This window comes from Ktedonobacterales bacterium, from assembly GCA_036557285.1.
Classification (GTDB): Bacteria; Chloroflexota; Ktedonobacteria; order Ktedonobacterales; family DATBGS01; genus DATBHW01.
Window position 1 is genome coordinate 57672 of record DATBHW010000007.1, and the last position, 57671, is coordinate 115342.

General features: G+C 61.1%; 44 protein-coding genes (2 of these 44 cut by a window edge). 26 read left to right on the forward strand and 18 right to left on the reverse strand.

Annotation, left to right across the window (positions count from 1 at the left end):
• Both VH599_02980 and VH599_02985 read right to left on the reverse strand, forming a co-directional pair.
• Positions 1-1697, reverse strand: partial view of an adenosylcobalamin-dependent ribonucleoside-diphosphate reductase gene (locus tag VH599_02980; GenBank protein HEY7347258.1) — the start only. 3484 nt of this gene lie to the left of the window's left edge; 1697 of the gene's 5181 nt are visible here — the first part of the coding sequence; it begins with the start codon at positions 1695-1697; its stop codon lies off the left edge, out of view.
• A 322-nt stretch (positions 1698-2019) separates the two neighbouring features.
• On the reverse strand, positions 2020-2859 hold the full coding sequence (locus VH599_02985; GenBank protein HEY7347259.1) for a restriction endonuclease: 840 nt from the start codon (positions 2857-2859) through the stop codon (positions 2020-2022).
• A gap of 220 nt (positions 2860-3079) precedes the next feature.
• On the opposite strand from VH599_02985, the gene VH599_02990 reads away from it, so the two are divergent.
• The 4 genes from VH599_02990 to VH599_03005 all read left to right on the forward strand — a co-directional run bounded on the left by VH599_02990 (position 3080) and on the right by VH599_03005 (position 6993).
• Positions 3080-4324 carry a competence/damage-inducible protein A gene (locus VH599_02990; GenBank protein HEY7347260.1) on the forward strand — a complete coding sequence of 415 codons (1245 nt, stop codon included), beginning with the start codon at positions 3080-3082 and terminating at the stop codon, positions 4322-4324.
• Positions 4325-4348: 24 nt separating this feature from the next.
• Positions 4349-5074 carry a class I SAM-dependent methyltransferase gene (locus VH599_02995; GenBank protein ID HEY7347261.1) on the forward strand — a complete coding sequence of 242 codons (726 nt, stop codon included), beginning with the start codon at positions 4349-4351 and terminating at the stop codon, positions 5072-5074.
• Positions 5075-5180: 106 nt separating this feature from the next.
• Positions 5181-5831 (forward strand): L-threonylcarbamoyladenylate synthase, encoded by a 651-nt coding sequence (locus VH599_03000; GenBank protein ID HEY7347262.1) that lies wholly within the window; start codon positions 5181-5183, stop codon positions 5829-5831.
• A gap of 100 nt (positions 5832-5931) precedes the next feature.
• Complete coding sequence (locus tag VH599_03005; protein HEY7347263.1) at positions 5932-6993, forward strand: site-2 protease family protein; 1062 nt, start codon at positions 5932-5934, stop codon at positions 6991-6993.
• A 197-nt stretch (positions 6994-7190) separates the two neighbouring features.
• On the opposite strand, the gene VH599_03010 is transcribed toward VH599_03005, so the two are convergent.
• Positions 7191-8108 carry an NAD(P)-dependent oxidoreductase gene (locus VH599_03010; protein HEY7347264.1) on the reverse strand — a complete coding sequence of 306 codons (918 nt, stop codon included), beginning with the start codon at positions 8106-8108 and terminating at the stop codon, positions 7191-7193.
• 17 nt (positions 8109-8125) lie between these two features.
• Positions 8126-8665, reverse strand: coding sequence for a MerR family transcriptional regulator (locus tag VH599_03015; protein ID HEY7347265.1), 540 nt, complete (start codon positions 8663-8665; stop codon positions 8126-8128).
• 105 nt (positions 8666-8770) lie between these two features.
• Here VH599_03015 and VH599_03020 point away from each other — a divergent pair, with 105 nt between their 5' ends.
• The 6 genes from VH599_03020 to VH599_03045 all read left to right on the forward strand — a co-directional run bounded on the left by VH599_03020 (position 8771) and on the right by VH599_03045 (position 15365).
• Entirely contained in the window at positions 8771-9040 is a 270-nt protein-coding gene (locus VH599_03020; GenBank protein HEY7347266.1) for a hypothetical protein, read from the forward strand.
• A gap of 112 nt (positions 9041-9152) precedes the next feature.
• Positions 9153-10694: an MFS transporter gene (locus VH599_03025; GenBank protein ID HEY7347267.1), complete on the forward strand. Its 1542-nt coding sequence runs from the start codon at positions 9153-9155 to the stop codon at positions 10692-10694.
• A 178-nt stretch (positions 10695-10872) separates the two neighbouring features.
• Positions 10873-12138, forward strand: a complete 1266-nt coding sequence (locus tag VH599_03030) for a metallophosphoesterase (protein ID HEY7347268.1) — start codon at positions 10873-10875, stop codon at positions 12136-12138.
• A gap of 480 nt (positions 12139-12618) precedes the next feature.
• A complete protein-coding gene (locus tag VH599_03035) occupies positions 12619-13779 on the forward strand; it encodes a carboxylate-amine ligase (protein HEY7347269.1) in 1161 nt (386 codons plus the stop codon).
• Positions 13780-13893: 114 nt separating this feature from the next.
• Positions 13894-14703 carry an alpha/beta hydrolase gene (locus VH599_03040; GenBank protein ID HEY7347270.1) on the forward strand — a complete coding sequence of 270 codons (810 nt, stop codon included), beginning with the start codon at positions 13894-13896 and terminating at the stop codon, positions 14701-14703.
• Positions 14704-14726: 23 nt separating this feature from the next.
• Entirely contained in the window at positions 14727-15365 is a 639-nt protein-coding gene (locus VH599_03045; GenBank protein ID HEY7347271.1) for a hypothetical protein, read from the forward strand.
• A 54-nt stretch (positions 15366-15419) separates the two neighbouring features.
• On the opposite strand, the gene VH599_03050 is transcribed toward VH599_03045, so the two are convergent.
• Complete coding sequence (locus tag VH599_03050) at positions 15420-15806, reverse strand: DUF488 domain-containing protein (GenBank protein HEY7347272.1); 387 nt, start codon at positions 15804-15806, stop codon at positions 15420-15422.
• An 84-nt stretch (positions 15807-15890) separates the two neighbouring features.
• Between VH599_03050 and VH599_03055 the strand changes: the two genes are divergently transcribed.
• The 8 genes from VH599_03055 (at position 15891) to VH599_03090 (ending at position 26600) form a co-directional block, all read left to right on the forward strand.
• A complete protein-coding gene (locus tag VH599_03055) occupies positions 15891-16064 on the forward strand; it encodes a hypothetical protein (protein HEY7347273.1) in 174 nt (57 codons plus the stop codon).
• A 178-nt stretch (positions 16065-16242) separates the two neighbouring features.
• Positions 16243-17079, forward strand: a complete 837-nt coding sequence (locus tag VH599_03060; protein HEY7347274.1) for an IclR family transcriptional regulator — start codon at positions 16243-16245, stop codon at positions 17077-17079.
• Positions 17066-18439 carry an MmgE/PrpD family protein gene (locus VH599_03065; GenBank protein ID HEY7347275.1) on the forward strand — a complete coding sequence of 458 codons (1374 nt, stop codon included), beginning with the start codon at positions 17066-17068 and terminating at the stop codon, positions 18437-18439. The genes VH599_03060 and VH599_03065 overlap by 14 nt, the downstream gene beginning before the upstream one ends.
• Complete coding sequence (locus VH599_03070) at positions 18432-19253, forward strand: phosphosulfolactate synthase (protein HEY7347276.1); 822 nt, start codon at positions 18432-18434, stop codon at positions 19251-19253. The genes VH599_03065 and VH599_03070 overlap by 8 nt, the downstream gene beginning before the upstream one ends.
• 271 nt (positions 19254-19524) lie before the next feature.
• The gene (locus VH599_03075) at positions 19525-21003 is read left to right on the forward strand and encodes a tetratricopeptide repeat protein (GenBank protein HEY7347277.1); all 1479 of its coding nucleotides are present in this window, start codon (positions 19525-19527) and stop codon (positions 21001-21003) included.
• Positions 21004-21079: 76 nt separating this feature from the next.
• Positions 21080-23242: a serine/threonine-protein kinase gene (locus VH599_03080; protein HEY7347278.1), complete on the forward strand. Its 2163-nt coding sequence runs from the start codon at positions 21080-21082 to the stop codon at positions 23240-23242.
• Between the two features lie 18 nt (positions 23243-23260).
• Entirely contained in the window at positions 23261-24880 is a 1620-nt protein-coding gene (locus VH599_03085; protein HEY7347279.1) for a protein phosphatase 2C domain-containing protein, read from the forward strand.
• Positions 24881-24992: 112 nt separating this feature from the next.
• Positions 24993-26600 carry a DnaJ domain-containing protein gene (locus tag VH599_03090; protein ID HEY7347280.1) on the forward strand — a complete coding sequence of 536 codons (1608 nt, stop codon included), beginning with the start codon at positions 24993-24995 and terminating at the stop codon, positions 26598-26600.
• A gap of 37 nt (positions 26601-26637) precedes the next feature.
• Here VH599_03090 and VH599_03095 read toward each other — a convergent pair whose 3' ends face one another.
• Positions 26638-28209, reverse strand: coding sequence for a zinc finger-like domain-containing protein (locus tag VH599_03095; GenBank protein ID HEY7347281.1), 1572 nt, complete (start codon positions 28207-28209; stop codon positions 26638-26640).
• 470 nt (positions 28210-28679) lie between these two features.
• Between VH599_03095 and VH599_03100 the strand changes: the two genes are divergently transcribed.
• Positions 28680-29243: a GNAT family protein gene (locus VH599_03100; protein ID HEY7347282.1), complete on the forward strand. Its 564-nt coding sequence runs from the start codon at positions 28680-28682 to the stop codon at positions 29241-29243.
• Between the two features lie 40 nt (positions 29244-29283).
• On the opposite strand, the gene VH599_03105 is transcribed toward VH599_03100, so the two are convergent.
• The 11 genes from VH599_03105 to VH599_03155 form a co-directional block, all read right to left on the reverse strand.
• Positions 29284-30165: a hypothetical protein gene (locus VH599_03105; GenBank protein HEY7347283.1), complete on the reverse strand. Its 882-nt coding sequence runs from the start codon at positions 30163-30165 to the stop codon at positions 29284-29286.
• Between the two features lie 105 nt (positions 30166-30270).
• On the reverse strand, positions 30271-31242 hold the full coding sequence (meaB, locus tag VH599_03110) for a methylmalonyl Co-A mutase-associated GTPase MeaB (protein HEY7347284.1): 972 nt from the start codon (positions 31240-31242) through the stop codon (positions 30271-30273).
• A 2-nt stretch (positions 31243-31244) separates the two neighbouring features.
• On the reverse strand, positions 31245-31712 hold the full coding sequence (locus VH599_03115; GenBank protein HEY7347285.1) for a cobalamin B12-binding domain-containing protein: 468 nt from the start codon (positions 31710-31712) through the stop codon (positions 31245-31247).
• The gene (locus VH599_03120) at positions 31696-33393 is read right to left on the reverse strand and encodes an N-6 DNA methylase (protein HEY7347286.1); all 1698 of its coding nucleotides are present in this window, start codon (positions 33391-33393) and stop codon (positions 31696-31698) included. The genes VH599_03115 and VH599_03120 overlap by 17 nt, the downstream gene beginning before the upstream one ends.
• Positions 33380-33715, reverse strand: coding sequence for a nucleoside triphosphate pyrophosphohydrolase (locus tag VH599_03125; protein ID HEY7347287.1), 336 nt, complete (start codon positions 33713-33715; stop codon positions 33380-33382). The genes VH599_03120 and VH599_03125 overlap by 14 nt, the downstream gene beginning before the upstream one ends.
• Positions 33716-33950: 235 nt before the next feature.
• Complete coding sequence (rnc, locus tag VH599_03130; protein HEY7347288.1) at positions 33951-34715, reverse strand: ribonuclease III; 765 nt, start codon at positions 34713-34715, stop codon at positions 33951-33953.
• Positions 34716-34720: 5 nt separating this feature from the next.
• Complete coding sequence (locus VH599_03135; GenBank protein HEY7347289.1) at positions 34721-35521, reverse strand: endonuclease/exonuclease/phosphatase family protein; 801 nt, start codon at positions 35519-35521, stop codon at positions 34721-34723.
• 66 nt (positions 35522-35587) lie between these two features.
• A complete protein-coding gene (locus tag VH599_03140) occupies positions 35588-38482 on the reverse strand; it encodes a flippase activity-associated protein Agl23 (GenBank protein ID HEY7347290.1) in 2895 nt (964 codons plus the stop codon).
• 15 nt (positions 38483-38497) lie between these two features.
• Positions 38498-41659: a DUF2298 domain-containing protein gene (locus VH599_03145; protein ID HEY7347291.1), complete on the reverse strand. Its 3162-nt coding sequence runs from the start codon at positions 41657-41659 to the stop codon at positions 38498-38500.
• 27 nt (positions 41660-41686) lie between these two features.
• The gene (locus tag VH599_03150; GenBank protein HEY7347292.1) at positions 41687-46453 is read right to left on the reverse strand and encodes a DUF2298 domain-containing protein; all 4767 of its coding nucleotides are present in this window, start codon (positions 46451-46453) and stop codon (positions 41687-41689) included.
• Between the two features lie 228 nt (positions 46454-46681).
• Positions 46682-46870: a hypothetical protein gene (locus tag VH599_03155; protein HEY7347293.1), complete on the reverse strand. Its 189-nt coding sequence runs from the start codon at positions 46868-46870 to the stop codon at positions 46682-46684.
• A gap of 123 nt (positions 46871-46993) precedes the next feature.
• Here VH599_03155 and VH599_03160 point away from each other — a divergent pair, with 123 nt between their 5' ends.
• The 3 genes from VH599_03160 to VH599_03170 all read left to right on the forward strand — a co-directional run bounded on the left by VH599_03160 (position 46994) and on the right by VH599_03170 (position 50577).
• Positions 46994-48151 (forward strand): transposase, encoded by a 1158-nt coding sequence (locus VH599_03160; GenBank protein ID HEY7347294.1) that lies wholly within the window; start codon positions 46994-46996, stop codon positions 48149-48151.
• A 116-nt stretch (positions 48152-48267) separates the two neighbouring features.
• On the forward strand, positions 48268-49455 hold the full coding sequence (locus VH599_03165) for a DUF711 family protein (GenBank protein HEY7347295.1): 1188 nt from the start codon (positions 48268-48270) through the stop codon (positions 49453-49455).
• A 15-nt stretch (positions 49456-49470) separates the two neighbouring features.
• Positions 49471-50577, forward strand: coding sequence for an SIS domain-containing protein (locus VH599_03170; protein HEY7347296.1), 1107 nt, complete (start codon positions 49471-49473; stop codon positions 50575-50577).
• Here VH599_03170 and VH599_03175 read toward each other — a convergent pair.
• Positions 50574-53048, reverse strand: a complete 2475-nt coding sequence (locus VH599_03175) for an ATP-dependent Clp protease ATP-binding subunit (GenBank protein HEY7347297.1) — start codon at positions 53046-53048, stop codon at positions 50574-50576. The genes VH599_03170 and VH599_03175 overlap by 4 nt on opposite strands.
• Before the next feature lie 330 nt (positions 53049-53378).
• On the opposite strand from VH599_03175, the gene VH599_03180 reads away from it, so the two are divergent.
• The 4 genes from VH599_03180 to VH599_03195 all read left to right on the forward strand — a co-directional run.
• The gene (locus VH599_03180; GenBank protein HEY7347298.1) at positions 53379-54044 is read left to right on the forward strand and encodes a hypothetical protein; all 666 of its coding nucleotides are present in this window, start codon (positions 53379-53381) and stop codon (positions 54042-54044) included.
• Positions 54045-54295: 251 nt separating this feature from the next.
• Positions 54296-54802: a 2Fe-2S iron-sulfur cluster-binding protein gene (locus VH599_03185; protein HEY7347299.1), complete on the forward strand. Its 507-nt coding sequence runs from the start codon at positions 54296-54298 to the stop codon at positions 54800-54802.
• A complete protein-coding gene (locus tag VH599_03190) occupies positions 54799-55791 on the forward strand; it encodes a xanthine dehydrogenase family protein subunit M (protein HEY7347300.1) in 993 nt (330 codons plus the stop codon). Before VH599_03185 ends, VH599_03190 begins: the two co-directional genes overlap by 4 nt.
• Positions 55788-57671 carry the 5' portion of a xanthine dehydrogenase family protein molybdopterin-binding subunit gene (locus tag VH599_03195; protein HEY7347301.1) on the forward strand. Its footprint extends 216 nt past the window's final position, so only the first 1884 of its 2100 coding nucleotides appear in the window; its start codon is at positions 55788-55790; its stop codon lies off the right edge, out of view. The genes VH599_03190 and VH599_03195 overlap by 4 nt, the downstream gene beginning before the upstream one ends.

Consider the following 57671-nt stretch of genomic DNA (forward strand, 5'->3'; position numbering starts at 1 on the left):
TGATATTGCGCAGCCACTAACGGGCGCAGAGCCGCAGCTACTTGCAGCAGCTTTTCGGTACTAACTCCCAGGCCCTCTTTCCAGCGGCTCAGCCAGACTTCCGTTTCGCCCAGGCATACCGGCTGGCGATGCATCTCTGTAGTGTTGGTCGTAATCCCAATGCTGCGCAGCATGTCCTCTATGGCAGAGAATGGGATGGGCAGCCGGGGCGCCGTCGTGTGTTCATGCACCTTCTGCATTGCGGCAAGCCGGGATGACTTCAGCGGGTCGTTGATATATGGCCCTATCACTCCCTGCACATCCGCGATGAAAGCTTCTCCCGCCAGCTTGACCTCGTAGACCACCGAACGGCCCTTGCCAGATGGCGCGCGGCTGCGAATAGCCGGAGCGAAGCCCAGAAGGCTGCACAACGTATGGACCTTGCTCGCCAGGTGGTGCGATTGCGTTGTGAACGTCAAGCGGTCACGGTTTGCCTCGATAGGCCCATCTGAATCAACCAGCCCCGCCAGGAACGCGCCAACCACCGTCAGCGGCGATCTAGCGATCATCTCTGGGAAAGGCAGCTCTCCCTTTGGCCCAGGATACACCTCCAGCAGCTTGCAGAACTGCGCAATAAAGGCAGCGTCAGTTGTCGTGAGCGAGTACAGCCCACGAGCGTCTTGCTGCACATGCAGACGCACACGAAAGCGCCGGGCCAGAATATTGGCAGCATACTCCAGCGAAGCTGGACGACCATCAAAGAGCCGCCAGCGCAGCTTCTCCCGTCGCGGTTCGCTCTCCGGCGCTTCTGCCCGGCCCAGCGAGCCATCACCGAGGTAATAGCCAAGCAGCCAGGCAATCTCTTCATCCAGGTGGATACCAGCAACCTCTTTATATTCACAATGCGGCCAGCACTGGCGCACGGAAGCATTGGAAGTGGGGAGGAGATCACCCACACGCAGTTCATCAGCCCGCCGCTCAACAAAGCGCGTCCCATCAAACACCATGAAAGGATGCCAGCGGCTCGTTGTCACTTCCAGGCCATTGGCGGCGCGCACGCGCACCTGATCGGCCAGCGGCACATCATAGCGCCACAGATGCGTCACTTGCGCGGGTTCATAGGAGCCATTGTCGGGATTGAGCGCCATCGTCTGAACGTTCACATCGCGCACATCTATCGTTGCGTGGTCGCTGAAAACTTCTTCTTGCTTACCTGTAGCGCGGACACGCTCATAAAGCGTCGCAATCGCCTCAACGCCGCAGAACGTTGTAAAGACATGGGCATCGCCAGCAATACAGCCGCCGCCGCTCTGATGGATGAGGGCAGCATTCTTGATGCCCTCGAAAATCCCAGGCAGGCTATCCTCGACGGGCACGACATAGCAGGCCGAGAGTTGCAGATTGTTGCCCTTGCCCGCGTTCATCAGCGTTGGGCTGTTGGGCAGAAAGGTATGCCCGCTCATCAGCTTATAGAAAGCCGTCGCCATCTCCTCAGCCGTGCGGCCAGATTTGTCTGCCCAGCGGTCTTCGGCGGAGGCAACCGCCTTCGCCACGCGCCAGACCAGTTCATCAGGCGTCTCGGTGGGCTTGCCGTGTTCATCCTTCATCACATAGCGTTCGTTCAGCACTCGTACCGCCGCGTCTGACCACGCGCCCTGTTTGCGCCGTGATCCTATCTGCTTAGCCTCCGCCGCTGCGCCAGACTTCTTTTCCTTCACGCGCTCCATATCCTTTCTAGACTATGGCTGCATGCGCTCACAGCCGAACCCCAAACCTGAACATCTATTCTATTTCATTGCCGCATAGGCTAGTATAACACAATATCTTGATTTTTCAAGAGGCAAAAGTACCATATTTAGTAGTTCGGCAAAAAAAAAGCATTCGCAAATGGCGTGCCAAAAGTCAGGAGAAAAGACAACCACCTGCCAGGTGAGCGCGAAAAAGGGAGAGCAAGCAGGACGCGCATCTCCTCTCAGCGTGTGGTGTTTGTCGCCAAGGCAGCCAGAGTGAACCAGAGGAGCGCGCCGCGCCTTCCCCGCTTTAACCAGGGAGTGGGTAAGAGCCAGCGTCAGCGGAATATTCATCCGGGCGCTGATTCGCCTCTTCAGGCAGGGGCAGGCCAAGCGCCGCGCAGGCATCGAGCGAGAGCAATCCCAGGCGCGCGCGGCGCTCCAGGCGTGTGCGCCAGTGCAGCAGCGCCAGCCCATCAATCAGGTGAATGCCCTCGTTTCGTGCCCACGCCTGCGCGGCAGGCGTAAAAAAGCTGGTGGTGACAAAATAGCCTTCATAGGCAAGGGCGCGGCGCAGCGCCCCTGAGAATTGTTGCAGTTCAGGCGACCCAACCGAATGCTGCGGCGCGTAGCGCTTGCACTGAGCCAGCGCCAATCCGCTGCCAGGCGCGCGGCGGCTCCGTCCTGGGCGGCGCAGCAACAGATCAACGCCGCCATCACCGCTGCGCGGCGTATAGTCCACACGATAGCCCTCTAGCTCGAAGAGTTGGCCGATATGGCGCTCAAACGCAACGGGGTCCATCGCCTGCAAACGCTGAAGCGTCCCGCGCTGGTCATAGTAACGCGCCAGATCGGCCCGGCGTGGATGCCGCCAGCGCGAGCCAGGTGGTGGCAGGTGAAACGTCCAGTAGAAGAACCCACACACGGCCAGCAGGCCCAGCGCCAGGGCGCTTATCAAGAAAGCCGTGACAACCAGGGGATGACTCTGGAACCAGAACAGCCCTTGCCAGATCAGCCAGGCCATCAGCAAGAATACCAGCGAACCGAGCGCCCCCAGCGCCAGAACTCGCTGCCGCATCTGGTTCTGATGGGTAGCTCGCCCCTGGCGTCGGCGCTTCCGCTGGAAGGGAGAAGGCATCGTCCGTGCCATAATAGCATTGCTCCTTCGGCGCCATACGCACAATCTGATGGGTAGCACTTCCGCAAGCTTCGTACCAACGACGCCACCAGCAAGCGCCTCTCTTCGTGTTTGCAATGGCGGCTCAGGCAGTGTATGGTTAGGCCAGAGGTTGTTTCCCCCTCTCCGGGGTTCGTGTTTCGTGTAAGTCGTGTTTCGTGCTTCGTATGTATTTTGGGTTAAGGAAAGTGGCATGCGCGCTGAAATCCTCTCGATTGGCACCGAACTCTTACTGGGCCATATCACCGATACGAACGCTCCCTACCTTGCCCAGCAGCTTGCCGGGCTGGGCATCGATCTGTATTTTGTTTCCACCGTTGGCGATAACCAGCAGCGCATCGTCGAGACGCTGCGACGAGCCTGGGGACGCGCCGACCTTATCATCACTACTGGCGGCCTGGGGCCTACCGAAGACGATCTGACCCGCGAAAGCATCGCGGAACTCCTGGGCGAAGAGATGCGCGTGGTCCCTGCATTGGAGAGCGAACTGCGCGCCTTCTTTAGCGGGCGCGGCGTCGCCATGCCAGAGCGCAACGTCAAACAGGCCGCGCTCATTTCCTCGGCAACGTCGCTGCTCAATCCGGTGGGTACCGCGCCGGGCTGGTGGACCGAGCGCGACGATCATATCATCGTCTCCATGCCGGGGGTACCGCACGAGATGATGCGCATGTGGACCCACGAGGCGCTGCCGCTGCTGCGCCCGCGCACAGGGGCCGTCCTCTTCACGCGCATGCTGCGTGTCGCCGGATTGGGAGAATCAGCCGTCGAGCAGCGTCTGGAAGGGCTGCTGCAAAGCGCCAACCCCACCATCGCCACCTACGCCAGACGCGACGCGGTAGATGTGCGCGTGACCGCCAAAGCCGCAGCCGAGTCTGAAGCGCAGGCGTTGGTAGCTACAATGGAGGCGCAGGCGCGCGAGCGGCTGGGCAGCTACATCTTTGGCATCAACGATGAAACGCTGCAAAGCGTGCTGGGCGGCCTCTTGCTGGACAGAGGCTGGACGCTGGGCGCGATGGAGTCCTGCACCGGCGGCCTCTTCGCCAGCACGATCACCGATGTGGCCGGTAGTTCGGACTATTTTCGCGGCGGGCTGGTTTCCTACTCCACCGAGATGAAAGCCGAATGGGGTGTTTCACGTGAAACATTGGCGGCGCATGGGGCCGTTAGCGTCGAAACGGCCAGGGCAATGGCAAGCGCCGCGCGCGCCCGGCTGGGCGTGGACGTGGGCATCGGCATTACCGGCGTGGCCGGACCCACCGAGCAGGAAGGCAAACCCATCGGCACAGTGCATATCGCCGTAGAATCGCCCCTGGGCGTGGCGACGGCCAGCCCCAACCTGAGCAGCCGCAGCCGTGTGGAGGTGAAATGGCGCGCCACGCTGGCCGCCTTGAACCTGGCCCGGCTGCATCTGCTGGGCATCTGGAAACAGGCGAGCTAAACCAAGAGAAAGCTGGACAAGCCTATGATCACCTCGGTTTACGATCAGATTGCTGAGTGGTATGACGAGCAGGTACGCACCGGCAGGCTGATTCATGATCTGGTACTCCCAGCATTGTTTACTGTGATTGGCGAAGTTACCGGACAGCATATCTGCGATCTGGCCTGCGGGCAAGGCGTAGTCGCCCGGCGGCTGGCGCAGGGTGGGGCGAAGGTCGTTGGCATTGATCTTTCAGAGCGGCTCCTCGAAATCGCCCGGAGCGAAGAAGCGGCTGATCCGCTGCATATCACCTATGCGCAGGACGACGCCCAGCAGTGCCAGACGCTGGCAAAAGCAAGCTTTGATGGCGTGGTCTGTAATATGGCGCTAATGGACATCCCTGATCTGGCGGCAACATATCAGGCAGCGCATCGCATTCTGCGCGCGCGGGGCTGGTTCGCCTTTTCCATCACTCATCCATGTATCCAGATGCCTGACTCGACATGGAGCAAGCGTGACGATGGAACGGTCATCCGCGAGTCTGGGAACTATTTTGCCGAGGGATTCTGGAGGCCACCCCCTGGGCCTGGCGTGCGTGGGCGTGTCGGCAATCATCATCGCACGCTAAGCGCCTATCTCAACAGTCTGGTACGAGCCGGTTTCCAAATCCAGTCGATCAGCGAGCCGCGAGCCTCTGGCGATCTGGAACGACGGTTCCCAGGCTATCTTTCACTACCTGCCGCGCTTGTTGTCCACTGCCTGAAAGCCTGATGAAGCGGGCCTGCCCTGTGCTATAATCTCAAAGAGTGTGTGTGTCATACCTGCTCAAGCAAGGCCTGAAGAGTCTTGCGCATCTTTAGCTTGAAAGTATAGCTTTATGCTGCGTATTCTTACCGCCTGGGATGAGGCAACGGGAAGTGTGATTGATACCGCCATCACGGCGGCGGTAGAAACCGCCCGCGCCGGAGGCATGATCGCGTTCCCAACCGATACGCTTTTTGGCGTCGCGGTAGACGGGTGTAACGCTGCGGCTGTCCAGCGCGTATTTCAAGTAAAGCGTCGTCCGCCGGACAAGCCGCTGCCGCTCTTAGTGGCCGATGTCGCTGCTGTAGGCGAGGTGGCCCTGGAGGAGCGGCTTAGTCCTGGCGCGCGACGGCTGATGCATCGCTACTGGCCCGGCGCACTGACCATCGTGCTGCCAGCCCAACCGGGATTGGTCGCGGGAACCCGGCAAGATGATAAGGTTGCTGTGCGCGTACCCAATCATCCGGTGGCGCTGGCCGTTCTGCGGTCTTTTGGCGGGCCACTGGCGACCACCAGCGCCAATATCTCTGGCATGGAAGGCGCGCGGAACCCTGAAGAAGTCGCGCAGAGTATTGGCGAAGGGATTGATGTGTTGTTGATTGGTGGCCCGCCGCTGCGCGAACTGGCCTCCAGCATCATTGATGTGACAGTTGATCCGCCAGAGCAGCTTCGCGCCGGGGCCATCCCCTGGGATGAGTTGATCGCTGTAGCACAGGGCGAATGATAAGGCGCTTCGCAGAGAGGCGCAGCAGAAACCGGCTCTGCCACTATCTGGACGCTGCCACGCCTGCAAGGAGCAGCGCCTGCCGGGGAAGAAGGATTCGATGGATTCCAATCGCTATGCCGGTTTTGGACAGAGCAGCGACGGCACGTGGGACCAGTCTCAGCAGTATTCCAGCTATCCACCGTCGCCGGAGTATTTCCAGTCGCCAAAACCAGACTATCCAACCTATCCCCCGGAGCCGGACTATTTCCAGTCAGCGGCGCCGACCCAGCCCGGCGCAGGCCCCAGGCCAGCGCAGCCCGGCTATCTGACCCCTGACTATTACGGTGAGACGCCTACCAATCAACTGACCGATATTCGCTACGATCAGCCCAACAAGCGCAGCAAATGGGTCAAAGCCGGTGGCGGCGCTGGCATCGGCATCCTGGGCGTGCTGCTGAAGTTTGGCGCGGCCATTCTGGGCGGGCTGAAATATGCCTTTGCCTTCTTCAAGTTTGGCTCAGTCTTCTCCATCGTCATCAGCCTGGCGGTCTACGCCGCCGCGTTTGGCTGGCAGTTTGCGATTGGCATCATCTTCCTGCTCTTCCTGCACGAGATGGGACATGTATTGGTCTTGCGAGCAAAGGGCGTGCCTGCCAGCGCGCCCATCTTTATTCCCCTGATGGGTGCGTTTGTCGCCATGAAGGCTATGCCGCGCAATGCCAAAGATGAGGCGGAAATCGCCATCGCCGGACCAATCCTTGGGACGATTGCCGCGCTGCTCTGCTTCATCCCCCACTTTTTGGGCAGCCAGAGCGGCCTCTGGCCCGCGCTGGCTTATTTCGGTTTCTTCATCAACCTGTTCAACCTGATCCCCGTCAGCCCGCTGGACGGTGGGCGCATCGTGGGGGCTATTTCGCGCAAGGTGTGGCTGCTTGGATTGGTGCTGCTGGTCGGGCTGCTTTTCCTGCGCTTTAATATCTTTCTACTCTTCATCGTGGGCCTCTCCGCGTTCACCATCTTCAGCCAGCTTCGCCACCCAAACCAATCGCAGCAGAGCTACTATCAGGTACCGCTGGGTACCAAAATCTTTATCAGCATTGCTTACTTTGGGCTGGCCGCCTTTCTGGTCGTCATGATGGTCTACGCGCAGAGCCTCATCCCCATAGCAACCGGCTACTAAGAGTGCCTCACACAACCTCCGCACGAGCAGGGGCGGGGTTGCAGCGCCGTCCTTCCAGGCGGCAGGGGTGGGGCCAACCGTCGGTTGTGTGAGGCATTCTAAGCACAGCTTGAGCAGCTTGAGATCGCTCTGAGCGACACATATCCGTATTATCTGCTGGCGCGTTTCTTCCAGCTTCTTGCCCGCAAAAACAGCGATTAGCTTTTCGGGTGGGTACGGACCTCGGCTCCAGCCTGCTCCTCCAGCAGTTTGATGACCGCTGAATAATCAGACCGGCCATAGCCCGCCTCGCGGGCGCGCGCATACATCTCGCGGGTGAGCGCGGCCAGTTCCAGCGGCACGCCATTGGCCGCGCCCAGGTCCAGCGCCAGCCCCAGGTCTTTATAGAGTAGATCGGTCATAAACCCAGGCTGAAACGAGCCGTTATAGACGCGCAAAGGAAAGACTGTACTCAACTGCCAGCTTGCGCCGCTGCTGACGCCAATAATCTTTGCCAACGACTCCACATCCACGCCCGCCTTCACGCCCAGCACCATCGCTTCGGCAGAGGCGGCGGCAATCGCCCCGCAGAGCAGGTTGTTGGCAAGCTTCACCACCTCGCCCGACCCGCTCGGCCCGACGTAGAAGATTTTTTCCCGGCTGCCCATCGCCTCAAGGATCGGGCGGCACGCCTCGAACACCTGTTGATCGCCGCCCACCATGATGCTGAGCGTGCCGGCTTCCGCGCCGGTTGAGCCGCCGCTTACCGGCGCATCCAGAAAGGCTACGCCGCGCTCAGCAGCGCGCCGGGCGAAGTCCCGCGAGGCGTCCGGCGCAATCGTACTCATATCTATGATCGTCATGCCCACTCGCGCGCCCGCGCCCGCCAGCACGCCCGCCTCGTCGAAAACGACTTCTTCGACCTCTGGCGAATTGGGCAGCATGGTAATCACCACGTCCGACGCTTCGCCCACCGCGCGGCTGGAAGTAACCGGCGTCGCGCCCTCTGAAACGAGGTCTTGCACCTTTTCTGGATGGCGCGCGTAGATGGTCAGCGGGAAGCCCGCCTTCATCAGATTGCGCGCCATCGGCTTGCCCATCAGCCCCAGGCCGATAAAACCTATTCGCTGCTTCACTGGTTGCTCCTCACACGTCAAGGATTATTTGCGGCTTGTTCAGGAGACGCCGCGCTCCCCTCAAGGGCGTCGTGCAGTTCCTGGCGATGCCGGGTATAGTGTTCCAGGCGCTCTAGAATATCGTCCCGCATCTTCTCCAGCCCGGCAATTTTATGTTCCACCACCCCTAATTGCTGGCGGCTGAGCCGTTCCGCCTCCTCGATATGCTTCAGCTTGACGGCTGGATCGGTCTCGTGCTGAAAGGCCACGCGAACCAACCCGCGCTCATCATCGGCCTGGAGCAGTTCACGAATCTCCGCCAGCGAAAAGCCCAGCAGGTCTTTAAGCCGCTGGATGCGCTCCAGGCGAGCAATATCATCTTCGCTGTAGAGACGATACCCCCCTTCGGTGCGCTCGGCTGGCGGCAGCAGGCCGATTTCTTCGTAATAGCGTAAAGTACGCCTGGTGGTTTGCAGGCGATCCGCCACCTGCTCGATTCGATATTTTGGTCTTTGACCCTCGGCTGGCCTATCCGGTGATACGGTTTTATCCGATGGAGTTGACGACATGGCAGGCATTTTCCACCTCCCTGAACCGCCGGATGATGATTGACATCCGGCCTCTACTTCCCTGGACCCCTGCACAAACACTGGCGCGCCCCTTCACTTGATGCCTAGCGTATCATGCGGTTACGTCAACGTCAATTTGAGCGCGCTGTTCCACACGAGGTTCTGCCAAAAAGCGGGGCCACTTGTAGCGCCGCCGTCCCGGCGGCAGGGGCTGCGGGGCGGTGTACCTGTAGCGCCGCCGTCCCGGCGGCCAGCGTTGGCCTGCTGGCGCCGTGGCCCGGAGGGCGAACGCTCGCCCTGGCGCAGCGTCCAGCCGCCGAGACGGCGGCGCTACCAGTGGCAGCCCCCGATAATTGGTGGAACCTCCACACGATGACCTGTTGACCTGCTCTTGCCGGTGTGGTAGAATAATGCCATATCCTTTCCGTTCACGTCAAGGTGATGGGCCTTCAGCAGACCAGCAGAAGACACCCCAGGCAAACGAGGTAGAAGATCAATGCGCACACACCAGGAGGAGGCTCTTGCGTCAGCAAAGAGCGGCAGCGCCGCCAGCGTCAACCTGAGCAAGCCAGAGACAACGTTCGATGAATCGGCAGGCGATCCCACCGCCAGGAAGTGGCTGGTCATGGCCGTTGTGGGCGTTGGCGGCTTCATGGCCGCGCTCAACTCCGCCAGTCTGATTATCATCCTGCCCACCCTGCAAGCAGACCTGCATACCGATCTTATCAACATTCTCTGGGTAATGCTGGCTTATGTGCTGGCTTCTGCCGTTCTCTTGCTCAGCGTCGGACGATTGGCCGACCTGATCGGCAACAAACGCATCTACGTGCTGGGCTACCTCATCTTCGGGCTAGGCTCCACGCTGTGCGCGCTGGCAGGTAACGTCTGGGTGCTTATCGCGGCGCGCTTCGTGCAGGGCATCGGCGGCGCGTTGTTGATGGCTAATACCTCCGCGATTATCACCCATACCTTCCCCAAACGAGAACTGGGCCGCGCGCTGGGCATTGCCTCGGCGACCTTCTCGGTGGGCACCACCCTTGGCCCCATTGTTGGCGGGCTGCTGACAGATGCGATCAACTGGCATTGGGCTTTCTGGTTCAACGTGCCTTTCGCCGCCATCGGGCTAGTGCTGGCCGCGCTGTACCTGCACAGCGAAATTGGCGCGCGGCAGAACACCGGGCGAGAAGGCTTTGATTGGATCGGCGCTGTCCTGCTGGCGATCAGCCTGTCGGCGCTGCTGTACTTTGTCTCGCTCGGTCCGCTCTATGGCTGGAGTTCGGCGCGAATGCTCGGAACGCTTGCCATCTTTCTCGTGACCGCCGCGCTCTTCATTGGGCGTCAGCTTGTCGCGCCAGCGCCGCTGCTTCACCTGCGCCTATTTCAGCATCGCCTCTTCACGATGGCAAACCTCTCCGCCGCCCTCGCTTCAATGGGCATGATCGCCGTCCTCTTCTTGATGCCCTTCTACCTCGAAGATGTATTGCACTACTCGCTCTTTCTCTCCGCCGTTCTGCTGACTCCCTACCCGCTGACGATGCTGATTGTCGCGCCGATCAGCGGCTGGCTCTCTGACCGGCTTGGCTCGCGCACCCTTGGGACTATTGGCATGGCCCTTTCGGCGCTGAGCCTGCTCTGGATGAGTACCCTGGGCATCCATTCGACCTATGGCGACGTTGCCGTCCGGCTCGTCGTGCTGGGGCTGGGCATGGGCCTCTTCCAATCGCCAAATAACAGCGCGGTTATGAGTTCGGCCCCCTCGACACGTCGCGGCATCGCCTCGGCGGTGCTGGGTACGATGCGCAACCTGGGTACGATGCTGGGCATCGGCATTACCGGCGCGGTCTTCGTCAGCTTTATGCCCTATAACGCCTTTCTCCAACTTGCCCTGACCGGCGAAACGACCCAGAGCGGCGTGGACGCGGTGATCGCCGCATTCCGCATCTGCTACTGGGCTGCCACGCTCTTCGCTGTGCTGGGCATCATTACCTCGCTCAGCCGGGGCAAATCGCTCCCGCAGACCGCCCACCAGGCCGCCTGAGCAAGACAGATCAAGCGACAGAAACCGGGCAATCCGGCCTTGTTTTTGCGAGATGCTTTGCCAGATGCCCTGTAGGGATCATTTGCCCCGATGAATACCAGAGCGTATACTGAAAAGCAGAACAGCACGACCTGCGCTGCATCGGTCTTTTTCAGCGACTAACCCCTGGAGGGAACCTTTGGCTACCGCGATACTCTCGGACCTGCACCTTGGCGCGGCGCATGGCGATGACCTGCTGCGCTATCCCTTCTTTTGTGACCTGCTGCGCGAGCAGCTTGATGGCGTTGACCATATCGTCTTGCTCGGCGACATTCTTGATCTTCGTTTCCAGCAGTTGGAAGACGCGCTGCTCATCTCCACCCCGTTCCTGAGCATGCTGGGCGACGCGCTGCGCGGGGCCAGACATCCGCGCGTCACCTATATTCCCGGCAACCACGATCATCATTATGCTGTGCGGCTGATCGAAAGCGAACAGGAACGGGCCATCGAGGCGGGCGAACCATTTACACTCAGGCAGGTGGTCGCGCCACCGGATTTTTTTCTGTCGCGCCAGCTTGCCCGCATCATCGGCGGCCCGGTGGATGTACGCTTCGCTTATTTCTATGACACTCTTGAATCCTCCGAAGGCCCCATTTTTCTGATACACGGCCATTACCTGGACCTGCATCTTGGCGCGGCTCCGGCTCGGCTGCTGAGTCTGGTGCAGGCAAGCATCGCAGCGGCAGGCCAGACGGTGGACGGCTTCTCGCCCGATCTCTACGAAGCCATTCTGCGCCCGCAATACGAACTGCTCCACTGGATTGGGCAATCGCCAGGTGGGGGCCAGATGCAGAGCCGCATCTACGAGCGGCTGCGCGGCGGAGCGCCTCCCAGCACCCGCCTGCGCCAGATTCGCCGGGCCGCCCTGCGTGGGGCAGCCTCGGTTGGCGGCAGGGTGGGCGTGGCGCTGGCAGAAACGCTGGCGAACCGCATCGTCAAAGGCGGCCTTAGCCTGACTTCGCCCGCCCGCGAGGCCCAGGCAGAGGCGACCATCCACGCCTTCAACCTGAGCCTGGAGGAGTTGGCCCCCTATCTGCCTGACGGCATGCGCTATGTCATCTTCGGCCACACGCACCGCCCAGGGCCACTCGAAGAGGGCGACAGCCTTGATCGCTGGAGAGTGAAGATGCGCGGGCAAGAGGTGGCGGCAATGAACTGCGGCTCCTGGCTCTATGATGACGGCAAAGCGCGCCGACCCGATTACCGCCCGCAGCGCTGGCCCGGCACTTTCATCCTGATTCCCGACCAGGGGCCGCCGCGTCTGGTGGAAACGCTGGCTGATCTCGCTCAGGATGAACTGGAGGCGCAGCTCAGCGAACGCGAACCAGAAGAAACTGAGGATGAAAGCGACGCCGGCCCGGATGAGAACAACGTCCAGACGGACCTGCTGTTAGATAGCTATTGACATTCGCCCATCGATCAGCTATGCTGTAATTCCAACGGTTGTTGCATGCTGGCAACGAGGCCACGCAGGCGATTCAGTCTGTAGCGCGTGTCGGGAGCGCGGTTTTGCTTCCCCATCTTCCCAGGAGCCAGACATGACCAGCCGGAACCGTCACGGTTCACTCTTCTTTTCCTGGCGTTGGCCTCACGTAATCTTCCTGATGCTGACGCCTGTCCTCGTGCCGCGCCCCTGGTTGAGCGCGGCATTTTTGTACACTCCGATACGCCAACGCATCCAACGCTCGTGGCGGCCAGCCTGATCGAGCCGCCTGTCGTGTGAGTAGCAGCGTCAGTAGCAAGCGTGTTTTCACCAGATGAGCTTTGCTCAACCGGAGGGCGTCCCAGCCTCGTCTATCACCGCTTAGTCGCTGTTCGGGAGACAGCGGCCAGCATTCCGGGGAGATCACGAGCAGCGCGCTCCTCATAAGGAGGGTTTTACCGCATGCCTGGCAAGTATACGTTGGGGATTGAGGAAGAGTTTCAACTTGTAGACGCCGTTACCGGAAGTTTGCGATCAGGGATTGTGCCGCTGATGGCGCTGACCAAAGAGCAGCTAGGCGATCAGGTCAAAGCCGAGTTCTTGCAATGCACCGCCGAAACGATCACTGGCGTCTGCCCCAGCATTGCCGCTGGCCGAGCCGAAGCCCTCTATCTGCGAACGCAGGTAGCAAAGATGGCCGAGTCTCTGGGCATGCGGCTGCTCTCGGCTGGCGCCCATCCCATTGACGACTGGCAGGAGCAAGACCGCACCGATCATCCCCGCTACGAAGAGCTTGACGAGCAGCTACAAGACGTCGCGCGCTCCATTCTCATCTTTGGATTGCACGTCCACATTGGCATCGAAGACCGCAATCACCTGATCGAGATCATGAATCAGGCGCGGAACTATATCCCGCACGTGCTGGCGCTTTCGGCCAATTCTCCCTTCTGGCAGGGGCGCAACACCGGCTATAAGTCGTTCCGCACCACCGTCTGGCAGCGTTTCCCGCGCAGTGGCCTGCCCGATATTTATCCGTCTTATGGCGAATTCGAGCGCTTCGTCAATACGCTCGTCACCACGAACTGCATTGACGATGGCAAGAAAATCTGGTGGGACTTGCGCCCGCATCCCTTTCATCAGACGCTGGAGTTTCGCGTCTGCGATATGCCTGCCACGTTCGATGAGACGATTGCGCTGGCCGCGCTGTTCCAGGCGCTGGTCGCCAGGCTGGACTGGATGCGCGCCCACAATCGAAGCGTGCATCTCTATCCGACGGCGCTGCTCAACGAAAACAAATGGCGCGCCGCGCGCTACGGCCTGGATGGCAAGCTGATTGATTTCCCCAACCAGCGCGAAATCCCCACGCGAGAGGCTATTCATGAACTGCTGGATTTCGTTGATGAGGTGATTGATGATCTGGGCAGCCGCCAGGAGATGAACTGCCTGCGTCGGTTGCTTGAGAGCCAGGAAGGCACAGGCGCAGACCGCCAGCTTGCCATCTATGAGCAAACCGGCGACCTCGCCTCCGTCGTGCGCTGGCTGGCACATACCACCATGCAGGGCGTCGCGCCAGCAGAAGCCCTGGCAGAACGCCCGGCGCAGGCAGAACAGGTGGGCGATTGAGCGCCCCGCCCAGGCGATCTTTGACAGCCGCCAGCGCCGCGCCCTATACTCTTCAGAGAGAAGTGGCAAAAGCCGCCTCTCTCTGAAGAGTATCCCGGAGCCTTGGAGAGCGTGATGGCCGCAGCGTTTCCCCCTGAAGAGCAGCACAGCCAGAGAATCATTCGTTCCTGGCTGCCCGCGCCCTATCGGCAGGAACTGGCCTATCGAGTGGCGGGCAATGGGCAGCCTGTCGTCTTCCTACACGGCTTGTGGAACTCTTCGGGCGCGTGGGAGCGCGCCCTCGACCTCTTCAGCCCCCACTACCGGCTCTACGCGCCCGACATCCCAGGACACGGCCAGAGTCCGGCGCGGCTGCCCTGGCGGCTGCGCGAGATCGCGGCGCTGCTGGGCGCCTGGATGCGCTCGCTGAAGATGCCCCCGGCTACCATCGTCGGGCATTCGATGGGCGGCGCGCTGGCGATCATGCTGGCGGCAGCCGAGCCGCAGCTAATAGACCGCCTGGTCCTGGTGAATGCGGCGGGGCTGCCCATGCAGCGCCCTTTCCTGCGGGCAGTGATGAGCGCCGGATTGGGCTTTACCAATCGCCAGAACGCGCGCTATACCAGCCGCTACGGCGACCCACGCCGCGTGCAGGCACTGGCAGTCTGGCAGGCGATGGACGAGGCGCTGGCGTGCGATGTTCGGCCTGATCTGCGTCTCATTCGCTGCCCCACATTGATTATCTGGGGTCTGCGCGATCCCTTGCTGCCCGCGCAGAGCGCCGTCGTGTTGCAGCGATTGATTCAAGACGCCGAACTGGTGATGCTGCCCAACGTTCGCCACCATCCCTCGCGCCAGGTTCCCGACGCCTTCGATTCCATCCTGGGAGATTTCCTGGGGCGCTGGCACGCTTCCCTTCAATCCGCTGAGCAGGTTGGCGATTGAAAAGATTGAAAAGGAGTATTGACATGATGTCCAGCAAGGGCAGGAACGCCTGCCTCCTCTTGATCTGTCTGGTGTCCAGCGCCCTGCTTGCGGGGTGCAGCAGCGCCAGCCCCGTTGCAAGCGCGCCTGCTGCAACACTAACACTCGTCCGCACCCTGACACCAACCCATACGCCGACTCCCACGCCGACCCTGCCGCCACCGCCGCCCCAACCGACGCCGATCCCACCGCAGGGCTGGGCCACGCACACAAGCGCCCGGTATCACTACACGATTCAATATCCCGCCAATTGGATCGCATCAGGGGACTTCGATGTCTGGAACTGGAACCCGCAGCAGCGCCCGGACCTGATGGCCGTCAACGCGCCGCTGCTGAAAATCGAGGTGCTGCCCCTCTCGAACCCGTCGCAGCTTTCACCCTTGCAGTATTACACCCAGGACCAACAACACACGACAGGCCCGGCCTGCTCCGACCCCGCCACGCGCGCAACCACGGTAGGAGGCCGCGACGCGCTAGAAGCCATCTGCCCATCACAGAACAAAGACGGCTATTGGGTTTCGGACGGCCCTGACATCCTCTACATCTTTCAGATCAACGCGGTGAAGGGACAGCCTTCATCCGTCTTTACGCAGATGATAGCCAGCTTCACCTTCACCAGTTGAGCGTCGTGTAGCGCCCTCTCCTCGCTCCAGCCTGCGACGCTTCGCAGAGCCAGGTCAACCAGCGCCAGCCTGCTCCTCTTCCAGCAGGCTGCGCAAGACCTGAGCGTTGCAATGTTCAGCGTCTTTCGCCGCAAAGAGCAGCGTCAATGGGCCGCGCCGCACCCGCTCGCGCAGCTTCTCCAGCGCCGCCTGACGCTCAGCATCCGCCAGTTCGCGGCGGTAGCGCGCCTGAAACGCTTCCCAGCGCGCCGGATCATGCCCAAACCAGCGGCGCAGATCGTCGCTGGGGGCAATATCACGCAGCCATTCATCCAACCGGGCGTCTTCGCGTTTCAGCCCGCGCGGCCAGAGGCGATCTATCAGCACTCTCTGCCCGTCTTCTACGGCTGGCGGATCATAGACACGCTTGATCTTGACCTGTACGTTACCAACTTGACTCATCGCTTCTGCCCTCCTCACCAGGGGATACGCTCGCATATCGCACGCCATCAGTTCTAGCAAAAATGAGGTGTTGGCAAGCGAGGCATGGTACTTGTAGCGCCGCCTTCCAGGCGGCCAACGCTGCGCCAGGGCGAGCGTTCGCCCTCCGAGCCAACGCACCAGCAGGCCAGCGTTGAGCCGCCAGGAGGGACGCGCGAGCGAGGCGCAGCCGAGCGAGAATGGCCGCGCCCCAGTTCCCGCAAGGGCCGCTCCCCGTAGGGGGAGGCAAGCGGCCCTTCCCGAAGGGGGGCGGCGCTACAAATGGCAACCCCCGATAGGTGGTGAAACTCACGCCATCCAGAGCCTTGACTCTCAAGAGAAGCCATGCTATAATTGTAATACTTCCACATAGTAGATAGTATTCCAATATATGGAACACCTGAGTAGGCAAGGCGCTATGGACGACCCCAATACACGCGAAACCAAAGTCGGCGTGTTGGATAAGGCGGTGGCGATCCTGCTGGCCTTCCCACGCGGAGACCTTACGCTCTCCCCGCTTGAGATCGCCGCGCGCACAGCTCTGCCGCTGCCAACCGTCTATCGGCTGGCTCAGGCGCTCTGCGATCATGGGCTGCTCATGAAAGACGGACAGCGTTTTTGCCTGGGCATGACTCTTGCGCGCCTGGGCATGCTGGCTCTTGAAGGGAGCGATGTGCGTCGCCAGGCGCTGCGCCATCTGAAGTGGCTGAATGAGCAGACCGGAGAAAATGCCGAACTCCATCTGCGCCACGAAGACACGCGGCTCGTCATCGAGGTCGTGAGCAGCCCTCATAATCTGCGGCCCTTTGCAGAGGTAGGAACGCCCCTGCCCTTGCATCGGGGGGCCGCCGGAAAAGTGCTGCTCGCCTGGCTTTCCCCGCCAGAGCGCGACGCCCTGGCGGCAGCAAGCGCGGCCCGGTTTGGAAACACCCGGCCCTTTGATCTCCAGCAATTCGCCGCCGAATTGGAACGGGTGCGCAGCGCCGGATGGGCAACGAGCGAGGGCGAGCGCATCGCGGGTGTCGCGGCGATTGCGGCCCCGATCTTCGCTGCCGATGGTCAGGCAGCGGGGGCAGTGGCGTTGGTAGCGCCGTCCGCGCGCCTGGAAGAAGCCCAGCGCGCGCGCTACACCCCATTCGTCTGCGAAACAGCCAGGCGTACCTCGTATGATCTGGGGTTTGCCGGGCGAGAGCAGCAGTTACCACGCTCTGATGAGCATGCTGAAGAGAGAGGGGAAAACGATGACTCAGGTTGAGCAGCTTGCCGCCTTCGTGGCGCGGGCAACTTATGAAGACCTGTCGGAAGCGGCCCGCCGACAACTCAAGATTCGCGTCCTGGACGCACTGGGCTGCGCGCTTGGGGCGCTCGATGGCCCGCCAATTCAGCGGCTGCGCAGGCAGGTCGCGCTCTTTGGGGGCGCTCCGCTTGCCACCTTGATCGGCGGCGGCAAGACAGCGCCTGATCGGGCCGCTTTCTTGAATGCTGCCCTGGTGCGCTACCTCGACTACAACGACAGCTATCTTGCCAGGGGGGAAACGTGCCATCCCAGCGACAACCTGGGCGGGGTGCTGGCGGCAAGTGAGTATGCGGGAAACACAGGCAAGGAGTTTCTGACCGCGCTGGCAGTGGCGTATCAGGTGCAATGCACGCTTTCCGAGGTGGCGCCGGTGCGCACCAGGGGATTCGATCACACCACGCAGGGGGCTTATGCCGCCGCTGCTGGCGTAGCAAAAGCCCTGGGTCTCGACCAGCAGCAGATCGCTCACGCGGTTGCCATCAGTGGCACAGCCTACAACGCGCTGCGCGTCACCCGTACCGGCAGGCTCTCCAACTGGAAGGGGCTGGCCTACCCCAATACCGTCCTTGGGGCCACGCACGCGGCCTTCTTGGCGATGCAGGGGATTACCGGCCCGCTGGAGGTCTTCGAGGGCAACAAGGGTTTCATAGACGCTATCGCCGGACCATTTACCGTTGATTGGCAGCGCGAAGGCTTGGAGCGCGTCACCCACACGATCCTCAAGCAATACAACGCCGAAATCCATTCGCAATCTGCGCTGGAGGGCATCCTGACTCTCGCAGCGTCCCAGCAGATGCGCCCCGAAGAGATCGAGCGCATCGAGATTGCTATTTTCGATGTCGCCTACCACATCATCGGCGGAGGCGAGGAAGGCGATAAGCAGCAGGTTCGCACCAAAGAAGAAGCCGACCACAGCCTTCCATATATGGTTGCGGCTGCGCTGCTGGATGGAGAGGTGACACCGAAGCAGTACACGCCGGAGCGGATTCTGCGTGGCGATGTTCAGGCGTTGCTGCGCAGGGTAATCGTCCGGCCCGACGAGGCATTGAGCAGGCGTTTTCCCCAGGAGATGCCGTGTCGCATTCGCGTCTTCCTCAAGGATGGGCAGACGCCGAGCATCGAGCAGCGCGACTACGAGGGGTTTTATACACGCCCGATGTCCTGGGAGAAAGCGGCTATGAAGTTCGCGCGCCTGGCAGCCCCTTTTGCCGACGAGCGATTACAACAATCCATTGTAGAGACGGTCAGCCATCTGGAAACCGTACCTGTAGGACAGTTGACGACGCTTTTAGCGAAAGCGAGGAACAAGCATGAGTGATCGTGGTTTTTCATTCATCCAGATGAACCAGCGCGAGGCAAAGCCCCGTAGTCGCGGCGTGACAGAGATTCGCGGCCCCTACTACACGCCGATGGGGAAACGCTACCTGGAGGACGTGTTGGAAACGATGGGGGCTTACGTGGATTCGTTGAAGTTCGCGGGTGGCTCTTTCACGCTGATGCCGCCCAACGCCCTGAAGGAGATTATCGAGGTGGCGCATCGCCACGATGTTCTGGTATCTACAGGTGGGTTTATCGAGCATGTACTCACCCAGGGGCGCGAAGCCGTCCACCGCTATATCGAGGAGTGCCGCAAGGTGGGATTTGATATTGTAGAAATCTCCAGCGGATTTATTACGATCCCGGTTGACGACTGGCTGCGGCTGGTGGAGCAAGTCCAGCAGGCAGGGCTGAAGGCCAAGCCGGAGGTCGGCATCCAGTTTGGCGCGGGGGGCGCCAGCGCCGCTGAAGAACTTGAGGCCGAAGGTACCCGCGATGTCGAATGGGCCATCGGCCAGGCCAGGCGTTTTCTGGAGGCCGGGGCTTACATGATTATGATCGAGTCCGAGGGGATTACCGAAAATGTAAAAACCTGGCGCACCGACGCAGCCGCTAAAATCATCGGCGCGCTGGGGCTGGAGAAAGTGATGTTTGAGGCAGCAGACCCGGAGGTGTTTGCCTGGTATATCAAGAACTATGGCCCGGAGGTCAATCTCTTCGTTGACCACAGCCAGATCGTCCAGCTTGAGTGTTTGCGCTCAGGCATCTGGGGGACGAAGAGTTTGTGGGGGCGGGTCTTGACCTACAAAGGATAATTATACTTGTAGCGCCGCCTTCCAGGCGGCTCGTCGTCTGGCCGCCTGGAAGGCGGCGCTACAGGCGCCCGCCGGTTTTTGGTGGAACCAAAAAGTCCTCTTTGCTTGACTGAGCCAGTGCTTATCTCTATCATGCTCAGGGATCGTCTTAAGAGCGCCTCACACAACCTCCGCACGAGCAGGGGCGGGGTTGGAGCGCCGTCCTTCCAGGCGGCAGGGGTGGGGCCACCCGTCGGTTGTGTGAGGCATTCTAAGCACTGAGGAACGCTCCATGAAGAACCTGCTCAAGCTCTTGAAAACCCCCGCCTGGCAGGAGCGGCTGGCAATGACTGATGTCTGGGCGACGCGCTTCACGCTCATCGCCCTCGTGCTGCTGGCGTTTGGCAGCGCGGCCCAGGCTCCAACCGAAGAAACCATCTTGCAGGCCGGTCTGGCCGCGCAGGGTCAGCAAGAATACTGGCGCGCCGAATCATTCTTTCAGCAGGCCGCGCTCATTGCGCCGGATGATTTCCAACCATTGTTGGACCTCGCTCGCCTGCATCTGCTGGAGCATCGGGACGCTCTGGTCCAGAGCGAACTGGAGACCGCGCGCACCCTGGCAAATGACAACGCCGACATCTGGCTCACGTTGGGCGATGTCGCCCAGGATCAGGGACACTTGCAAGACGCCGAACATGCCTGGCTTCAGGCCGCCCGTCTGAACCCGGTGGCGGCCCAGGTGCGGGCGCGCCAGCGGCTGGGGCTGTTCTACGAGCAGCAGGGCCGCTGGCAGGATGCCGAAACGCAATTTGCCGCCCTGCCGGGCAGCGATGCGCTGGCGCAGTATCACCTGGGCGTGCTGCGCCTGGCGCGAGGCGACCGGGCTGGCGCGCGCCAGGCGTTCGAGGCTGCCCTGGAGCAGACCGACGACGGGGCTTGGCGCGATGCAGCGCAGCAATTTCTGCAAGTGATCGATCAATGGAACGGCAGCGCCGCGAGCGAGAAGCTGGTCGGGTTCGCCTACATCAAAAACAACTTTCCAGGGCTGGCGACAGCGCCGCTTAAGCAAGCCGTCGCGCTCGCCCCAAAGGATGCCGCCGCGCACGCCTATCTTGGCTGGACCTATCTTCAGGCCGGATCGTCAGGCCAGGCGCGACAAGAAGAAAACCGGGCAGTGGCGCTGGACCCAGGCAACAGCTTTGCCAGCTATACCCTCAGCCTGCTGGACCTCGCGGATGGGCGCTATAGCAGCGCCATTCACGATCTTGAGCAGGGACTCAGCGCCGACCCGCGAAATCCTGCCCTATGGGCCACACGCGGCGCTATCGCTGAACAACTCAGGGATCTGCCTGGAGCCGAGCTTGCTCTGCGCCAGGCCGCCGCTAACGCCGGAGGCGACCCACGCTTCAGCCTGCTGCTGGCAAATTTCTATGTCAACCACCAGATCGGGTTAGATCAGGGAACGGCGCTGGCCGCAGCCCGACTAGCCATCGTGCTTGACCCCACCAACGGGCTGGCTTATGATACCCTGGGGCGCATCCAGCAAGCCGTGCGCGCCTACCCCGATGCTATGAGCGCCTTTATACAGGCGGCCAATCTTGCCCCCACAAACGCAGCGCTACACATGCATCTGGGCACTGTGCAGGCAACCCTGGGATACCTTCGCTCTGCTGAACTGAATCTGCGCAAAGCCATTGTGCTGGACTTTAACGGACCCGTTGGTCGCCAGGCGCAGCAGGCGCTGCAAGCGTTGTCGCCTTTGGGTATCTAACAGACGGGCATACTGGTCCCTGTCTGTTTGGACAAAGCTATGCTATAATGGCGCCGAGATTCAGGGGGGTACTTCCATGAGTGACGATATGCCCGAAGACGAGCAACCAAATCCTACTGCCTACCTTCAGAAGGGCGAGGCGACAACGCTGGCCCCAGGCACCATCATCCAGGAACGCTATGAGATTAATCGCGTCATTGGCATTGGCGGCATGGGCGCGGTCTATCGAGTGCGCGATCTGCGCTTCAAGGATGCCGTCAAATGGGACGCCCTCAAAGAGATGATCATCAAATTTGCTGATAATCTCGACCAGCAAACACGCATGCGCAACTTTGAGCGCGAGGCGAACCTGCTGGCCTCGCTGAATCATCCCCTCATTCCCAAAGTCAATGACTTTTTCGCCGAATCCAATCGCGCCTATCTGGTGCTGGATTATATCCAGGGGAAAAACCTGGAAGATGTCCTCATGGAAACCAACGGCTTTCTCGACGAGCAGCTAGTGGCAGGCTGGGCCATTCAGATTTGCGAAGTGCTGACCTATCTGCATAACTTCCGACCACTCCCGGTAATCTTCCGCGACCTCAAGCCGTCCAACGTGATGCTTACCCCCCAGAACCAGACCATGTTGATTGACTTCGGCATCGCCAAGATTATCCAACCAGAGCGGCGCGATACGATGATTGGGACCGAAGGGTACTCGCCGCCGGAGCAATATAAAGGGTTTGTAGACCCGCGCAGCGACATCTACGCCCTGGGGGCCATGCTCCACCAACTGCTCACCGCCAGCGACCCGCGCCTGGAGACGCCGTTTACCTTCCACGAACGGCCACCCCGTCTGCTGAATCCGAACGTCTCTCAAGAGATGGAAGCGATCATTATGAAGTGCCTGGCCTACCAGAGCGATCAACGCTGGCAATCGGCCTACGAACTCAAGGAAGCCATTCAGCAGGCGCTCCATCTCATCTCACTGACCGGCACCGGGCAACTCCTGCGGATACCCAGCGCGCCCCTGCAACCACCCGGCAGCCCACCCCTGAATGGGAACGGCCATCACACTGATATGCCCAGTAATACTTCAGGAATGATGCCGAATGTTTCTGGCGTTTTCCGAACCGGTGGCGGGCCACAATTCTCTCCTGCCGGGGAAAAGCAGGCCAGGCCCGTCGCAGAGAATAGCGGCGCTGTGATGGGAGTCACATTCCCGCCTGTCATAGAACGGCCTGGCACTGGCAGGGCGCAGGGCGCCTTCGGCCAGGCGAGCGCGCCAGCGCCCAGCCCCACACTGCTGTGGAGTTTCAAGACCGAGGAAGAGGTGCGTTCGTCGCCCGCGCTGGCGCATAACACCATTTATATCGGCTCCTACGACTATAACCTGTACGCGCTGGACGCCGGAACGGGCGCGTTCAAGTGGAAGTTCCCCACCGAAGCGGGTATCTGCGTCACACCGGCCTGCGTGGGCGATCTAGTCATTGTTGGCTCAGAAGATCATGAGATCTACGCTATCAACGGCGCGACCACCAAAGAGGCCTGGAGGTATCGCACCTGGAACCATGTGCGCTCCTCGCCGCGTGTCGTTCAGGATATGGTCGTGGTTGGCTCCGATGATGGGTTTGTACACGCGCTGGATTTGCGCACAGGCCGCCAGCTCTGGAAGTTCAAAACCTGGCGGGAGGTGCGCTCGTCGGCGGCTCATCATCAGGGCATACTCTATATTGGCTCCGATGATGAGCATGTCTATGCTATTGAAGCCGCAACAGGGCGAGAGAAGTGGAACTTCGCCACCCAATACGCCGTCGTCTCCTCCCCCGTTATGGGCGATGGCATGCTCTACGTGGGGTCTATGGATGGAGTCCTCTACAGCATAGATACGGCCCTGGGATGGACGACCTGGAAGCATCGCACTGGCGATTTTATCATTGCTGCGCCCACGCTGAGCGAAGGGCGGGTCTATATCGGATCGGTGGACCGCTCCTTCTACTGCGTTGACGCCAGAACCGGGCGGCAGATTTGGAAATATCAAAGCGGCGGCCAGATCACCTCATCGGCAGCCATCGCCGCTGGCTACGTCTATTTTGGATGCAGCGATGGCGCTGTCTATTGTCTGGATGCGCGCAACGGCCAGGTGCGCTGGAAGTTCCAGACGGGCGGCCCTGTACCCTCGTCGCCGCTGGTGCGTGATGGCGTCCTCTATATCGGCAGCAACGACCACCATGTCTACGCCCTGCGCTGCGCCTTGTAAGGACATCGGAGCAAAGCTGTGTCAGAACCATCCTACAATCCAGCCAATTCAGCATCCGAGGCGTCAGCGATGCCCCCGCTGCCAGCCGCTGCGGCTATTGGAGGCTATGTGATCGACCGGCTTCTCAGCAGCGGGCCGAACGGGAACAGCTACCTGGCGCATACCCGCGCAGGGGGCAGCGGAACGTATCACATCAGCGAATATCCAGCGAGCGAGGAGCGCCCCATAGCGGCGCTGGCGAAGCTCCGGCTGGAGCATCCCGCCTTGCTCGCGCCACGCGAGGCGCTGGCGCTCGGCGAGCGCGCCTATATTATCACCGCGCTGCCACAGCAGGCGCAGCCGATTGGCGCGCTCCCTCCGTTGGAGGCTCTGCGCCAGATTATTACTATCGGTGAGGCGCTGGCCTATTTGCACAGCCAGGGGGTGGCCCACCTGCGCGTTCAGCCTGCCAGCATCGTCCTGGCGCCTGGCGGAGCCTGCCTTTGCGGCCTGGAAGACGCCCAGATGGTGCGCATCGGTGGAGATGACGCGCGCCTGCTCTTTGAGCGCGACGCCAATTTCCTGGCCCTCACGCTGGGCGCACTGGCGGGAATTGATCAGGCCCGGGAAAACAGCGGCGTGCTGGCGCGGGCTATCGGCAAGATACGTGAGCATGGCAGCAGCCACAGCTATCAGTCTGTCGCCCAGGTCATCGTAGATTGTCAGCAAGCCCTGGGAACACTTCAGGCATCAGGCCGACCCGGAAACCAATCTCCGACCCTGGCCTTCACGGCGCTGGCTGGTCACGCAACCAGTGTTGGCCGCGTGCGAACCAACAACGAGGACGCGCTGGGCGAACTGGCGCTGAAAACGATTGATGGGCAGGGCCAGCCGATTCTGATCGCCTGCTTTGTAGTCGCAGATGGCATGGGCGGGGAAGCGCGCGGCGAAATTGCCAGCCAGATCGCCATTCGCAGCGTGCTGGACCAGGTAACACGCCGCCTGGCGTTGCCTCTGCTCCAGTGGTCCGAGGTATCGGAAGCAGAAGAACCAGCGGCGCCAGACGCGCTGGAACGCGAACAACGGATGCGCGAGGCGCTGGTGGAGGGCTTTCGCACTGCCAATCGCCAGATTCGCACGCTGGTCCATACCCAGGGCCGAGGCATTGGCACGACGGCCACGGCGCTGCTCATCTTTGATGGGCAGGCGCTGATTGCCCACGTCGGTGACAGCCGCGCCTATCGCTTGAATCGGGGCGTCCTGACTGTTCTTACCGAAGATCACTCCTATGTGCAGCGGCTGATTCGACTTGGGCAGATCGACCCAGCCGACCAGGCCAGCCACCCCAGGCGCAACGCGCTCTATCGGGCGCTGGGGCAGCAGGATGAACTGGAGGTTGATCTGATAGGCTGCCCCCTGGAGGTCGGGGACTGTCTCCTGCTCTGTAGCGATGGCCTTTGGGACGCCGTCGCAGAGTCTACCATTGCCAGCCTCCTGGCTGATTCAAGAGATGGCGCTACCGCAGCGGCACGCGCCGCGCGCCTCGTTGCGCTGGCTGATGAAGCTGGCGGCAAGGATAACAGCACTGCGCTGCTCATTGAAATTATCGCTGAATCCCCGCCCGGCTCTCCGGCGCGAGCAGCGTCAGGCTCCTGGTAGGGTTCATTTTAGATATATATCTTGGATGATATATATCCTGGGTGTAATATGCATCTTCGACGTTTATCGCTCGCTTGATGATTGCTTGTTGAAAGGAGGGGTGGGGGAGAGCATGTTTCCAGACTATTACGCGACTCTCGGTATCAAACCTGGCGCCACGCTGGACGAGGTGAAGCAAGCTTTTCGCACGCTGGCTCGCCTGTATCACCCTGATGTGACGCCCGGCGATCCCAAGGCCAGCGAACGCTTTCGCAACCTCTACGAAGCCTATCAGATCCTCTCAACGGAGGACTTACGCAAAGAATACGACCAGATGCGCACACAGCGGCGCTATGGAACCTTTAACGTTCCGAAGCCCGGCAAATGGGCCGGGACCACACCGCTTGCCTGGCGAGAAGGGCTGGGCGTTGCTTCTACCTTCAATCCGGGCTTCGAGTTGAACTGCACGCTTTCTCAGAAGCAAGCGTTGGTCTTTCCTGAAGAGCGCCTGATGTATTTGCTCAGTGAATTGATCCCGATGATGGATGGCGAAGTCGTCGGAACGCTGCCGCTGAATCTCTGCCTGGCAATTGATCGCAGCAGTTCTATGCGCGGCGAAAAGCTGCGCGCCGTCAAATCAGCCCTGCGCTCGCTCATCCAGAGCCTTCAGCCGGGCGATATTCTCTCAGTGATCGCCTTCGACAACCGCGCCGAAGTGCTTGTGCGCGCCGAGCACAAACAAATCCCCGATGTCATGATCGCCACTGTAGAGAGCCTGGGCGAGCGCGGCGGAACCGAGATAAGCTGGGGGCTGGAAAAAGCACTGGAAGAATTAGATCGTTTCTCGCAGCACGCTATGGTCAGCCACCTGATCCTGTTGACCGATGGCGAGACCTTTGGCGATGAAGAACGCTGCCTGGCGCTGGCCCAGAAAGCGCGCGAACAGGGGATTGCCATCACTGCGTTGGGCATTGGCGCCGAATGGAACGAGGAATTGATTGATAGGATCGCTGACATCAGCGAGGGTTCTTCCGATTATCTGGCAGGCGCTCCTGATATTCTCAAGGCGCTGGAGCGGGGCGTAGCGGCGCTGCGCAACACCCTGGCAACGAACGTCAAGCTGGCGATGCTCTTAGAAGGCAACGTTCGCGTCCACCGCGTAACGCGGGTGATTCCCGATATTAGCACGCTGACAGACGCCGCGCCAGCCAACCAACGCTGGAGGCTGGCGCCTGAAGCGCACCTTGATATTGGCAATGTCCCCGCCTTCGGTCAGGAGTGCGCGCTGGCGCTTCTGTGGGAGATTCTCTTGCCTGCCAACGCCAGGGGCCATTACATCCTGGGGCGCCTGGAGGCGCAGTACGACATCCCCAGCGCAAAGCTGTTCGGCCAGCGCAAAAGCGAGCAGATCGCCGTTGATTTCGTGGAAACGATGCCGCCGACCAGTCTGACCATACCCCCCAAGGTCAAGCATGCTATCGAGCGCGCGACCGCCTACCGCATTCAGAACAAAGCGCGCGAGCATATCAACCAGGGGGACCACACGGGCGCCAGCGCGCTGCTGAACACAGCGGCGCGTCGTCTGTGGGATGCCGATCAGAAAGACCTGGCGGAAGAGGCACAGGCCCAGGCGCAGCAGTTGCAGCGCCAGCAAGTTCCAACGCGAGCAGCGGCGCTCAAACTCAAATACGCTACGAAAAATCTCCGCCCCCTCAAGCGCCAGGAACCCAGGCATTCCTGAAGGGGCGTATCGAATCCGCCTATCGCATGAGCACCCATCAGTCGGGCTTAGTATCATCGTTTTCTGGCGCGGGGCTTGGCCCTTTGTCTTTGCCTTCGGGCTGATCAGCAGGCTGACTCTCTGGCGCGGCTGTCGAAGCGTCTGGCTCGCCCGGATGCTGATCTTCCTTGACCGTCACAGGCGGCATCTCTACTGGAATGCGCTGTCGCCCGCTGCCCTCGCGGGCCTGGCGATAGCTCTCCAGATCGCTCACCTGGGCGCCTGTTGAAGATGGCGGGATAATCTCCTGAGCTATCGAGCGCACAAAGCGCTCCACACGCTTCCAGCGTGGGGGGAAGCTCTCCGCATAAAACTTCTCTTTGCCCTCCGAGCCAAAGGCATAGAAGACAAACGGCTCATCCCCATAGCCATAGATGACCTTCACCACCGGCACGCGCATCAATTCAACTACTTGCCGCGTCGCGCGCTCATCGGGCGCGATGCTCTGTTGGTTGGCGCGCGCGGCCTCCTGGGCCATGCTCCAGACCTGCTCAGGCACGCCCTCTGGCGGCGCGGGCTTATCCAGCGCCTCCTGGGTTTCGATGGTGGCGATCACCTCACCCTCGGCTCCGCGCAGGAAGCGCATCGGAATCGGACTCTCGCCAAACGCCTGTGTAAAGGGGCGCACATCAAAGCGGCGCACAATCTCCCGATGGCGAATCACCTTGCCCGACCCCTTACAGACCGGACAAGCCGCGTTTTTCGACCCCTGGCAGACCGCGCAGACACGTTTGCCATTGCCACAGGTACAATCAATCTCGCCCTCAACACAGTCGGGGCAGGGAATCATCCCCTTGGGGAGCGCGCCTGAATGCGGCCCCTGGTCGGGCAGCGGCACATACTGGCGTACCGTGTCCATCACGTCGCTGGCGCGATCAGCCATTGATGACGCCAGCTTTTCGGCCTGATCCTGTACAAATCCCTTGCTTGGTCGCTTCTGCGCCCAATCGGGAATAATAGCCTTGCCTTTGCAGCGTGGGCAGCGCAGCTTCGTTCGCCCCTTACAATCGCTGCATACCAGCCAGCCGCGCCCACTGCAATTGGAACAGGGGGCGCGCCCGCTGCCATTGCAGGAAAGGCACAGCGCCAACTCGTCTCCTTCCGGCACACGCTCGCGCACCACCTGAGAGCGCAAGTCCTGCACTGGAGCCAGTTCGTAGTCCCAGACCGGCAAGATGCGCCCGGCATTTACCGGCTGCGTTCCGGTATACGGCTCTGTGCTGACCTCGAAACGACGCGCCTCCCAGCGCGTCTGAACCGAAACTTCCCAAAGATCGTCATGTTCCCACGAGCGAATCGCCATATTCTCGCTCAGATCGGGCGTCACCAGAAAATCCTGAGTTGCCCACTTCTTTGCCAGCCCGCGCACATATTCTTCCTCGCGGCTGCCCGTCAGGCGAGACGGCGTAAACGGGGCGCTCTCTTCCCACAACTCATTCAGGCGACCGAACGCCTGGCGCAGCCGCCCACCTACCTCGTTCAAGCCATCGCGTAACATCCGACTGGTTTCTTGAATCCGCCGGTTCAGTTCATCCTCATCGGGCGGAAATCGCTGCCCATTATCACCCATAGCCTTCTCCTCGATATAACCATGCCAAACGCCCGGCTTACGTAGCGCCTTAGATGGCGATTAGCTTGAATGCGCACACATGCTACACTCTTTCTTTACGATTCGGCTTCCGCCCAGGTTGTACTTCAGAGTGTACACGGCGCAGCGCGGCAGCGTCAAATACACGTTGGTGCGCGGTTCCACTACCTCTCGGGGGGCCGCCACCCGTACCGCCGCCGTCCCGGCGGCTGGACGCTGACCTGCTGGTCCGGTGGCCTGGGGGCGAACGCTCGCCCTGGCGCAGCGGTGGCCGCCAGGATGGCGGCGCTACAAGTAACACGCCTCGCCTGCCAACACCTCATGCCTGGTGGAACTTTGTTGTGTATCAACGCATCCTCCTTGCGCCGTAGGGATAGGCGTCCTGGCTGATTCGTTGATAGAATGTGACTCTATCTTTCTCAGTAGCATTACAGACGAGGAGTACCCAGCGAATGAATGCTTTCCTGATTGGAGAGAGTGTTTTGCTCCGTTCCTTAGAGTTGAATGACCTGGATTTATTCTGGAAGTGGTTTGCTGACCGAGAGGTCGTCAGGTATTCCCTGGGAGCCTGGCTCTTTCCCTGGTCGAAGCATGAAACAGAAGCCTGGCTCAAACAAACGCTTCAGGACAAAGAAACGCTTTCGTTGGGCGTTGTGGAAAAAGAAACGAAGCAGCTTATTGGATATGCCGGAATGACCTCGATAAGCCATGTCAACCGCTCCGGGGAGTACTACCTCTTTCTTGGCGAGAAAAGCAGTTGGGGAAAGGGGTATGGCACAGAAGTTACGCGGCTGATTGTCCACTATGGGTTTGCCAGCCTGAATCTGCATCGCATCATGCTTACCGTGTCAGCCCTGAATACGGGCGGAGTAAAAGCCTACAGCAGAGCCGGATTTCAGCAAGAGGGCGTACTGCGTCAAGCATGTTACCGCGATGGGGCGTATCACGATAAGATCATAATGGCAATCCTTCGCTCGGAGTGGGAGGCCAGCCTTCCTGCTGAAACAAGGAACTGAAGGAGGCGAGCAGAAAGGCTGGCCGGTTTCTTAAAAGCTCTTATTGCAGTAGTGATTCCAGCCGACCATTGACCTGCTGGTCAATGTCAGCAGCCGATGCAGCCGAACCCAGCGACGTGAGATCGGGTTGTTCTGATGGCAGGTACGACTGGATGGCCTGCGGATTGGCACGGCTGGCCTCCACGCGCTGGCGCATGTTCTCAGTGGTCTGCTGCATCCGTTGTGAGGTTTGCTCCCAGAGGTCTTGCAGCCGCCGACGCTGCCAGTAGGCCACGCCAACCAGTCCGATGAGCAGGCCCAGGCTCAGGCCCACTGCCCAGGGGAACAAACTCATGCCCGCCCCTGGCTGCTCTGCTTTGGCTTCCTTCAGCGCCCGGCGCTCAATACGCTTCTTTGCTTTTTTCCCCTGCCTGGTCTCTGCCTGTAATGGCTCGCTCTCAAGCCCATAGCGCCCATTGGAAAGATCGCTCACGCGCTGCCCAACCGTCATGGCCGCCCGCTTGAGGGTATCTGCGGCCCCTTTGGCCTGCCCGCCGCTTTCTTGCTCCGGCGCAGTTTCGGGGATGATCGCCTGCGCTGCCTGAGTCAGCGGCGTTTGCGGCGCGCGACTCGCTATCAGGGCAAGCCAGCCGCCGACATGCTCCATCAGGCCAACGGCGCTCTGGGCAGCCTGAGCCGCAGCTTCAGCGGCGGTGGCGGCACGCTCTGCAGAAAGCTCAACAGCGCGTCCCCCCTGGGATTCATAGCCGCGCGCCATCAACTCACTGACCATCTGGCTGCGCTGCCCGGCCAGATTGCCTGGACCTATCTGCTCAGCCGCATTTTCAACGCCATCAGCCTGAGTTCCACCCCACCAGGAGAGCCAGCGGCGGCGCAGGGAACTGGTCAACGTTTCAGGCGCATCTTCCAACGTGGTTGACATAAAGAGCTTCCTCCTCTATCGGTGAACGGGTTGCAGACCCAGTGTCTGACCTGACAAGGGGCATGCAAGACACGTACCACGCGAAAAAGGAGGAAGCGGGCAATCTCAATCACCGCTCTGGTTGGGTTCGCCTAAGCCCACGCGGCGGGCCAGCAGATCAGCCACCCCATAGGGGTTCGCCCGGCGCTCGACGACATCAGCGATCAGCCGACGCCACTCTTCATCAGCAATCTCTTGCCTCAAGCGCCGGGCCAGCGCGTGCTGAAGCAGCGCCTGCACCTCGCTGCGTACCTGACGTTGATTGCGCTGGGCCAGTTGGCCGCTCTCGTTAAGGAAGGCGCGATGCCGAAACAGAGCATCCACCAGTTCAGCGATGCCTTCGCCCTGTGTCGCTGAGGTTTTCAGGATGGGGACACGCCAGACATCAGGCGACTTCGGCTGCTTTGCGGCCAGGCTGAGCAGCATACGCAGCTCTGCCGCTGTCTGGTCGGCTCCTGGTCGGTCGGCTTTATTGACCACAAAAATATCGGCGATCTCCAGAATGCCCGCCTTGAGGGCTTGAATATCGTCGCCCATGCCTGGCACCGTCACCACCAGCACCGTATGAGCGGCGCGCACAATCTCGACCTCGGCCTGGCCCGCGCCCACCGTCTCGATAATCACCACCTCATAGCCAGCCGCATCCAGCGCCCGCGCTACATCTCTGGTTGAAGCCGCCAGCCCGCCCAGGCTGCCCCGGCTTGCCATGCTGCGAATAAAAACGTTGGGATCGCCCGCCAGTTCCTGCATGCGGATGCGGTCGCCCAGAATCGCGCCGCCCGTAAAGGGGCTGCTGGGGTCTACCGCCACGACCCCGACGCGCAGGTCGCGCCGCCGCAGTTCGCGGCATATCTGCGTCACCAGCGTGCTTTTCCCGGCTCCTGGCGATCCGGTAATGCCGACAATCTGCGCGCGCCCGCTCTGTGGGTAGAGCCGCGCCAGATAGTCGCGCGCTTCGGGGGTCTCGTTCTCAATCAGCGTTACGATGCGCGCCAGCGCGCGGCGGTCTCCGCTCAACAGACGCTCAACCACATCCATAGTTATTGAGCCGCCTTTTCCGCCTGCCCGCCCGACGCATTCTCGCGCGCGACAGCGCCCTCCAGACGGGAGGGATAGATATTGCTGCGCACAAAGGCCACGATCTCCTCAGTTGAAGTTCCCGGCCCAAAGTTCCCTTTGATGCCCAACGCTTCGATAGCGGGAATATCTTCATCAGGCAGAATACCGCCAGCCATCACCAGCACATCATCAACGCCATTCTCGCTCAGCAGTTCCATGACCTTGGGGAAGATCGCCATATGCGCCCCGGAAAGAATGCTCATCAAGATCGCATCCACGTCTTCCTGAATGGCGGCTTCCACAATCATCTGAGGTGTCTGGCGAATGCCGGTGTAGATCACTTCCATTCCGGCATCGCGCAGCGCCCGCGCGAGTATTTTTGCGCCGCGATCATGACCATCCAATCCTGGCTTGGCAACCAGGACACGCAGCTTACGTTCTTCGACCATCTATGTTCAACCTCCATTGTTCTCTACCAGGAGTGGTGTAGCAGCCTCCTATTCGCTCAAGCAGCGCCTTTTCGGCAGCCGTCAGACCACAAAGCGCGGCGATGCTGGCATCCAGGCGCGCGCAGAGGTCCGTAATCGTCTGCTCTAATTGTATCCAGGCTGCTCTATTCTCGCAAGCGCCGACGGTTGTAATCGCGTTGGCGCCATTGGCAAATGCATTCGCCAGCCCGTCTCGCTCTTCATAACGGCGCCGCAGTTGATCGGCCAGCGCGGCCAGTTCCGCCTGCTGCGCTGGAGCAGCCAGGGGAATAGGCACATGGGCCAGCGCCTCCTGCTCAATCTGCGGCTGCACCAGCTTATACGCCGTGTGATGCAGCCAGAGATAGCCGCGCAAGAGGCGCGCGTTCAACAGCGCCAGCAGAAAGCCAGACGAACACTGCGCTGGCCTGGGATGCAGCAGATAGAGCGTCTGGACAGCAACGTAGCCCTGCTCATCCAGCGCGGCCTGCAAGATGCCTGTACTTTTGACGACCAGTAATTTAGGCGTCTGATAGCGATCCAGCGGCTTGATCACCTGATCGCGGCGCAGATAAGCATCCGCAAAGCGGCAGCGAAAGGGGCGCACGTCCAGGCCGCCGCGCAAGACCGGCAGCAGCGATCCATCACCCGCCGCATCCCCTGCTGCGACAGAGATGGCAGCGCCTCTGGCGATCTCTTCGCCCCGGCTGATGCTTACCAGTTCCCCCAGCGGCGCGGCAGGAACCTCGCGCGCCAGGCGCTCAAAGAGCGCGGCCTCCGCAGACCCCAGCAGATAGCGTAATTCGGCGCGCGGTTGCCTGCGCCAGACTTCCACGCTCAGCCTGCCGGTCAGGCCATCCTGGCCCTGGCGGGCGCGCTTCCAGTCCAGACGGCTCCAGGGGATCGCGTACTGCTGCGGAGGCGCGGCGCGGCGGGCAATCAGCACGAGCGTCCCTACGTCGGCGCGAAACACGCTTTCCAGGTGGAGCAGGCGCTTGAGCGTAAACGACTCCAGCAGCAGGCGGCGCGCATCCGTCGCATTGCCACGCGCCAGCATCGGATCGGGCAAGACCAGGCCCAGCCAGCCATCAGGCGCGACGAAGCGGCACACCTGCTCTACAAACAACAGGTAAGCGTCGCGCTGTCCAGTACTCAGATAGCCCTGCTGATAGGTCTGAAGATCGTGGCGGCGCGAGGCCAGATAGGGCGGATTGCCGACGACCAGCGGATAGCGCGGGGTAGCTGGCAGCGCCAGCGCATCGGCCTGGTGGATATGAAAGCGCAGCCGTTTTCCTGGCGCAATGCCCCGCGCCAGCGTGCGCAAACGCATCTCGGCCAGAACGCAGGTGGCGGGGTCCATCTCCAACCCCCAGAGGTTGGCTTGCAGCGCGGCCAGCGTGCGCTGCGCCGACCATCGGCGCGCTCGCCCTTGCGCTAGCAGCGTTTGCGCCGCGCCCGCCAGAAAGGCGCCGACACCACAGGCGGGGTCGAGCAGCGCCAGATGCTCCAGATCGGTCCCGGAGCGATAGCCCACCCAATCGAGTATCCGGGCAACTAGTTCCGGCGGCGTGGAATACTGCCCGCGACGACGGCGATCATCTGGCGCGAGCTGCTGCTCGTACCAGTCGCCATCGAGCGCGATAGGTTCCTCACTCTTGAGCATCGCTCTCCGTCCACAGCAGGCGCAGGCGTTGAGCAAACCCACCACGCGCCGAGCGTCGTCGCTCCTGCTCGGCGCGCACATCCTCAGAGGAAACACCATAGCTTGCCATCAGCGTGTCCATCACTTCATACAAGTCCGCCAACTCGACGACCAAATGGCCGGGATCAGCTTCGGCTGCTTCGCTGGCCTCTTCCACCAGCTTTTCCCGCAGCGCCTGGCGATACGCTCCCTCTGCCATCGTCGCCACTTCGCATGCGGAGCCATCGCGGCGAATAATGTCAGGGATACGATCTCGGACGAGTTTATCATACACGATACGCACCAGCCATCTCCTTTACGCAGCGCCAGCTAGCTCCACCAAAAAACGGGGGCTACCTGTAGCGCCGCCATCTTGGCGGCCACCGCTGCGCCAGGGCGAGCGTTCGCCCTCCAGGCCACCGGACCAACAGGCCAGCGTTGAGCCGCCTGGAAGGCGGCGCTACAGGTGACACGCCTCGCTTGCCAACACTCCATATCTGGTGGAACCTCGCCAGTCCCCATTGAGCAATCAGATAGGATCAGGTGTCCTCGGAAAGAGGAGCAGCATCACCCGCTTCCGGGGCAAGATCAGGTTCCGACGCCACCAGATCGCTTTCTGCCGTGATACGCAGCGCCTCGCGGGCAGCCAGCCTGCCCGCTTCTTTGATGCTGGAGGCCGTACCCGTTGCGAGCAGGCGATCACTTACATACACGCCCACCGTATAGATGCGGTCATTGCTGCTGCCATGCTGCCTGAGCAAATGGTAACGCGGCAGGGTTCCCTGGCTGCGCAGCATCGCTTGCTGGAGCCGCCCCTTGGGGTTATTTTCATGCAGATGGCCCCTGACCTGCTCGACCACCGGCAAAATCTCGCGCTCCACAAAGGCCCGCGAAGCTTCGCGCCCCTGGTCCAGATGTATAGCGCCCACCAGCGCCTCCAGCAGATCAGCCGAAAGCGATTCTTTGGATCGCTCATTGAAGGTGCGCAGATTGCGCACATCAACCCGCGCATACTCGATCAGGTTCAGCCGTCGGCCTACCTCGGCGAGCGTTCTGCGGCTGACCGCCTCGGACTTGAGCGCCGTCATTTCGCCTTCGCTGGCCCCTGGTGACGTGCGATAGATATATTCGACCACATACGCCCCCAGCACCGCATCGCCCAGGAACTCCAGGGGATCATAAGCGTCCACGTTGGCCGTCTCCGGGCAAGATGAATGGTGAGTAAAGGCGCGCTCCAGCAGCCGTTTATCCCTGATGGTGATACCTAACCGCTCTTCAAGCTCAGACAGGTTAGATGGGTCCATCTCTGTTATCCAATGCGCAGCCCAGCAACGACCAGAGCGTGATCGCTTCCCGCGCGCAGCGCTTCGCTATAGAGATACCGAATATTCTCAACCTCAATATCTGGAGTGATAGAGATGAGATCATATCTGCAAGGGGTCAATTGCTTTCCTTTCCCTCTAGTATATGAGATCGCCAGCGGCCCCTCTGGTCGCACCGTCAAGATTTGCTCCATCTCCTCAGCGTGAGTGTGCAGGTAGACACGCAGCGCATCCTTCAATCGGTGTGGAGCCTGCGAGCCGAGCAAAATCGCTTCATCCTTATACCACCAGCGATTCTGATCAATGTCCGGGTGATCTACTTCGGGCGTGTTCGCATCCATCCCAAAGATCAGCGCTTGCTCCTGTCTCGCCAGCCAGGCAGCAATCGCTCTGAATGTCTGGGGTTTGAGTTCGCCCCAATTCACTCCGGGCGGGGCATGGAAGCTGCAAGCTGTGAGTGGGCCTGCCGCACTCTCCAGATGGGCAGCCAGTGTTCTTTCAGGGAAAGGAGCCTCTTTGAGTAAGGCAGGCGCCACCAGGCGAAACGACGACTTGCCAAACAGGGCGCACCCAAGCCTGCGCCCTGGCCCTTCCCCTGCCTGCGGTGGCCGCAAAGAAAGCGAAAATGTGGACCAGGCAAATAGCCCGGCGTCCATCAGGCGGCAGTAGGAATCCTCCGTCACTTCCTGAAGCGCCAGCAAATCGCACTCAACCGCCCGTATCAAATCGATACGCCCTGCCAGGGGCCGGAAGCTATTGAGGTTCCACGTCGCAAAACGAAACTGCATATCCTACCCTCACCTGCTCAGCCAGGTAGCAAAGGCGCGCAGGGCAAACGACAGGCTACAGCTTCCTCATGGTTTCATCGGGAGGCCGCTGCGCACCAGGAACATGAAATCGGTGGACCCATCCGTCGGGCCGATGGCCTTGCGGGTCCAGAGCCAGTCCCAGAAGTTGCCAAACGCCTTCCCGGCATCGAAAGACAACACCGGCTTACAATCAACCCCTGTCGAGGACTGAGACGATTTCGTACAGGCGGAAACCTGCTGCTGCGGCTGGGAGTCCCCGGACGCTGTAGGGGCGGTCATACAGTAGACGACGCCCGTTTGCGCCAGTTGTTGGACCACCTGCGGATTTTGCAGGGTGATCGTCGCACAGGGCGCGGGATCGCCATACGAAAGCCAGGTTCCAGCGCCGACGCCGCCATAGAGAGTAGTCGGGTCGCAGGGCTTCGTTGTGGTGGGTACACATGGCAGCGGCTTATAGCCTTCATCCCACCAGGAGCGCAGCCGATATTGCTTCGCCTGAAACAGCCCTTGTGGGTGCGCCGCGTCAGGCTGGGTATACGCGCCTTCGGTCCCTGGCGCGACAAGCAGCACATCCAGCGTGTCGGGGTTGACGACCTTCCCATCGTAGTAATACCAGACGGTGTTGTGATCGTAATCGCGCAGATACCAGGAGAACGGCCAGATGTTAGCGTCATCCACGCCAATCCTCAACAGATGCTGGCCCTGGTAAAGCTGCTGATCGAGCGCGTCAATCTTCGCCATCACATCGGTGACATCGGTGGTCGTCTGCACATACGACAGCATCTCATGCGGCGCGTCGCCAGGGTCAACATAGGTCACAAAGAGCATGCTGTGCAGCATCGGGATCAGCAGCAGAAATGCTACCGCCAGCGTAAAGAGCGGCCTGGCCGCGCGCCCAAGAACCTGCCCGGTAAAGGCAGGGCGGCCCGCAAAGCGATTCTGCGCTATCTCATCCAGCATCTCCAGCGCCTTGACCAGCGCCCACTCCAGCGCAATTGCCGCCAGCAGCAGCAGCGGCAGCAGAATGTGCAGCGAGAGCCAGGGCATTTTCTCGCCCGCCCAGGAATAGAGGAAGAGGCCGCCGACAAACCAGATGACCACAAACAGCCGGAAGCGCGTGGGGCGCGTCAGACAGCGAATCAGACCGCCCAGGCCAAAGATGACGATCAATTGCTCGTAGAACGGGATCAAAATTAAGTAGTAGTACCAGGGTTGGCCGCCGCGCGCCGCCTGCTGCTGGGTAATCCAGTAGAAGATACCCTGCACCAGACCATCGCCGATGCCCTGGTGAAAGCCTTGCGTCCAGGAACAGATCGCTCCCTGGCTGATTGGGGCGGAGCCGTCGCACAGGCGAGGGTCCGCGCTAGGCACAATCCAGAACAGACCGGCAAAGATGCCAAAGACGACCAGCAGACCAAAGAACCAGTGCGACCAGGGGACGCGCACCAACCCGTTCAGCAGGGGCTGCCGGATGGGGTCCACCCAGCGCGTCAGGCCGCGCCGCTCCAGTTGATCAGCCGGAGGCGACTGATAGGGGTCCGTGAAGAGTTGCCAGACAACGACTACCAGCACGATGACAGCAATGAGCACCAACGCCAGCAGCAAGAGGTTGACCAGCGTATCCTCAAGTTGCTGGGCAGTGGCCGTCGCCTGCTTGAAACGATTCGCGGCAATATCGGCGACCCTGGGATCGCTGCTCTTATCCGTCGCGGCAATCCAGGCGCTGGTACTCTGCACCCAGTTCAGGACAATTTTGGCTGCGATGCCCGCTATCCCCAAATAGAGCAGCACCGCAGGCGCCCCCGCGTGCGTATTCAATCCAAAGGGCAGGCGCAAACGCGGCCTGGGCCGGACCTGCTGCGTTTCGTCTCTCGCTGCATCGTCGCTTTCCTCAGCGTTTGTCGCATCGTCTGCTGCTTCGCGCAGACGGGCTGCGGGGTAAACAAAGCGCGAGCCAAGCTCCCAGGCGATGAAGCCGCCCAGAACAGCGCCAAACATGGCGATATTAAAGAAGGCTGCCTCTTTCGTGCAATACGCGGCGGTAAACGCGCCCAGCCCAATCAGCAGCCAGCGGAGCCGCTGCTGTTCGCAGTACTTGAAGAAGGCAACCACTGTTACAAAGGTAAAGAAAGCAAAGTAAATATCTTCGCGGGTGAAGCGCGAATAGTAGACGAAGATGGGCGAAATCGTCAGCAAAAAGGCTGCCATCAGCGCGCCCGCCTTGCCGATGCGATTGCGCAGGAAATAGCAGGTCGGGATCATCAGCGTACCCAGCGTTGCCGCAGCGAAGCGGGCGGTCACGTCGGTGACGCCGTTATCTGGCGTGCCGAGATGGCTGGCAACGTAATACACATAGGCAATGGCGTGAAACTGAAAGGGGCCATGCAGGACTGGCAAATACCGATAAGTGGACGGATTCAGGAACAGGTTCATCGAAAAATAGGCGTGCATGCTCTCGTCATGGTGCAGCGGTTTCAAGCCCAAGTCCCAAAAGCGCAGCCCGCCCGCGAGCAGCGTCAGGCCAACATAGCCCCAGTGTTCGATAGTCATCGAGCGGATAATCTGCAAGAGCCGCCCGCCATTCAAGGCCAGCGCAACCACCAGCACCCCCAGCGTCAAATAGTTGGGGAAAACGGCAAAGAGCGCCAGCGTGACCCAGGGGGCAGCCTGCCTGATCTGATCCAGCGACTCGCCCGGCTCTGCCACAAAGGGAGCGCGCTGCTTCTCCTGAATGGGCTGGCTCTCAACAGCTACTATGCCTTCCTCTGTCCATTCTGTCGCTCCAGGTTGCTGCTGATACCCATTCCGCCTGCGCCCATTCTGTCGGGGCAAGGAAGCCTGGGCAGGCTCCTCCGCTGCCGCAGCCTCTAGCTCCGTCGGTTCTTCCGGCGGCTCATTGATGGCTTCTCGCTCTCGCCCGGTTGTAGTCTCTTTATCCACGCTCTGCTCCCCAATTTACTGAATCTTATAGATACTCACACCCGCCGCCTGATACACCACCGGCAAAAACTGAGCGAAACGGCCCAGGTCGGCCTTGGGATATTTCTGTTTTTCTAACGCGCCAACATAGAGATAGCCCGCATGATAGCGGCGCAGCAGTTGCATGACCAGCCCCTCATCTGCGCTGGTATAGATCGTATCAAGATCAGCCGAACGCTGGTTAAAATCGGCGGCGTTGGCCGGATCGTTCAGCCAGTTCACGCGCCACTGAATCTCGTGGCCGCCCCAGCCCAGCACCGTTGGCAGGCCGGTAAAAGTCGAAACCCGCGCAAAATCGCTGTACTCCCCGCCGCTTGCCTCCACAATCACCGGATCGCCCTCGATATGCGTATTGATCCAGCGAATGGCGGCGGCATCTCCAGGGTAAAGCGTCTCCAGATACTGCGCGCCGTCAAGTCCCACCCGCTGGTGATACTGCCCGGTGCGCGCGTCCGTCGCAAAGACCGGATAGACCAGCGCGCCCAGGACCAGCGCCAGGAACCCAACCATCCACACCAGCTTACCACTCAATCCCAGGACACGCAAACCTGGAGTCAGCCGATCAGGCGGTCTATGTTCCTGGCCTCTGGCGCGAGCATCTGTCGGATGCAGGGTATCCGCGTTTGCGCGCCCATTCAGGCCAGCCGGTACTTGAGCGCCGCTGTTGGCGCTCAAGTACCGGCTGCGCTCATGACTATAAGAACGCTCGTTGCCTTCCGGCGCAGGGTCGGCTGCGACAAGACGTTCGCCAACGTCCGCCTGAGCAGGTTCCGGCGGCTCAGGCTCCAGGTGGGCCGTCAGCGCCGCTGGAGCGGCATGGATGTCTGCGACGCCAGGCACTCCACCGACGGGCATGCTGCTTATCGCAACCTGCGCGCCTTGCAGGCGCTGCGTTCGTTTCTGCTCTGTGAGACGCTGCGCCAGGGTTGATTGTTCCCTGGAAATGCGCCAGCCGCTCCCAAGCAGTTCATAGAGCAGCGCCCCACCGCTCACCGCGAATAACGTCCACGCCTGATAATAGAGCTTGAAGATCGTATTCATGCGGAACAATGCGCCGTGATCGAAAACATCGCGCAGATAAGCCACTTCGCAGACGCCCACCAGCGCCAGCGCCGTCCCCGCCAGCATCAGCGTGAACGCCAGCCCGGACTGAGCCAGCCGCCGATAGGCCAGCGCCGCGCAGACAGCGATGCCCGCCAGGCATAGGATCAACACCAGGCTATAGGGTACATAGAGCAGCAGCAGCACAACAATCACCACCGCCAGCAGCCCCCAGACCACCAATGAAAGCGCAACATCCAGCGGCTCTGGCGCTCCGCTGCTGACTTCAGCAGCGGGGGCCATCTCATTGTCAGCCGTATCATCCCTTGAACGCAAGCCGCCGCCCAAACGCAGCCGCCGCGCTGCTGTCGCGCTGCGCCATCGTGTGATGAAGGCCGAGGCAAGCTGCCAGAGCAGGTAGCCCCCCAGGATGGTGAGGAAGAGGCCAAAGACGCTCCAGAAATCGGCAAAAGACGTGCGATCAGCGGCGACCAGCGAACCAGGGAAGACCTGACCCTGCGCATTTATGACCGTTGGCGGGATCAGGCCGATGCCCTGCGAGGGCGAGCTAAACGAGCGGATGAAGGGCAGATAGAGGACCAGCCCCAGGATCACCCCAGCCGCCGCAAAGGTGAAGAAATCTTGCAGCAGCGCCGTACTGAACCGGCGGCCATGCGCGCGCCACTGCTGCGCCGCCAGGCACAGCAGGGCCAGCCCGGCATAGGTGGGCAAATCCCAGCCATTCATCGCATAGAGGCCGCCAATGATGATCACAGCGCCCAGCAGGGCCAGCGCGCGGCGGCTCGTCGTCGCGCCAAAGGCAGCCAATCCACGCCCACGCGCCAGCAAGAGGTTCAGCGCCACACCCAGCGCCAGCACCGTAAACGGCAAAGCCAGCACATGCGCGTGGAGATCGGCCAGGAGAAAGCTGAAGGCGGGAAACTCGGTGATATTCTGATAATCGGCTGGGCCGCTCTGCACGGCCCGCGACGGATTCCACCAGTTATAAGTGATCCAGAGCGGCGCGTGTCCCAGCCAGTTGCTCATTCGCGGCCAGGCCACGCCAAACCATCCGACCATCCCTGAAATCCGGCTGACGCACCAGGGCAGCAGCGCAAGCGTCGCCACGCCAAAGGCCGCCGCGCCGATCATCCTTTTCAGGCTTAGCCCTCGCGCGGCAGGAGCGCGCCCGCGCCGCGCCAGCGGGGCCAGGCTCCAGGCCAGCCCATAGATGCTGGCTGCCATCAGAAGCAGCGCCAGCAGATTCAGCGCGCCGCTCTCAAACGAGAGGCCCGCGTCCAACTGGGCCAGCCATTGACTGGCTCCAAACAGGTTGCCAAAGACCAGTGAGAGCAGCACAGCCGCCAAGCCAAACGGCGCGGACGCCAGCAAGTTCAGCCGCCCCGCTGCGCCCGCGCCTGCGGCGGCGCGCCGCTGACGATAGACACGCAAAAGCGCCACCACATTGGTGGTCACGCCAAAGAGGTTGACGGCCATTAACGCAAAGACCAGCGCGATGCCGGTATTAAAGGCGACGGCTGGCGACGTACCCAGCAGCTTCGCAAGCGTGGCAACGATAAAATGTCCCAGGTAGTAATAATTGATAGCATAGCCAGAGAGCCAGGGGTCGTTAGGCGGCAGATGCGGGCTGCGCATGATGGCAGAGACAAACGCTTCATCCATGAACTTCTCGGTGCCATAGATGTCTGGAATGAACGAACGAATCCAAATCAGCAGCGCGAACGCTCCGGCAAAGAGGGCTTCGCACAGCAGGATATAGCCGGTATGGCGGCGCGCCACGCGCGCGATCTCGCGCCAGCGATAGCGCAGCAGCCAGCCATTCAGCGCCAGCAGCAGCAGCAGAAACACCAGCAGCGTTCCCCGCGCGTAGGGCAGCGCCAGGGCGCTGAGCGCGCCAGGCAGCACCGAGGGCAGCGTCAGCGGAAACCAGACCAGAAAGCAGAAGCCCAGCGTCCCTAACGTCTTGGAAAGCGCCCAGCCACGATCAGGCAGGTTAGCAAAGACACTGAAGGTCAGCGGCAAACACGCCAGCCCAAGCATCTGGATAAACAGCCACCAGAGCCAGGCATCACTCATGAATTAGTCCTTCGTTGCAGCCAGTATTCACCCTATTACCTTATAGATGGTAACACCTGGATTACGATAGACCACCTGCAAGGACGCGCCCACCATCGCATCAAACTTCGAGACAGCGGCCTGCGGCAGCGGGTCGCCGGGCTTGCCGCCAAAGTCGCCGCAGGTGGCGCGTTCAAGCTGCCCCAGATAGATATACTGCACATGATACTTATGAATCAGGGCAAGCGCCTGCTTCGCATCGCTCGTAGCGTAAATAGTCTGTACATCGTTGACACGCACGCCAACATCACTGCCATAACGCTGCTCGCCTTCGTGGTCGCTCCAACCCATGACAGTTGGCAGGCCGGTATAGACCGAGACCCGGCTGTACCACTGATAGGAGCCGCACGAATCTTCCAGAATCACCGGCGCGCCGGAGATAGTGTCGTTCAGCCATTGGATGGCGTTATAATCCCCTGGATACCAGGCGGTCATATACGCTGCGCCGTCGAGCGTAAGCGTATAATTCGCAGAATTGACGGGCGGCTGCACCTGCGCCCAGAGCGTGTGATCGGCGATGCGCGCCTGCGTTCCCTCCACCAGAAAAATCGAGCAGGACAGCAGCAGCAGCGCCAGCCCGGCGCTCCAGGCCCAGCGAACCAGACCAGGGAAAATGCCCCGGCCACGTACCAGAAAGACAGCTTCCAGCAAAGCCCGGGCACCGCCAGTCAGCGCAAGTATGCCTGTTCGCTTGCCCGAAGCGCCCGCCGGCTGCGGGTACTCATCCTCGCCCCAGGCCGCTTCATCAGCCCGGCGCGTTTTTGTCCGCATAGTATCCAGGCTGACCTCGTAGTGAGCGCGCACCCGCGCGCGCCAGGCCCAGCGAACGATCTCAAAAACAGCCAGCGCGCTGCCCAGCGCGTAAAAGAGCCAGACCTGCATGAAGAACTTGAAGACGGTGTTCATGCGCTCCCAGTCGCTGTTATCCAGAAAATCGCGGATATAGATCGTCTCGAACACGATGCTCAGCCCAAGGCCCATCAGCAAGAACAGGTACGCGATTTGCTTGCTGGCGCGCTGCCTGCGCCCCTGCGCCAGAAAGAGCAGAAGCCCCAGCGCCAGCAGCGTATAGAGGACGGGAAGCAGCTTGCCCAGCGCAACGTAGATACACAGGACAGCCAGGCCCGACACCAGCGCCAGCGCCCAGAAGACCACCGAATAGCCTGTACGCCCGACGGAGGAGGAGCGCCCGTCCGCCCATTGGACCGACAGAAGACCGGAGATCCACTGGTAGAGTTCAACAAAGAAGAAGCTAGACGCAATAAAGAGCCAGACGCCAAAGAGGGTCACATAATCAGCCAGTTGATCGGGCTTGCTCACCGGGCCGATGCCGCTGGCCGCCGTCGTCTGGAAATGCGCGAAAAACGGTTCATAGAAGAGATAGGCGCAGGCAGCGATCAGCGCCAGCGAGCCAACCACGCGCCTGACCACCGCGAAAGAGACGAGCCAGCCACGTCGGGGCGCATTATACTCCCGCCAGATCAGCGCCAGCGCGATCAGCAGCGCGTAGGTTGGCAAGTCCCAGGTGTTGATACAGGCGATGGCCCCCAGCGTCAGACCCAGCAGCAGCAAACGGCTGATAATGAGCGTCCGCGAATCGGATGTTGCGCGGCGCTCGCTGATAAGCATTACCGCCAGCCCAATCGCCAGCATCTCGACGGGCAGATCGATGACATGCGGATGCAGGTCGGCAAAGAGGAAGCTCCAGAAGGGGAACTCGTTGATGGTGAACGGGATGACCCGGCTGCTGGCCCAGAAATCGAAGGGCAACTGCGCAAGCGGCGCGTGGTTCTGCAAGGCCGTCAACACCTGATGCAGGGCATCGAGGTTCGCCAGCAGCGCCACAAAAAAGCCGCCGAGCAATCCGGCCCACCAGCGGCGCGTCAGATGCGTGACGATAGCAAAGCCGCTGGTCAGGACCATCGCAAAGAGCGTAGGGATCGCCAGATTAAAAGCTGTCGTGGGGATAACGCCGCTCAGGCGAATCAAGACCGTGATGAGGTACTGCCCGTAGTAATAGTAATTGATGTAGCCGCCCGAAAACCAGGCATCCAGCGGCGGGAAATAGCGGCTGCGCAGAATCCCATTGATAAAGGCAAGTTCCATCGGCTTTTCGCCTCCGCGCCAGATATGGAACAGATCGGGGTTCTGAGCGCGAATCACCGCGAAGGCCAGGAAAGCAAGGGTAAAGAGTATCTCCGTTCCCAGCAAGAGCCTCCAGCGCGCTTGCAGAAAGGTTTTGAGATCGGCGCGCGTCGCCCAGCCCACACCCAATCCGGCCACTCCGACCAGCGCCAGTGCTCCCCAGGTGGTTGCCTGGGTATAAGGCAAGACCTGGAGGCTGGCCGGAAGCCAGACCAGATAGCCGATGATAAGCAAGGCAATCGTTTTGGCAAACGCCCAGCCGCGATCACGCAAGCCGCGCAAGACAAACGCCACCAGCGGGAAGGCCAGCAGACTCATCACCTCCAACACCAGCCACCAGGCCAGCAGCGGGTGCTGGTTGGCAAGGCTCTCAGCCGAAAATTGCTGGCCCAGCGGCGGGCCGTCCTGATTCGCGGCAATCTGCGCTGGCGTGAGCGTGAGCGATTTCTGGGCGCCGCTCAGGTTCGTTGGCGGCGGCAGCGTCAACCCGTTCGTCAAAAGCTGCTCAAGTTGGGCGGCATCAGGCCGAGGCGCATCCGGCAGGAAGATATGCACCGTCGGGTGGTCGAAGACGAAATAGCTCTCATCCGCGCCGCTGTCATCGAACGAGACGCCAAAGAGGTTGGGGTGATTCTGGAAGACAGCCGCGAGATGAAAGCCCAGCTTGCCCTCAAAGAGTAGCTGATAATAGCGGTTCGTCAACGGATAGCGATCCGGCAATCGTGGAATGGAATCGGGGTAGAGCCTGGGGCTGGAGATGATAACAGCATCAGCCGTCGCCAGCGTCTGGGCCAGGGATGTCGCCTTTTGCGGCGTATCATCGTCGTAGAGCGGCAGGCCAACGCAGTTATAAATGTAGCAGCCCGCCTGCCCATCAACGGCTAGGGGCAGGGCATCATCCCAGATTTCATAGGTGATCGTCTTAGCCGCCGCGCCATTGTCAGCGGGAACGTGCTGATAGAGCCAGCGCGACGCCTGTATGCGTGTCAGCGGCTGGCTGTAGATGTTGTCGAATGCCAGTGTAAATAACAACGAACTGCCCAACACGATCACCGCCAGCCCGGCGGCCAGCCAGCGGCTGACACGCGGCAAGACCGCCGTTTTCCTCGTCGCGCCAGACCTGGCCCGTCGGACGCTGCCGCGCTGCCACAGGGCCAGGAGAGCCGCCGCGCCAAAGATGCACAGCAGCGGGAAGATGGGCAGCATATAGCGCGAGTATTTCGTATAAAAGCTGCCGGTTATGGCGAAATACACCAGTGTCCAGGAAAGCGGGACCAGATAATCGTCGCGCCAGTTCCGCCAGATGCGGCGGGCAACCAGAATGCACCCGACGAGGCCCAGCAGCGCCAGCGGCACGCCCAGATCGTAGAGCAGCATGTTCTTGAGTTCGTAGAGAAAGGGCGTAGTACCCGCGAACTGGCGCACATAGGGGAAATCCAGTGTACCCTGCGTCAGATCGCTCTGCTGTTTGATGGCCGCCTGGAAATCGGGCAGGTCGAGCAGGGCATAGGGCATAGCGATAATAAAGGTCAACAATCCGGCGCCCAGGCTCATCAGCAGCCGGGGCAGCGCCAGCAGCCAATCGCTGCGCTGCCAGTACAGGATACAGGCGATCAGCAGCGGCAGCAGCAAAGGCAGCGCGCTGAACTTGCTTGCCAGCGCCAGCCCGGTCGCCACACCCGCGAGCAGCACCCAGCGCAGACGGTCATCCTGCGCGATACCCACACAGGCCAACAAGGCCAGCACCACAAAAAAGGTCAGCGCGGTATCAACGGTAAAGAAGTGGGCAAGCTGCACCTCAAAAGGCGTAAAGGCCACAAAGGCCGCCGCCAGCAGACCTACCGCTTTTCTGCCACTGAGGCGTCGCCCAAGCAGATACGTCACCAGCACTGTTCCGGTATCGAAGAGCGCGGAGAGCGCGCGGCCCACCAGCGTGATATGGTCGTAATCGGTGAAGCTGCCCTGTCCGGCGGCGATCCAGTGCAAGCCGAAGGTCTGTTGCAGCCAGTTGAGGAAAGAGGCAAGCAGCCAGAGGACATACATCGGGAACGTGCCATAGGCAAAGAAAGGCGCGCCGTCGCTAAAATGAGGGCTGAGTGGAGATTGGGTGGAAAGAAACTCGCTCAGGCTGTGCGGCCATTGAAAGTTCATCACCGCCATGATCATGGCGCGCTCGTCGGGATGCTGATGCTGGTTATCATCCCAGTTCAGCCCATAGACTCGCACCGCCAGCGCGCCAGCCAGCAGGGCCAGCAGCGCAATCAGCGGCCAGTTCAGCCGCGTCAGCCAGCCGGGCAGCGCGCCGCGAAACTCCGTCAGGCGTGCCCGCCAGGCAGGCAGAGCGACAACAGGCGCTGCTGTTCGTCGTGTATCCACAGCAGGCGTTTCTATTGGCGTGGGTACAGCCGCAGGCTGCGCGCGCCTGGGGACACTCGTGCGCGCCCGCTGCCCATTCTTTCCCGGCTGCTCTTTGATTGGCGAAGCAACCGCAAGAGGCTGGGAAGAAACCAACTCAGCAGATACTTCAGGCGTTGGCTGCGGCGCTTCAGCCGCGCCGCCAGTCAGAGCGCCATGCTCCTCCACAATACCGTCCTCAGATGATCTTAACAAGAGCTAGTCTTCCTACCACGCTTGAATAAGAGGTTGCCAACGCCTGACGCCTCGCAGAAACGTTACCGCGATTGTAGCATTGCTTCTTGCCCAAGCGCAAGCAAACGCAAGCAACCCGCCAAACGGGGATGCTATAATAGCATCCATATTCTAGACGTTGGATAGGAGACAACAGATAGCTTCCATTTTCAGGAACAAAGATGTTCAAACGTGTACTAGCTACCTATGTTATTGCTCTGATTTCTGGGCAGGAGGGGGGTGTTGCTGATGAGTTTGCAACGCCTCCACCAGCAAGGCAACAGCCGTTGTGGTAATATGGCGATCAGTGGTCTGGTAGCGCCAGTAGCGCTCCAGCGCAGCATAGTGCTCCTCGGTGAGATAAAAGCAGAGTTCTCGATAGCCTGGTTTCTTGCGCATTGCGCACCCCTTGTTCGTGTATCCTGGACGGTACGGACATTCTATCACATGCAGGCTTGCCAGCAAGGGCAATGGATGGTACAATGTTCAGGTAGAACGTACAGAACGAACAAGGAACCGGACATGCTACTAGCGAAGAAAATCCGACTTCATGTAAGTGAGTCAGACGCTGCGACCCTAGAGGTCATGCAGGGCAAATGTCGCGGCCTCTACAACTGGCTGGTCATGCGGCTGCGGGATGGGGAACGCTGGCATTTTGCCGAAGAGAAAGCACGGCTCATTGAATGCCGGGCCTACGACCCCGAACTCAACGACGTATATGGCAAGTTGCTAGCTGAAGTGTATTTCCGGCTGGATAAGGCGATGCACGCCTTCTTTCGCCGCGTCAAGAACGGTGAGACGCCCGGCTTTCCCAGAGTGCGGCCCCGGCATGCCTTCTTCACCCTCTGCTATCCGGCCATGTACATCAAGGTAGAGGGCCATACGGTCCTCTTGCCAACGGGTGGAAGGAACGAGAAAACCAAGCGCTTCCCCACCATCCGGGCTAAACTCACCGAAGAGGCGCCTGCTGGTTACAAAGAGGTGGCAATCAGCCGAGATACCAGAGGATACTACTACGCTTCCTTTGTCTATCCGGTGCAGGAAGCCACACCCCAAGCGGGGCAAGTGGTGGCCTTTGATTTGGGCATCAAGACGCTGGCAACGGGCGTGAACGAGCAGGGGCGGTTCTATCATATCGGCGGATGTACGGGCTATCACTGGTACAACAAGCAGTTAGATAAGCTTCGCTCCAAGCGAGACTGCTGCAAAAAGAAATCGCGGCGCTATCTCCATCTCTCGCAGGTGTACCAGCGCGTTTCGGAAAAGAAGCGCAACAAACAACGTGACTCTCTGCACAAAGCCTCCCATCTCATCGCTCACCGGCTGGTTGAGAGAACTGTGGTGATTGGTGAGCTTTCCCAGCGGCAGATGGTTATGAAGGAACATGAAAAGCACCAAAAGGCCAGGCATCGGGCGGTGTTCAATGATTGGGGGCTGTATGGCTTTGTGCATATGCTGGAATACAAGTGTCAGTTGACTGGGAAAGCATTGGTTCAGATAGATGAACGCGATACCAGCAAGACGTGCAGCGGCTGTGGACACCAGCAGGACATGCCGCTCTACAAACGGACGTATCGCTGTGAGACCTGTGGGCTGGTCATGGACAGAGACGACAACTCTGCTGTGAACATTCTCCAGCGGTCTCTTGCCCGGCCAGGGCCACACACTCACCAGGCGTGAGTGCGGTGTGCTGCGGGCGACTGGGGAGGCGTAGCGGTCACGGGGGCCGCCTGAGCCAGTCAAGCGCAGCAATCAATACGTTTACATATGTTTTGAAAGGCAGCAAGAAGATTCAGGTGCGCGTGCGAACCATTACGCTTGGGGTAGGCGCTCCTCACCCGCTTGGCACAGAGGTTTTTGATCTGATTGACCCGGTCCTGAGCATGGCGCAGGCCGAGTTCGAGCGCGCGGGCTATGAGGTGCAAAGCGCCCGCATCGCGCTGCGTCCTGTTTTTGTTGACCTGGCTGAATGGTCGGCCCGCGAACTGCTGGAGTACTGCGGCTATCTTCAGCAGATGTGCGTGGCGCGCGAGATTTACTATTGCTCCATCGGCCATATTCCCGCCAATGCCCCGGATGCAGACCTGCGGCGCATCAGCTTGCTGACGGATGTGCTGACGATGAATCCTACCCTGAGCGCCAGCGTCCAGATAGCCTCCACTGCCGACGGCTTGCGCCCCGATGCCGCGCTGCCAGCGGCGCGCGTGATCTGCGATCTGGCGCGGCAGACCGACGAGGGTCTGGGCAATCTCTTTTTCTCGGTTGCCGCGAATTGCCCGCCCCAGACGCCATTTTTCCCCGTCGCTTATCATGACAGTCCCGAATGGGGCTTTTCTATTGGCCTGCAATCGGCAGGGTTGGTAGGCGATACCTTGCGAACAGCGGCGCAAGAGTGCGGGTCTGGCTTGTTGGCCTTGCGCGATGGAGCGGCCACCGCGCGCCTGATCGCGGTGCTGGAAGAGATGGGGCGTCCCATTGCCGACCTCTGCGATGGCTGGCGCGAGCATGACATCGCTTACTATGGCCTGGACCTTTCCCCCGCGCCCTATGGCGAAGAGAGCATCGGCGACGCGCTCGAACAGGGGGGATTGGGCTATTTCGGCGAGCCAGGCACGACAACTGTTGCCGCCGCCATCACTGCTGCGCTCAAGGGGACCAGTCTGCGCACCTGCGGCTATTGTGGGCTGATGCTTCCTCCACTCGCCGACGCTGTGATCAGCGAGCGGCTGGCCGAAGGACGGCTCACGCTGGATTCGCTGCTGTTGTATTCTGCCGTCTGCGGCAGCGGGCTGGATAGCATCCCCATTCCGGGCGATACCGCGCCGGAACGCATCGCCCATGTGCTGCTCGACCTGGGGGCGCTCGCGGTACGCCTGCGCAAACCGCTCTCGGCCAGGCTCTTGCCGATTCTGGGCAAACAGGCCGGGGAGATGACCACCTTCTCCTCGCCCTATCTGGTCAACGCGCCCATCCTGCGGGTATGAAAGGAGAACTCTTCGATGTCCATCCCTGTGCGTCCTGGTCATCCTTATTGTATGTACGATGAGATTCTGGTACAGCCGGAAGCCGCTGAGCGCCTGCTGGGAGCTGACCACCAGCAGCGCGATGAGCTAGCAGCAGTACTAGCAGACAAAACGCGCCTCTTCCTCACCGGCTGCGGAACGGCGCTGCATGCCGCGCTGGCAGGAGAACACCTGCTGCGCTGGCTCACCAATGGCCGACGCGGTACGCGCGCCTTTCAGGCGTTTGAGCTGGTCGAGTATGGCCCGGCAATGGACAGCAATACCGCCCTGATGGTGCTGAGTCATTCGGGTACGGCCACCGCCACGATTCGCGCCCTGGAGAAAGGCAAGCGCGACGGCGCGTTCTGCCTGACCGTCACAGCCTATCCAGACAGCCCAGCCGCCGCTGCCGCCGACGCTATCGTACTGACCGGCTATCCCCAGCAGCAGTCAGCAGTGTATACCGTCAGCTACACCTTGATGGTAGCCTTGCTGGCCGATCTTGCCTGCCGCATCGCACAGCGCCTGCCGGACAGGCGCGCCGAAGCGGAAGCCGCCGCTGCCGAGATCGAACGGCTGCCCGGCCTCTTGCGCGACGCGCTGGGACTGGAAGAGCAGATGCGCGCGCTGGCGCAGCGTTATCAGGATCGGCAGCGATTCTTCTTCCTGGGCGGTGGCCCCCATCTGGTCACGGCCCAGGAGGCGGCGCTCAAAATGATGGAAGCCAACTATACGGCTTCCACCGGTATGCAGATCGAGGAGTTCATTCACGGGCCAATTTCGTCGCTGGACGCGCACGATGTCGCCGTCGTCATCGCTCCGCCAGGAGCCAGCCACAGCCGCGCGCTGGACATCCTCAAGGCGGCGCGAACGATTGGCGCTGAAACTATCGCCCTGGCCGAGTCCGACGACCAGGAGATCAGGGACACCGCAACGCACACGATTCTCCTGCCCCGCTGCGCCGAAGCCCTGGGGATGCTGCCAGCGATTGTACCCTTGCAGCTTTTCACCTATCATTTTGCGCTGGCGCGCGGCGTCAATCCCGATCTCATTCACCGCCACGATGAGAGCTACGCAGCGGCGCGGCGCGGCTATATTCGCTAGCCGCCCTCGCCGCCAACCAGCGCCATCACGTGAAGACGGAGCGCGCCATCGTTGCCGACATCAACCACCACCCGATCACCGGCACGAAACTCGCCTTTGAGCAGCCCTTCGGCCAGTGGGTCTTGCAGCATGTTTTGCAGCGTCCGGCGCAGCGGGCGAGCGCCAAAGTCGGGATCATAGCCGCACCCGGCGATCAGGTCTCTGGCGGCATCCGTCAGGTCCAGAGTGATGAACTGCTCCGAAAGGCGCGCCTGTGTCTGGAGCAGCAGAATATCCAGCACCTGGCGCACCTGCGCCCGCGAAAGCGCGTGGAACATAATAATATCGTCGAGACGGTTCAGGAACTCCGGGCGGAAGAGCCGCTGAATCTCCGGCATGATACGTTCTTTCATGCGCTCATACTCGGCTTGCTCCGTCCCGGCATCCTGGCGCGCGCGGCTAAACCCCAGATCGCCGCGCTTCATCAGCAGCGCAGCGCCTATATTGGAGGTCAGGACGAGAATCGTATTTTTGAAATCTACCACGCGCCCCTTGGCGTCGCTCAGCCGCCCGTCCTCCATAATCTGGAGCAGCAGCTCAAAGACCCTGGGATGGGCCTTCTCGATCTCATCGAACAGGATCACGCTGTAAGGCTTGCGCCGCACCGCCTCGGTCAACTGTCCGGCCTGGTCGTAGCCGACGTAGCCTGGGGGCGCTCCCACCAGGCGCGCCGCGTTGTGTCCCTCCATAAACTCGGACATATCGAGCTTTATCATGGCATCATCGCTGCCAAAGAGCGCCCCGGCCAGCGCGCGGGCCAGTTCGGTTTTGCCAACGCCAGTCGGGCCAACGAAGACAAAGGAGCCTATCGGACGACGCGGATCGCGCAGTTCCGCCCGCGAGCGCCGCACAGCACGCGACACCGCTGTGACTGCTTCCTCCTGGCCGACAAGGCGGCAGTGCAGTTCCTCCTCCAGATGCAGCAGCCGCTGCGACTCCTCTTGATTGACCTTGAGCGCGGGAATGCCCGTCCACATCGAAACTATTTCAGCGATCTCGCGCTCGCCAAGCTTCGGCAAATCTTCATCGCGGGCACGCGACCAGCGGTTCTCAACCTCCACCAATTCCTGGCGCAACTGGTTTTCGTGGTCGCGCAGCTCAGCCGCGCTGGCAAACTCGCGCTGAGCAATCGCCCGGTCTTTCTCTGCCTCCAGCCGCGCAAGCTGCTCACGCTTTTCGCGCGCGCCCAGCGGAGCCACCGAGCGGCTCACCGAGAGCCGCGCGGACGCCTCATCAATCAGATCGATGGCCTTATCGGGCAGGTGGCGGTCCTGAATATAGCGCATAGAAAGCTGCACAGCGGCGTGCAAGCCCTCATCGGTAATGCGCACGCGATGATAACTCTCATAGCGGGTGCGCAGCCCCTGGAGAATCTCCAGCGTCTGCTCCGAGGTCGTCTCACGAATCATCACCGGCTGGAAGCGGCGCTCCAGCGCGGGGTCTTTCTCGATGGATTTGCGATAATCATCCAGGGTGGTTGCGCCAATACACTGAAACTCGCCACGCGCCAGCAGCGGCTTGAAGAGATTGGCCGCGTCCACCGACCCTTCGGCAACGCCTGCGCCGACGAGCGTATGCAGTTCATCAATGTAGATAATGCAGTTGGCTGCCGTCACAATCTCATTTACCACTTTTTTCAGGCGCTCCTCAAAATCGCCGCGATACTTGGTGCCAATGGTCAGCAAGCCAACATCCAGAGAGACGACGCGCTTCTCTTTCAAGAGATCGGGTACCTGTCCACTGGCGATGCGCTGGGCCAGACCCTCTGCAATCGCCGTTTTCCCCACGCCCGCCTCTCCGATCAAGACCGGATTATTCTTGCTGCGTCGCGCCAGAATCTGCATCGTGCGCTCGATCTCGACCTCGCGCCCGATCACCGGATCAAGCTGCCCGGCCACCGCAGCCGCCGTCAAATCATGGCTGACTTGATTGAGGGTTGGAGTCATATTGTACCTAGCCATGTGTTCCGCCGCAAAAGCCGTCATCTGTCGCCCCTGGCGGCGAAGTTGCTCTATCTGGGAACGCGCTGAATCAAGCGCGATCCCAAAACTTTCTAAGACTCCCGCGGCAATCCCTCCGCCTTCGCGCAGCAGACCAAGCAAGAGATGCTCCGCGCCAACCTCCGGCGCGTGACTTTCCTGAGCCTCCTGCTCGGCCAGATCCAACACGGCCCGCGCTGGCCCGCTCAGCGTTGGCTCGCTCAGCAGCGGGCGCGTGCTGCGGCCAATGACAAACTCAAGCGCCTGTCGCACGCGCGCCGAATTGGTCCCCAGTTGACTGATGATGTTTTCGATCAATGGGTCATTGATCTCCAGCAATCCCAGTAAGATATGTTCTGTACAAATGGTTTTATGGTTCAGTCGCAAAGCGTCTTCTCGCGCCTGAGCGAGCGCCTTGCGGGCTTCAGTGGAATAGTGATCAAAGCGGCTCATCAGGGAACCAACCCTTTCCTTCCGTCATCAATACACAAGCACAACCTGAAACAGCAGGAGCAGCTTCCCATCATGATTCAGGGCGCCATCCCAGACCACCCGATGCTCCCGTTCCCTACAAATGTTCAGTGCAAGGAATATGCCAGAAACTGAGCGTTTCGGAACAGGAAGCAGGCGGGGAGGGATAAAATCGGAATGGGTGCAGAAATCGCTCGGCTGCGCACGTTCTTACACAAAGGGCAGCGCAGTTATGGCTGCGCCGCGCCTGGGCGATCTGATTGCTGGTTGGGATAGGTTCTTTACCTTTGGAGAACACCCCTGGAGAGTGCTATGAGAAACAAAGACCCCTGGAGCGAGCGCCACATTGCGGCAGGCTTGCTCCTCCTCGGCGTTCTGCTCGTCTTGCCCGCTGTGGTCATCAATGCTCCCGGCATGGGCGTGACCTCGGCCTGGGGGCAAACGCTCCCCTTCCTCTTCGACCCCGTCTGGACGAAGTATTGGAGCGTGGCCTTCGTCGTCGTGACGCTCTACGGGCTGGTGCTCCTGGAGGGCGTCTTGCGCCGCGCGGGCGACCACCTCTGCGCCACACTGGGCCGGGTGAGCTTCACCCTCGCCACGCTGCTGTGGCTCCTCACCATCCTGTTCGACACGAACGGGCTGCCCGGCGGGCGCGACCTGGAGGGGTTCTTTATTCTGCTGGCGTTTCCAGCAGTCATCGCCTATGGCCTGGCGATCCTGAGAACCAGACTCCTGGCGCGCTGGATTGGTATTGCGGTGGTGCTGTGGGCGGCGCTGACGCTCATCCGGGCGTTCCCCCCACAGAACCAGGGACCGCTCTTCTATGAGCCTGCCCTGCTCCTGGTGGGAATCGCGCTCCTGGTGTCACGAAGCCCACGAGAGGCGCAACAGGCGGCAGATGATGCGCCTTCTGGTATCCAGGGAGAAGTCCACCAGCAAGGAAATGATGGCGTGGGGGCGGCTCACCCCAAAAGCTGAGGAAGCCTGGCAGGCGCCAGGCAGGGACATACCTGACCAGGGCTGATCCAGCAGGATGAGGAGGGCACGTCCTATGCAGTGACGGCCTATACAACCCACCGGGAGCAGGTGGATATGCCGAATCGGCGCGGCGGGCGCTCAGGCGTGGCCGATAGGCGGCGCGGAGGCTTCTGCGCTGGTGGCTGTGTATGCTGTTCGTCTCTGGCATAGGATGTATCGCTGTTTGCACTAGAGAAAGAGACAGACCAACTATGGAGCTGGAAATCACTCTGCGCGTGAACGGGGCCGCCCACCGGCTGATCGTGGATACCCGAACCACCCTGCTGGATGCGCTGCGCGAGCGGCTGGGACTGACCGGGTCTAAGAAAGGGTGTGATCACGGGCAGTGCGGCGCCTGCACCATCTTGCTCGATGGACGGCGCGTGAATAGCTGCCTGGTCCTTGCCGTCGCGCACCAGGACGCCGAGATCGTTACCATCGAAGGGCTGGCCGATGGAGAACACCTCCACCCGCTCCAGCAGGCGTTCATTGCACACGATGCCTTTCAGTGCGGCTACTGCACGCCGGGGCAACTCTGCTCGGCAGTAGGGATGCTGCGCGAGGCCCAGGCGGGTTGGCCCAGCGCGGTGAGCGCCGATCTGGCGGCTGAGCATGTGACGCTCGACGATGCTGAGATTCGGGAGCGCATGAGCGGCAATCTCTGCCGGTGCGCCGCCTATGCCAACATCGTCCCAGCGATTGCGGAGGTAGCGCCATGATGCCCTTCACCTACGAACGCGCCAGCGACGCGGCCAGCGCCGTAGCGCGGCTGGCCCAGGCGCCGACGGGGGTCTTCCTGGGCGGCGGAACGAACCTCATTGACCACATGAAGCTAGGCGTCGCCCAGCCGGACCTGCTGGTTGACATTACCCATCTGCCCTACAACCGTATCGAGCCGCTTCCCGACGGGGGTGTCAGGATTGGGGCGCTGGTGCGTAACAGCGACCTGGCGGCTGACCACACAATTCGCCAGCACTATCCTGTACTCGCACAGGCATTGCTTGATGGAGCCTCTGGTCAACTGCGCAACCTGGCAACGATGGGCGGGAACCTGCTCCAGCGCACGCGCTGCGTCTACTTCCAGGATGTCTCCAAGCCCTGCAACAAGCGCGTACCGGGGAGCGGCTGTCCAGCGCGAGCGGGCTATCACCGCGAGCTGGCTATTCTAGGAGCTTCGGAGGCGTGTATTGCCACGCATCCCTCGGATATGGCCGTCGCGCTGGCCGCGCTCGACGCCATCGTGCGCGTGCAAGGAGTGAGCGGCGAACGGGCGATCCCGCTCGTGAACTTCTACCGCCTGCCGGGCGCCGACCCACAGCGCGATACCGTTTTGACGCATGGCGAATTGATTACGGCCATTGATCTCCCGCCGCTGTCGTTCGCGGCGCGCTCGCGCTATCGCAAGGTCCGTGACCGCGCGTCGTATGCCTTCGCGCTCGTCTCGGTGGCTGCGGCGCTTGATGTCGCTGACGGCACAGTACGCGACGTGCGCCTCGCGCTCGGTGGCGTAGCGCATATGCCCTGGCGAGCGAAGAAGGCCGAAGCCATGCTGCGCGGCGCACCAGCCAGCGAAGAGACGTTCCAGCGGGCTGCCGAGGCTGAGTTGGCCGCTGCGCAGCCCTTGCCCGGCAACGCCTTCAAGGCGCCGCTCGCGCGCAATATCCTGGTGCGCATGCTGCTTGACTTAACAGAGGAGAACCGATCATGACCCTTGGTGTGCAACTCCCACCCCGCGCTATTGGCGCCTCGCTGGACCGCATTGATGGTCCGCTGAAAGTGACCGGCGCGGCCAAATATGCCTACGAGTATCCGGTCGAGGGCATTACCTACGTCTTCCCAGTCCAGAGTACCATTGCCAGGGGCCGCGTCGTGTCGTTCGATGCAAGCGCCGCGCGGGCGCTGACTGGAGTCGTCACCATCCTATCGCACGAGAACGCCACCCGGCTGGCAGCCCTCGATGACGCCGGACTGGCGGTCTTCCAATCGGATGCCATCGCCTATCGTGGGCAGTTCGTCGCTGCGGTCGTCGCTGAGACGTTGGAGGTTGCGCGACAGGCTGCGAGCCTCGTCGCTGTCCGCTACGAGGAGCAGCCACATGATGTGGAACTGCGCGCCGACCGCAGCGATCTGTATAAGCCAGAGAACATCAGCGGTCTCTACGAGACGGATACCACCCAGGGCGCTGTCGAAACGGCGCTGGCCTCGTCGCCCATCTCGCTTGACCACACCTATACGACACCCGCCGAACACAACAACCCACTCGAACCACACGCGACGCTGGCGGTCTGGAGCGACAACAGCGTGACCCTCTACGATGCGAACCAGGGGGCAGACGGGATACGCGATGATGTTGCCAGGGCGTTCAGATTGCCTCCTGAGCAGGTGCGCGTGATCGCGCCCTATGTCGGCGGGGCGTTCGGTTCCAAGGCGCTCACCCACCCACATGTGATGCTTACCGTGATGGCGGCGCAGAGAGCAGGGCGACCCGTGAAGTTAGCCCTCACCCGGCAACAGATGTTCGCCCTGGTCGGCTATCGCACGCCGACGATCCAGCGCGTGCGGCTAGGCGCTGACCGCAACGGCCAGCTTACGGCCATTGCGCACGATGTCGTTGAGCAAACCTCAACACTCCATGAGTTTGCCGAGCCAACCGCCGTGGCGACGCGGATGATGTATGCGGCGCCGAATCAGCGGACCACGCATCGGGTGGCGCGGCTCGACCTTCCAGCCAATTCGTGGATGCGCGCGCCGGGCGAGTGTCCGGGTATGTTTGCCCTGGAGTCTGCGATGGACGAGTTGGCGACGGCCTGCGGCCTCGATCCAATTGACCTGCGTATACTCAACGAACCAATGGCCGATCCTGAGACGGGGCGTCCCTTCAGCAGTCGCGGCCTCGTCGCGTGCCTGCGCGAAGGAGCGCGGCGCTTCGGCTGGCAGCCGCGCAACCCCCAGCCGCGTCAGCGAAAGGACGGCTCCTGGCTTATCGGGACCGGCGTGGCCGCCTCGACGTATCCGAACTTCCAGTTTCCAGCGGCTGCGCGAGTGCGCGTTGATCCGACGGGACGGTATCGCGTTGGCATTGCGGCCTCGGACATCGGTACAGGCGCCTGGACAGCACTGAGCCAGATCGCGGCAGACGCGCTGGAGGCGCCGCTGGATCGTGTGCGCCTGGAGATTGGCGACAGCGCCCTGCCGCCAGCGGGCGTGGCTGGAGGGTCGTCGGGGACGACATCCTGGGGGTCAGCCATCGTTGATGCCGCCCGGAAGCTCCGCACGCGGCTGCACAACGAGTATGCCGATGTCGTGCCCGCCGAAGGATTGGAAGCGATTGGCGCATTCGACACGAACCCGGAGGCGCAGCGGTTCTCCATGCACGCCTTTGGCGCGCAGTTCGCCGAGGTCCACGTCAATGACACTACCGGCGAGGCCCGCGTACCCCGGCTGCTGGGAGTCTTCGCCGTCGGGCGCGTCATCAACCCGAAGACCGCGCGCTCGCAACTCCTGGGTGGCATGACTATGGGCCTTTCGATGGCGCTGCACGAGCAGAGCGTCCTGGACCCGCGCTTTGGCGATTACGTGAACCATGAT

What these genes read in the sequence shown, in the direction of transcription:
- VH599_03175 (HEY7347297.1), bottom strand. Translation starts at nt 53,048, where the DNA reads ATGAGCCGCTTTGATCACTATTCCACTGAAGCCCGCAAGGCGCTCGCT.
- VH599_03120 (HEY7347286.1), bottom strand. Translation starts at nt 33,393, where the DNA reads ATGCTCAAGAGTGAGGAACCTATCGCGCTCGATGGCGACTGGTACGAG.
- VH599_03005 (HEY7347263.1), top strand. Translation starts at nt 5,932, where the DNA reads ATGGATTCCAATCGCTATGCCGGTTTTGGACAGAGCAGCGACGGCACG.
- VH599_03015 (HEY7347265.1), bottom strand. Translation starts at nt 8,665, where the DNA reads ATGCCTGCCATGTCGTCAACTCCATCGGATAAAACCGTATCACCGGAT.
- VH599_02985 (HEY7347259.1), bottom strand. Translation starts at nt 2,859, where the DNA reads ATGGCACGGACGATGCCTTCTCCCTTCCAGCGGAAGCGCCGACGCCAG.
- VH599_03135 (HEY7347289.1), bottom strand. Translation starts at nt 35,521, where the DNA reads ATGCAGTTTCGTTTTGCGACGTGGAACCTCAATAGCTTCCGGCCCCTG.
- VH599_03155 (HEY7347293.1), bottom strand. Translation starts at nt 46,870, where the DNA reads ATGCGCAAGAAACCAGGCTATCGAGAACTCTGCTTTTATCTCACCGAG.
- VH599_03185 (HEY7347299.1), top strand. Translation starts at nt 54,296, where the DNA reads ATGGAGCTGGAAATCACTCTGCGCGTGAACGGGGCCGCCCACCGGCTG.
- VH599_03180 (HEY7347298.1), top strand. Translation starts at nt 53,379, where the DNA reads ATGAGAAACAAAGACCCCTGGAGCGAGCGCCACATTGCGGCAGGCTTG.
- VH599_03020 (HEY7347266.1), top strand. Translation starts at nt 8,771, where the DNA reads ATGCGGTTACGTCAACGTCAATTTGAGCGCGCTGTTCCACACGAGGTT.
- VH599_03145 (HEY7347291.1), bottom strand. Translation starts at nt 41,659, where the DNA reads ATGAGTGATGCCTGGCTCTGGTGGCTGTTTATCCAGATGCTTGGGCTG.
- VH599_03080 (HEY7347278.1), top strand. Translation starts at nt 21,080, where the DNA reads ATGAGTGACGATATGCCCGAAGACGAGCAACCAAATCCTACTGCCTAC.
- rnc (HEY7347288.1), bottom strand. Translation starts at nt 34,715, where the DNA reads ATGGACCCATCTAACCTGTCTGAGCTTGAAGAGCGGTTAGGTATCACC.
- VH599_03050 (HEY7347272.1), bottom strand. Translation starts at nt 15,806, where the DNA reads ATGAGTCAAGTTGGTAACGTACAGGTCAAGATCAAGCGTGTCTATGAT.
- VH599_03035 (HEY7347269.1), top strand. Translation starts at nt 12,619, where the DNA reads ATGCCTGGCAAGTATACGTTGGGGATTGAGGAAGAGTTTCAACTTGTA.
- VH599_03065 (HEY7347275.1), top strand. Translation starts at nt 17,066, where the DNA reads ATGACTCAGGTTGAGCAGCTTGCCGCCTTCGTGGCGCGGGCAACTTAT.
- VH599_03075 (HEY7347277.1), top strand. Translation starts at nt 19,525, where the DNA reads ATGAAGAACCTGCTCAAGCTCTTGAAAACCCCCGCCTGGCAGGAGCGG.
- VH599_03070 (HEY7347276.1), top strand. Translation starts at nt 18,432, where the DNA reads ATGAGTGATCGTGGTTTTTCATTCATCCAGATGAACCAGCGCGAGGCA.
- VH599_03055 (HEY7347273.1), top strand. Translation starts at nt 15,891, where the DNA reads ATGGTACTTGTAGCGCCGCCTTCCAGGCGGCCAACGCTGCGCCAGGGC.
- VH599_03105 (HEY7347283.1), bottom strand. Translation starts at nt 30,165, where the DNA reads ATGTCAACCACGTTGGAAGATGCGCCTGAAACGTTGACCAGTTCCCTG.
- VH599_03025 (HEY7347267.1), top strand. Translation starts at nt 9,153, where the DNA reads ATGCGCACACACCAGGAGGAGGCTCTTGCGTCAGCAAAGAGCGGCAGC.
- VH599_03040 (HEY7347270.1), top strand. Translation starts at nt 13,894, where the DNA reads ATGGCCGCAGCGTTTCCCCCTGAAGAGCAGCACAGCCAGAGAATCATT.
- VH599_02995 (HEY7347261.1), top strand. Translation starts at nt 4,349, where the DNA reads ATGATCACCTCGGTTTACGATCAGATTGCTGAGTGGTATGACGAGCAG.
- VH599_03115 (HEY7347285.1), bottom strand. Translation starts at nt 31,712, where the DNA reads ATGGTCGAAGAACGTAAGCTGCGTGTCCTGGTTGCCAAGCCAGGATTG.
- VH599_03000 (HEY7347262.1), top strand. Translation starts at nt 5,181, where the DNA reads ATGCTGCGTATTCTTACCGCCTGGGATGAGGCAACGGGAAGTGTGATT.
- meaB (HEY7347284.1), bottom strand. Translation starts at nt 31,242, where the DNA reads ATGGATGTGGTTGAGCGTCTGTTGAGCGGAGACCGCCGCGCGCTGGCG.
- VH599_03100 (HEY7347282.1), top strand. Translation starts at nt 28,680, where the DNA reads ATGAATGCTTTCCTGATTGGAGAGAGTGTTTTGCTCCGTTCCTTAGAG.
- VH599_03060 (HEY7347274.1), top strand. Translation starts at nt 16,243, where the DNA reads ATGGACGACCCCAATACACGCGAAACCAAAGTCGGCGTGTTGGATAAG.
- VH599_03090 (HEY7347280.1), top strand. Translation starts at nt 24,993, where the DNA reads ATGTTTCCAGACTATTACGCGACTCTCGGTATCAAACCTGGCGCCACG.
- VH599_03190 (HEY7347300.1), top strand. Translation starts at nt 54,799, where the DNA reads ATGATGCCCTTCACCTACGAACGCGCCAGCGACGCGGCCAGCGCCGTA.
- VH599_02990 (HEY7347260.1), top strand. Translation starts at nt 3,080, where the DNA reads ATGCGCGCTGAAATCCTCTCGATTGGCACCGAACTCTTACTGGGCCAT.
- VH599_03160 (HEY7347294.1), top strand. Translation starts at nt 46,994, where the DNA reads ATGCTACTAGCGAAGAAAATCCGACTTCATGTAAGTGAGTCAGACGCT.
- VH599_03095 (HEY7347281.1), bottom strand. Translation starts at nt 28,209, where the DNA reads ATGGGTGATAATGGGCAGCGATTTCCGCCCGATGAGGATGAACTGAAC.
- VH599_03045 (HEY7347271.1), top strand. Translation starts at nt 14,727, where the DNA reads ATGATGTCCAGCAAGGGCAGGAACGCCTGCCTCCTCTTGATCTGTCTG.
- VH599_03170 (HEY7347296.1), top strand. Translation starts at nt 49,471, where the DNA reads ATGTCCATCCCTGTGCGTCCTGGTCATCCTTATTGTATGTACGATGAG.